Here is a 57,529-nt window from a genome sequence, read left to right as displayed (position 1 = left end):
ACCTGCCCACGCTGCTCGTGTCCGGCGGCTCTCTGGGTGCCGTGAGCGTCAACACCGCCGTCGCGGGTGCCGCGGCGGACCTGCTGGCGGCGGGCGTCCAGGTGCTGCACCTGACGGGCGCACGCAAGGCCGACGCGGTGCGTGCCGCGCTCGTCGGCGTGCCCGGCGCCGAGCGGTACCACGTGCGCGAGTACCTGACCGAGATGCAGCACGCGCTGGCCGTCGCGGACGTGGTGATCGGGCGCTCCGGCGCCGGCACGGTGTGCGAGCAGGCGGCGCTCGGCATCCCTGCTGTCTACGTGCCGCTGCCCATCGGCAACGGCGAGCAGCGGCTGAACGCCGCGGCCGTGGTCGCGGCCGGCGGCGGACTGCTGGTGGAGGACAAGGACCTGGACCCGGCATGGGTCCGCACGCACCTCCCGGTCCTCTTGGTCGGGGACGCCGCCGCGGAGACGCGGGAGCGGATGGGGTTGGCCGCCGCGTCGGTCGGGGTGCGCGACGCTGCGTCCCGCGTCGCCCGGCTGGTGGAGGCGGAGCTGCCGTGAGCGCCGTCCTGCGGCCCGCCGACCTCGGCCGCGTGCACCTCGTCGGCGTGGGCGGAGCGGGCATGTCCGCGATCGCCGCCCTGCTCGCCGCCCGCGGCGTGGCCGTCTCCGGTTCGGATGCCGCCGACGGTCCTGCCCTGCCGGCGCTGCGAGCGGCGGGCGTCGACGTGCACGTCGGCCACGAGGCCTCGCTCGTCGACGACGTCGACACCGTCGTGATCTCGTCGGCCGTCCGGGAGTCCAACCCGGAGCTCGCCCGCGCCCGTGAGCGAGGGCTGAGGGTGCTGCACCGGTCCGAGGCGCTCGCGTCGCTCATGGTCGACCGGGACGCGGTCGCGGTGGCCGGCGCCCACGGCAAGACCACCACGTCCGCGATGATCGCCACGGCGCTGCTGCACGCGGGCGCGGACCCGTCCTTCGCGATCGGCGGCACCGTGTTCTCCGCCGACGGACCGCTGGGCGGTGGACGGGACGGCGCCGGCGCGGCGTTCGTGGCGGAGGCCGACGAGTCCGACGGCTCGTTCCTCGCGTACGCGCCGCTGGTCGCGGTCGTCACCAACGTCGAGCCGGACCACCTGGATCACTACGGCTCCACCGAGGCGTTCGAGGACGTGTTCGTCCAGTTCGCCGGACGCATCCGGGCCGGCGGCACGCTGGTGGTCTGCGCCGACGACCCGGGCGCGGCGCGGCTCGTCGAGCGCGTGCGGGGGACGCTCGCGGCGCGCGACGTCTCGGTCGTCACCTACGGCACGTCGCCGGACGCCGGCGTCGTCGTGGGCGAGCTGCGCGCCGACGCCGGACGATGGGCGTTCGAGCTCACCGCCGGCGAGCTCACCACCACGGTGCGCCTCGCCTTCCCGGGTGCGCACAACGCGCTGAACGCCGCGGCGGCCTGGGCCACGGCCCGGCGCCTCGGGGTGCCGGACGCCGCGGACGGGCTCGCGGCGTTCCGCGGGACCGGGCGACGGTTCGAGGACCGCGGGACCGTCAGCGGCGTCCGTGTGGTCGACGACTACTCCCACCACCCGACGGAGGTGGCGGCGCTCCTGCGCGGCGCCCGCTCGGTGGTCGGAGACGGCCGGGTGCTCGCCCTGTTCCAGCCGCACCTGTACTCGCGCACCCGCACGTTCGCCGCGGAGTTCGGCGCGGCGCTCGACCTGGCCGACGTGGTCGTCGTGACCGACGTGTACGCCGCCCGCGAGGACCCGGACCCGTCGGTGACCGGCGCGCTGATCGTGGACCGCGTCCCCACGCCGGGCAAGGCGACGTTCGTGCCGGACCGGTACGACGCCGCCCGCGCGGTCGCCGGGGCCGCGCGTCCGGGCGACCTGCTGCTCACGGTGGGCGCGGGGGACGTCACGCTGCTGGTGCCGGTCGTGCTCGACGTGCTCACCGCGCGAGCCGGCGGATGAGCCCGTCCCGACCGACGGCTCCGCGCGACCCCGCGCCGGGCCGACCGCCCGCCCCGCGCCCGGCGACGGCGCGGCCGAAGCCGACGACGGCACCGAAGCCGACGACCGCCCAGAAGCCGACGGCCGCCCCGAGACCCACCCCGCCGGCCCCGCAGGACGACCCGTCGTTCGGGCGCGCGGTCACCACCTACAGCGCCGGGGGAGCCCGCCGCTACGCCGGCCCCGTGGCGCCGCCCGTGGTGTCCACCAGCTCGGTCGCCCGGTTCGCCGAGCGCTCCCGTGCTCGCCGCAACCTCGCGCGCCGGCAGGTGCTGCTGGTGGCCGGCTCGGTGCTCGCGGTCGGCTCGCTCGGCTGGCTCCTGCTCCTCTCCCCGGTGCTCGCGCTCGAGCCGGCGCAGGTGGTGGTCGAGGGGGCCGGGACCGTGGTCGCCGTCGACCAGGTGCGCGGCGTGATCGACGCCCACGCGAGCACCCCGCTGCCTCGCCTGGACACGGTGCGGCTGCGCGACCAGGTGCTCGACGTGCCTGGGGTGCGGGAGGCACGCGTCACCAGGTCGTGGCCGCACGGCCTCGTGGTGGTGCTCGTGGCCCGCGAGCCCGTCGCGGCGGTGCCGGAGCAGTCGAGTGCCGCGACCCACGGCGCACCGGGGTTCGCACTGCTCGACATGGACGGCGTCCAGGTGGGCCGGGTCGATGCCGCACCGGAGGGTCTGCCGGTGGTGGACGTGCCGGTGGGGGACAAGCGCACGCTCACCGCGGTGCTCAGCGTGCTCCAGCGGCTGCCGGTCGAGCTGCTCGCCCAGGTGGGTGGCGTGTCGGCGCGGACCCAGGACACCGTGACCATGAGCCTGCGCGACGGCGTCCGGGTCGACTGGGGGAGCGCGAGCGAGACTCCGCTCAAGATCGCGGTGCTGTCGGCGCTGCGGGCGTCGCCTGCCGCCGCCGGCGCGACCGTCATCGACGTGTCCGCACCGCGCCTGCCCATCACCAAGTGACGCGAGCGGGCGAGTTTCTCGACCAACTCCCGACACGCGCGGCGCGGTCGTTGCTCGAGGTCCGGACGGGACCTAGCGTCACGCACTGACAGCACACCTGACATAACTATAACCCTCAACTAGAGGGTGAAGGTTCCACCCCGACCCTGTCCCGCCGCGTGCGGGCCGCGGACGGACCACGTGGCCCAAGGCCGCGACCGGCACAGAACGAGAGGCACCCACCGTGGCAGCTCCGCAGAACTACCTGGCGGTCATCAAGGTCGTCGGCATCGGCGGCGGCGGCGTCAACGCCGTGAACCGCATGATCGAGGTCGGCCTCAAGGGTGTCGAGTTCATCGCCGTCAACACGGACGCCCAGGCGCTGCTGATGTCGGACGCGGACGTCAAGCTCGACGTCGGCCGTGAGCTGACGCGCGGCCTCGGTGCCGGCGCGGACCCCGAGGTCGGCAAGAAGGCCGCCGAGGACCACAAGGACGAGATCGAGGACGTCCTGCGGGGCGCCGACATGGTGTTCGTCACCGCGGGCGAGGGCGGTGGCACCGGTACCGGTGGCGCGCCGGTCGTCGCGCGGATCGCGCGCTCGCTGGGTGCCCTGACCATCGGCGTCGTCACGCGCCCGTTCACCTTCGAGGGCCGCCGCCGGTCGGTCCAGGCCGACTCGGGCATCGAGGCGCTGCGCGCCGAGGTCGACACGCTCATCGTCATCCCCAACGACCGGCTGCTCCAGATCTCCGACCGCTCGGTGTCGGTCCTGGACGCCTTCCACTCCGCGGACCAGGTGCTGCTCTCCGGTGTCCAGGGCATCACGGACCTGATCACCACGCCGGGCCTGATCAACCTCGACTTCGCCGACGTGAAGTCCGTCATGCAGGGTGCCGGTTCGGCGCTCATGGGCATCGGCTTCGCCCGCGGAGACGACCGCGCGGTGCAGGCCGCCGAGATGGCGATCTCCTCGCCGCTGCTCGAGGCCAGCATCGACGGCGCCCACGGCGTGCTGCTGTCCATCCAGGGCGGCTCCGACCTCGGGCTCTTCGAGATCAACGAGGCCGCGCGCCTGGTCCAGGAAGCGGCGCACCCCGAGGCCAACATCATCTTCGGTGCCGTGATCGACGACGCCCTCGGCGACGAGGTCCGGGTGACGGTCATCGCCGCCGGGTTCGACTCCGGGTCGCCCACGATCCGTCGCGACTCCCGCGCGCTCGGCCAGGTCAGCGGCAACTCGGCGCGCCAGGTGCCCGCGGTCGCGTCGCAGGTCCCCACGCCGCGCCCGGTGCTCGACCCCGAGGAGCAGCTGGTCCCCGTCGGCGCCTACGGCCAGAACCGTTCGGCCGCACCGGCCCAGCCCGACGTCCCGGCCTTCCTGTCCACGGAGGCGGAGCCGACGCCGATCACGGGAGCGCTGGAGGTGCCGCGGATCTTCACCGAGGACGCCTCCCGGCGAGACCGCGACGAGCTGGACGTGCCCGACTTCCTCAAGTAGCCGGGCGGTGAGCGGATCGCAGCCCGGGAGCGACCTCCCGCCCGTCGTGGAGGTCGATCTCGGGGCTGGCGTCCTGGCCGGTTTCAGCACGCGCGGGGGTGGGGTCAGCCGCCCGCCCTACGACGCCCTGAACCTCAGCTACCAGGTGGGCGACGAGTCCTCCGACGTGGCACGCAACCGCGCGCGTCTGGAGCGGTGGGCGGGCGTGCCCGTCGCGTACGCCACGCAGGTGCACGGCACGGGGATCGTCGTCCTGTCCGAGCCGCCGACGGCCGGCGTCATCTCGGTGGGCGAGTACGACGCCCTGGTGTCGGTGGACCCGTCGGTCGCCGTCGCGGTCCTTGTCGCCGACTGCGTGCCCGTGCTGCTGGCCGACCCCTCCGCGGGCGTGGTGGCCGCCGTGCACGCGGGTCGGCGAGGGCTGGTGGCCGGCATCGTGGAGGCGGCGATCGCCGCGATGCTCACCCAGGGTGCAACGGCGGACCGGATCCGGGCCGCTGTCGGGCCGTCGATCGCGGGGGAGTCGTACGAGGTGCCGGCCGCTCTGCGTGACGAGGTGGCCGCCGTCGTCCCGGAGACGCGGGCGACGACGGGCTGGGGGACGCCTGCGCTCGACCTGCCCGCCGGGGTCGTCGCGGTGCTGCGCCGCAGCGGCGTGGTCCACGTGACGACCCTGTCGCGCGACACGTGGAAGGACCCCGCGCTCTTCTCCTACCGGCGCTCGCCGCGCACGGGTCGGTTCGCGGGGGTCGTCGGGCTGCGCCCGTGAGGCACGGCCGCCGAGGTTGTCGGGCGTGTCGCGCCGTGCCGGGAACGCCCGCGTTGCTAGCGTGACCGGCAGAGGGAGCCCACCGTCGCCGACAGGACCGGCAGGGGCTCCGGGGTGGTCCGGAGAGATCCGGGGAGGGAGCCAACGCGATGGCCGGAGCGCTGCGCAAGACGATGCTGTACCTCGGCCTGGCCGACGACCGGTCGGAGCACGAGGAGTACCTCGAGGAGTTCGACGACCAGGAGGTCGCGGTGCCGCAGGAGTACGAGGCCCAGGTCACGCCGTTGCACCGGCCGACGCGCACGTCGCTGCCCACGCAGGCGACGCAGCACGCCCCCGCACCCGCCGGTGAGCTCCGTCGCATCACGACGATCCACCCGCGCTCGTACAACGACGCGCGCAAGATCGGCGAGGCGTTCCGCGAGGGCACCCCGGTCATCATGAACCTCACGGACATGGACGACGCCGACGCCAAGCGTCTCGTCGACTTCTCCGCAGGTCTGATCTTCGGGCTGCACGGCGCGATCGAGCGGGTGACCAGCAAGGTCTTCCTGCTCTCGCCGGCGCACGTCGAGGTCGCCGGGGAGGCTGCCGGCCCGGTCGCCGAGCCGCCGACGCGCGCGGGCTTCTACAACCAGAGCTGACGCGTGCAACTCGTCGCCGCACTGCTGTTCTACGTCGTCCTCGCGTTCTTCCTGCTGCTCCTGATCCGGCTGGTGCTGGACTGGGTGCAGTTCTTCGCCCGGGACTGGCACCCCTCGGGGATCGCCCTGGTGATCGCGGAGGCGACGTACACGGTCACCGATCCTCCGCTCAAGGCGTTGCGGCGGATCCTGCCGCCGCTCACCATCGGATCCGTGCGCCTGGACCTCGCGTTCCTGGTCCTCGTGCTGGGCTGCTCGATCCTCATGTCCATCCTCGGCCGCATCTGACCGCACGCTCCACCTGTCCATGGGCGTGTCGCGGGGACGTGCGCGCACCGCATTCTCCGATACCGTGGCCCGAGGCGGTCGGTGGACTGCCGCCGGCCCGACCGAGCACTACCGACTGAGGTGATGACGATGGCTCTGCTGACTGCAGACGAGGTCTTGAACAAGAAGTTCCAGGCCACGAAGTTCCGCGAGGGCTACGACCAGGACGAGGTCGACGACTTCCTGGACGAGGTCGTCAACACGCTGCGCGACCTGCAGGGTGAGAACGACGACCTGAAGACGAAGCTGGCGGCGGCCGAGCGCCGGATCGCCGAGCTGAGCCGTGCCGGGTCGCAGCAGGCCGCGCCGGCGCCCAAGCCGGAGCCGACGCCCGAACCGGTCGTGGCACCCGCCCCGGTGATCGCGGCTCCCGTTGCGCAGCCCGCGCCGATCGTCGCGCCGGTCCAGAGCGGACCGCGCACGAGCGAGCCGGAGTCCGCCACGGGGATGCTCGCCCTGGCACAGAAGCTGCACGACGACTACGTGCGCAGCGGCCAGGAGGAGTCCGACCGTCTCGTGGGTGAGGCCAAGAGCCAGGCCAACCGCATCGTGCGTGAGGCCGAGGAGACGTCGCAGCGCACGCTCGGTCAGCTCGAGCAGGAGCGTTCGCTCCTGGAGCGCAAGATCGACGAGCTGCGCGTGTTCGAGCGGGACTACCGCACACGACTGAAGAGCTACCTCGAGAACCTGCTCGGCGACCTCGACAACCGGGGCAATGCGTTGCCCCCGCGGTCGGGTCAGCCGCAGCCGGTCGGAGACGGCCAGAACCTCTGACGACGTCCGGCGACCACCCGCCGGACACCCGCATCACCACAGGTCGGGTATGTCGTACACGCACGCCACGCCGGGTTTCACCCGGCGTGGCGTGTTGTGTCCCTGCCTGTGCCCGCATACAGTCGCGTGACTTCGAGGACAGGGGGGCCCGCTCGTGGCCATCAACGATGCGCTCAGCGCGGTTGACGTCAGCACGGACACCAAGGAACTGGCCAAGCTGGTCAAGCACTTCCCGGTACGTGACGGCGAGAAGCCGTGGACCGCGCGTGAGGTCAAGGACGTCGCGGAAGAGCTCACCAGCGACATCGACCGGCTGACGAGCGAGCTGGCGGCCGCGGACGCCGAGCTGTCGGACCTGCTGCGCAACTCGGGCGACGGGGCGGGCGACGACCAGGCCGACTCGGGCTCGTCCGCGCTGGAGCGCGAGCAGGAGCTCACGCTCGTGAACAACACGCGGGACCTGCTCGCGCAGACCACCCGCTCCCTGGCGCGCATCGCGGCGGGCACGTTCGCCACGTGCGAGTCCTGCGGCAAGGCCGTCGGCAAGGCGCGGCTCCAGGCGTTCCCCCGGGCCACGCTGTGCGTCGAGTGCAAGCAGCGCGAAGAGCGTCGCTGACGCGCACGTAGACTCCTGCGGTGCCCACCACGACGGACGACCAGCCCGACGCGCCCTCGACCAGTCCGCGGCGACGCGCTCTGCTGATCACCCTCGTCTCGATCTCGGGTGCTGTCCTGGTCCTCGACCAGCTGTCGAAGGCGTGGGCGCTGGCCTCGCTGGTCGAGGGCGAGCGTCGGGAGCTGGTGGGGAACCTGCTCGGCCTCCAGCTGGTGTTCAACTCGGGCGCGGCGCTGTCGATCGCGACCGGGATGACCTGGGTGCTCACCATCGTGGCGACGGTGGTCGTCGTGATCGTGGTGCGCGCGAGCCGACGGATCGGGTCCCGCGCCTGGGCGGTCGCGCTGGGTCTGCTGCTGGGCGGTGCGCTCGGCAACCTGGTCGACCGGCTGGTCCGCGATCCGGGGTTCGCCCAGGGTGAGGTGGTCGACTTCATCGCCTACGCCGACTGGTTCGTCGGCAACGTCGCGGACATCGCGATCGTCGTGGCCGCCGTGCTGGTGGTGATCCTCGCCGCGCTGGGCATCCACATCGACGGCACACGCGACTCGCGGGAGACCCTCGACGCGGACGCGGACGCGGACGACGAGACTGCGACCACCACGAGCACGACCGAGCAGAATGCCTGACACGCGCGCGATGCCGGTGCCCGACGGGCTCGTCGGGGAGCGGGTGGATGCGGCGCTGGCCCGGCTGCTCGGGCTCTCGCGCACCCGCGCGGCCGAGATCGCCGAGGCCGGCGGCGTGCTCCTGGACGGCAAGGAGCTGGGCAAGTCCGACCGGCTGTCCGCGGGCGGCTGGCTCGAGGTCGCGATCCCGGACGTGGTGCCGGCCTCCACCATCGAGGTCGTCGCCGAGCCCGTGCCCGGCATGCGGATCGTCTATGACGACGACGACCTGGTGGTCATCGACAAGCCTGTCGGCGTCGCCGCGCACCCGTCGCCCGGCTGGACCGGCCCGACCGTCGTCGGCGCCCTGGTGGCCGTCGGGTACCGGATCTCAACGTCCGGAGCGGCCGAGCGGCAGGGGATCGTGCACCGGCTCGACGCCGGCACGTCCGGGCTGATGGTCGTCGCCAAGAGCGAGCACGCCTACACGGTGCTCAAGCGGGCGTTCAAGGACCGCACGGTCGAGAAGGTCTACCACGCGCTCGTGCAGGGTCACCCGGAGCCGACCACCGGCACCATCGACGCCCCGATCGGCCGCCACCCCAGCTCCGACTGGAAGTTCGCCGTGGTGGCGGACGGCAAGCCGTCGATCACGCACTACGAGGTGCTCGAGATGCTGCCCGCCGCGTCGCTGGTGGAGATCCACCTGGAGACCGGGCGGACGCACCAGATCCGCGTGCACTTCTCGGCCACCCGGCACCCGTGCGTCGGCGACCTCACGTACGGTGCGGACCCGTCGCTGGCTGCACGCGTGGGCCTGACGCGGCAGTGGCTGCACGCCATGCGGCTCGGGTTCCACCACCCGACCTCGGGCGAGTGGCTGGAGCTGTCCAGCGAGTACCCCGAGGACCTCGCCCGCTCGCTGGCCGTCCTGCAGGACGGGTACGCGTGATCTCGGTCGTCCCCGTGCAGACGCCCGAGCAGCGCGCCGCGATGACGGCGATCCGCATGGCCGTGTTCGTGCAGGAGCAGGACGTGGCGGCGGAGCGCGAGATGGACGCGCTCGACGACGACCGCGGCACCCTGCACGTCCTCGCCGTGGACGACGACGGCACGGCCCTGGGCACCGCCCGGCTGCTGCCGCCGCACCACGAGGGTGAGCCTGCACACGTCGGGCGGGTCGCGGTGAGCGCCGCAGCCCGCGGCCGGGGGGTGGGGGCCCAGCTCATGACGGTGCTCGAGGCCGAGGCGCTGGAGCGGTTCGGCGTCGTCGAGGACGGGGTCCGGACGGTGTCCGTCGAGCTCAGCGCGCAGGAGCAGGCGCTCGGGTTCTACGCCCGGCTCGGCTACGTCGCGCGGCCCGAGCGGTACCTGGACGAGGCCATCTGGCACCGCGACGCGGTGAAGGTCGTGACGGCTCCGGCGTAGGCGCGTCGCGACACGCCGTGCGGCCGCCGACACGGCTCGGTGGCGGCTCAGGAGTGTGGGTGGCTCGACGTAGGATCGCCCGCATGGCATCAGCTGGGGGCTCCGACTTCGTCCACCTCCACGTGCACACCGAGTACTCGATGCTCGACGGCGCGGCGCGCCTGGACGACCTGTTCACGGAGGCGACCCGCCTCGGTCAGACCTCGATGGCCATCACGGACCACGGCTACCTGTTCGGGGCGTTCGACTTCTGGCAGAAGGCCAAGAACCACGGGATCAAGCCGATCATCGGCGTCGAGGCCTACGTCACCCCGGGCACCAGCCGGTTCGACCAGAACCGGGTGCGCTGGGGCGAGGCGCACCAGGCGTCCGACGACGTCTCCGCCCGCGGCGCGTACACGCACATGACGCTGCTGGCCAAGTCGACCAAGGGCATGCACAACCTGTTCCGGATGTCGTCCCTGGCGTCGCTCGAGGGCCAGATGGGCAAGTGGCCACGCATGGACCGCGAGCTGCTGACCACGTACAGCGACGGCCTGATCGCCACCACGGGCTGCCCGTCGGGCGAGGTGCAGGTGCGTCTCCGCCTGGGCCAGTTCGACGAGGCCGTGCGCGCTGCGGGCGAGCTCCAGGACATCTTCGGGCGCGACAGCTTCTACGTCGAGCTGATGGACCACGGGCTCGAGATCGAGAACCGGGTGATCAAGGACCTGCGCCGGCTGGCGGAGGTAATCGGGGCGCCCGTCGTCGCGACGAACGACCTGCACTACACCAAGCACGAGGACAGCCACGCGCACGAGGTGCTGCTGTGCGTCCAGTCCGGCTCGACGCTGGCCGACCCCGACCGGTTCAAGTTCGACACCGACCAGTTCTACGTGAAGTCGGCCGAGGAGATGCGGCGCACGTGGTCGGAGATCCCCGAGGCGTGCGACAACACCGTGCTCATCGCGGAGCAGTGCGAGGTGGAGTTCAACACCGACGCCAACTTCATGCCCAACTTCCCCGTCCCGGTCGGGGAGAGCGAGGACTCCTGGTTCATCAAGGAGGTCGAGACCGGCCTGCAGAAGCGGTACCACGGGACGATCCCGTCGGACGTCCGCACGCAGGCCGAGTACGAGACCGGCGTCATCACCCAGCTCGGGTTCTCCGGGTACTTCCTGGTGGTCGCCGACTTCATCAACTGGGCCAAGGACCAGGGCATCCGCGTCGGTCCGGGACGAGGGTCGGCGGCCGGCTCGATGGCGTCGTACGCGATGGGGATCACGGAGCTCGACCCGCTGGAGCACGGCCTGATCTTCGAGCGGTTCCTCAACCCGGAGCGCGTCTCCTGGCCCGACGTCGACGTCGACTTCGACGAGCGTCGGCGCGGCGAGGTCATCCGGTACGTGACGGACAAGTACGGCGAGGACAGGGTCGCCCAGATCGTCACGTACGGCACCATCAAGGCCAAGCAGGCCCTCAAGGACGCGTCGCGCGTCCTCGGGTTCCCGTTCGCGATGGGGGAGAAGCTCACCAAGGCGATGCCGCCCGCGGTGATGGGCAAGGACATCACCCTGTCCGGCATCTACAACCCGCAGGACTCCCGGTACGCGGAGGCCGACGAGTTCCGCCAGGTGGTGCAGGCCGACCCCGAGGCGCAGCGGGTGCTGGAGACGGCGCGCGGGCTGGAGAACCTCAAGCGCCAGTGGGGTGTGCACGCGGCCGGCGTCATCATGTCGAGCGAGCCCCTGGTGGACATCGTCCCGATCATGCGACGCCCGCAGGACGGCGCGATCATCACGCAGTTCGACCAGCCGGGGTCCGAGGCCCTGGGCCTGATCAAGATGGACTTCCTCGGCCTGCGCAACCTCACGATCCTCGACGACGCCCTCGAGAACATCGAGATGAACGGCAAGGCCGCCATCAAGATCGAGGAGGTGCCGCTCGACGACCCGGCGACGTACGAGCTGCTCGGTCGCGGAGACACGCTGGGGGTGTTCCAGCTCGACGGCGGGCCGATGCGGTCTCTGCTGCGCCAGATGCGCCCCGACAGCTTCGAGGACATCTCCGCCGTCATCGCGCTGTACCGCCCGGGCCCGATGGGGATGCAGTCCCACATCAACTACGCGCTGCGCAAGAACGGCCTGCAGAAGGTCGAGCCCATCCACCCCGAGCTCGAGGCGCCGCTCGAGGAGATCGTGGGCATCACCCACGGGCTGATCGTCTACCAGGAGCAGGTGCAGCGCGCCGCGCAGAAGCTGGCCGGCTACACGCTCGGTCAGGCCGACCTGCTGCGGCGCGCGATGGGCAAGAAGAAGAAAGAGGTCCTGGACAAGGAGTTCGTGCCGTTCCAGGCCGGCATGCGCGAGCGCGGCTACTCGGACGCCGCCATCACGGCCGTCTGGGACGTGCTGGTGCCCTTCGCCGGGTACGCGTTCAACAAGGCGCACTCCGCCGCGTACGGCGTCATCTCCTACTGGACCGCCTACCTCAAGGCCAACTACCCGACCGAGTACATGGCCGGGCTGCTCACCAGCGTGCGCGACGACAAGGACAAGTCCGCGCTCTACCTGGGCGAGTGCCGGCACATGGGCATCACGGTGCTCGCGCCGGACGTGAACTCGTCCTCCGCCAACTTCACGGCGGTCGGCAAGGACATCCGGTTCGGCCTGACCGCGATCCGCAACGTCGGCGCCAACGTGGTGGACGCGATCGTGCGGGCGCGGGAGGCGAAGGGCGCGTTCACGTCCTTCACCGACTTCCTCGACAAGGTGCCCGCGGTGGTCTGCAACAAGCGGACCATCGAGTCGCTCATCAAGGCCGGGGCGTTCGACTCGCTCGGGCACGCGCGACGCGCGCTGCTGCTGGTGCACGAGCAGGCGGTCGACTCGGTCATCGGCGTGAAGCGCAAGGAGGCCGAGGGGCAGTTCGACCTGTTCGCTGACCTGATGGGCGGGGACGACGGGGCGCAGGGCTTCGCGGTCGTCGTGCCGGACCTGCCGGACTGGGACAAGAAGCAGCGGCTGGCGTTCGAGCGGGAGATGCTCGGCCTGTACGTGTCGGACCACCCGCTGTCGGGACTCGAGCACGTGCTCGCCGCCGCGGCGGACGTGTCGATCGCGACGCTGTTGCAGGACGAGCAGCGGCCGGACGGCTCCACGGTCGTCGTCGCCGGCCTCATCACGTCGCTCCAGCGCAAGATGTCGAAGCAGGGCAACCCGTGGGCCGCGGTCACCATCGAGGACATGGAGGCCTCGGTCGAGATCATGTTCTTCGGCGAGACCTACCTGGCGTACTCCACGGCCCTGGCCGAGGACGCGGTCGTCGTGATCCGCGGACGGGTGCGACGCCGCGACGAGACCATGCAGCTCCAGGCCATGGAGGTGTCGCTGCCCGACGTGTCGCAGGCGGCCGACGCCCCCGTGGTGGTCTCGATGGCGGTCTCCCGGTGCACGCCACCGGTGGTCGAGCGGCTCCGCGAGGTGCTCGCCACCCACCCGGGCGTCACCGAGGTGCACCTGCGACTCACCAGCCCCGGTCGTGCCACCGTCATGCGGCTCGACCACGGGCTGCGCGTGGAGCGGTCGCCCTCCCTGTTCGGGGACCTCAAGGCGCTGCTCGGGCCTAGCTGCCTGGCGTCCTGACCAGCCACGCGAGCACCTGCGACGCGTGGCGGTCGGGCGGGAACACCGGGTAGAAGACCTTCTCGACGATCCCGTCACGCACGACCATCGTGAGCCGGCGCAGGAGCGTCCGGCCGTCGACGTCGAAGGTGGGCAACCGGAGCGCTCCCGTCAGGGCGAACGCGTCGTCGCTGAGCATCGCGAACGGCAGGTGGAGCCGCTCGACGGCCTCGCGCTGGTAGTCCGGGTCCTGCGTCGACAGGCCGAACACGGCCGACGCGCCGGCCGCGAGCAGGTCGGCGTGGTGGTCGCGGAACGCGCACGCCTCCGCGGTGCAGCCGCGGGCGCCGGGGATGGCGTCCCAGTCGTCGGGCAGCTGCGCGTGCGGTCCGCCGGTCAGCGGGTACGCGTACAGGATCGTGCGCCCGGGACCGAGCCGGTCGAGGTCGATCGCGGATCCGTCGGTGGCGGTCAGGGCGATCGCCGGCATCTCGGCCCCGACGAGATGGTCCGCCGCGCCGTCGTCCAGGGGCACCGGCAGGTCGTCGGGAAGGCGGGTCAGGTCGATCACCCCGTGAGCCTACCTATATGCTCCTTGCGTTATATAACCCTGCGTGGAAATATGTGCGCTGTGCAGGTCATGGACGTGTTGGGGGATCCCGTGCGACGACGGCTCGTCGAGCTCCTCGCCGACGGTGAGCGCAGCGCGGGGCAGCTGGCGACGGCCGTCGGTGCCGAGTTCGGCATCAGCCAGCCGGCGGCGTCGCGGCACCTGCGGGTGCTGCGCGAGGCCGGGGTCGTCGACTCGGAGCCGCGTGGTGCGGTCCGGCTCTACTCGGTGCGGCCGGAGGCGCTCGACGAGGTCGAGCGCTGGGCGCACCGGGTCCGGCGGTTCTGGGACGGGCACCTGGATGCACTGGAGACCGAGATCGCCCGCGGGCGGAGGAGACGAGATGACGACTGACGTGTGGGGAGTGCTCCGGCCGTCCGCGACCGGGACGACGGTCCGTTTCGAGCGGCGCTACCCGACGACGCCCGAGGAACTCTGGTCCAGCGTGACCGAGCCTGAGCGGCTCGCCCGCTGGCTCGGGCCGGTCTACGGCGACCTCCGGGTGGGCGGCCGGTACGAGCTGCGGATGGGCGAGGACGTCGACGGCTCGCCGGAGAACGCGGCCGGGGAGGTCCTCGAGTGCGACCCGCCCCGCCGCCTGCTCGTCGGCTGGCTGTTCCCCGGGGAGGACGAGTCGCGCGTGGCGCTCGACATCCGTCCGGACGGCGACGGCGCGGTCCTGGTGCTCGAGCACCTGGACCTGTCCGAGTCCGCGGCGCGTGGCTACGGCGGCGGCTGGCACGCGTCGCTCGACCAGCTGGACGATCACGCGGCGGGCCGCCCGGTCCGGCCCTGGCAGGAGCTGTTCGACGCCGCGCTGCCGCGCTACCAGCAGGCGTGAGACCCGGTCAGCCGACCGTGGCCTCCTTGTAGCCGGTCGGCAGGTCCACCTCGACCACGTCGCCGCGCACCAGCTGGCGGCCGCGCCGCGTCTCGTCCTCGCCGTTCACGGTCACGGCGCCGTCCTCCAGCAGGGCGCGGGCGTGCGCGCCGGAGTCGGCGAGGTCCGCGAGCTTGAGGAACTGGCCGAGCCGGATCGAGTCGTCGGAGATGGGCACCTGGGTCATGGCAGCAGTCTGCCGTGCTGCGCGCCCGTGTGGCGCAGCGCACGCCCGCCCAGTGGTCCTGGCCAGGCCACGGGCAGTGGTCCGTCCTATGCTCGGGAACGTGATCACCCGGATCGACCTGCGCGGTCGCACCCTGTCGCGCCGTGAGCTCCTGGAGGAGCTTCCCCGTGCCGAGGTCGACGTCGAGCACGCCGCCGCGGTCGTCGCGCCCATCCTCGCCGACGTCCGCAAGCGGGGGGCGGCCGAGCTGCGAGACCTCGCCGAGCGGTTCGACGGCGTGCGCCCGGTGCACCTGCGCGTCCCGGTCGAGACGATCGCCGCCTCGGTCGGGGTGCTCGATCCCGACGTGCGGGCGGCGCTCGAGGAGACCATCCGGCGCGTCCGCCAGGTGCACGGCGCCCAGCGGCCCGCCGACTTCACGGTCGAGCTGGCGCCCGGCGCCCAGGTGCGCCAGCGCTGGGTCCCCGTCCGGCGCGTGGGGCTGTACGTGCCCGGTGGGCTCGCTGTCTACCCGTCGTCGGTGGTGATGAACGTCGTCGCCGCGCAGGCCGCCGGGGTGGTCTCGCTCGCCGTGGCGTCGCCGCCGCAGAAGGACCAGGGCGGCCTGCCCGACCCGGTCGTGCTGGCCACGTGCGCCCTGCTGGACATCGACGAGGTGTACGCCGTGGGCGGCGCCCAGGCGGTCGCGATGTTCGCCTACGGCGCGGCAGGCTCCGACGACGTGGACGGCGAGACGCTCTGCGAGCCCGTCGACGTCGTGACCGGACCCGGCAACGTGTACGTCGCCGCGGCCAAGCGGCTGGTGCGGGGGATCGTCGGCATCGACGCCGAGGCCGGCCCCACCGAGATCGCGATCCTGGCCGACGGGACCGCCGACGCCACGCACGTCGCCGCCGACCTGGTCTCGCAGGCCGAGCACGACCCGCTCGCTGCGGCCGTGCTGGTGACCCCGTCGGTGGAGCTCGCCGGTGCGGTGGAGGCCAAGCTGATCGACCGGGTGGACGCCACGCAGCACCGCGAGCGCGTGATGACCGCGCTGCGCGGCGAGCAGTCGGCGATCGTGCTGGTCGACGACCTGGAGCAGGGCCTCGAGGTGGTCAACGCGTACGGCGCCGAGCACCTGGAGATCCAGACGGTCGGCGCGGCCGCGCTCGCGGAGCGGGTGACCAGCGCGGGCGCCATCTTCGTCGGTGCGTACTCCCCGGTCTCGCTCGGCGACTACATGGCCGGCTCCAACCACGTGCTTCCCACCGGGGGCTGCGCGCACTTCGCCAGCGGCCTCGGCGTGCACTCGTTCCTGCGGGCCGTGCAGGTGATCGAGTACGACGCCGACTCGCTCGCCGCGGTGGCGGACAAGATCGTTGCGCTCGCGGACGCCGAAGGCCTCCCCGCGCACGGCGAGGCGGTGCGCGCCCGATTCTGACCGTGACCACCGCACACGTGCGTGCCCGCCACCCCAGCCCCCGTCGAGAGGACAGCCTGTGACAGGCAACGCGACGTTCCGCCACCGCGATGTCGCGCTCCTTGCCGTGGTCGGCATCGAGGCGCCGGTCGTGGTGCCCTCGACAGTGTTCGACGAGCGCCTCGCGCCCACGCTGGAGCGGCTGCGCCTGCCGCGTGGCCTGCTCTCGCGCGTTGCCGGCGTGCACGAGCGCCGCTGGTGGGACGGCGAGATGACCTTCGACGACGCCGCGACGGCCGCGGGTGCCAAGGCGCTGGCCGAGGCCGGGATCGACGCGGGCGACGTGGGCCTGCTCATCAACACCTCGGTGACCCGGACGTTCCTGGAGCCGTCGGTCGCGTCGCGCATCCACTCGGGGCTCGCGCTGCCGTCGAGCGCGCTCAACTTCGACCTGACCAACGCGTGCCTCGGCTTCGTCAACGGCATGACGCTCGCGGCACAGCTGATCGACTCGGGTCAGGTCCGCTACGCGGTCATCGTCAACGGCGAGGACCCGCGCCCCACGCAGGAGGCGACCCTCGCGCGGATGACCTCGCCCGAGACCACCCGGGAGTCGTTCCTGGAGGAGTTCGCCACGCTCACGCTCGGTGCGGGCGCCGCCGCGGCTGTGCTCGGTCCCGCGCACCTGCACCCCGGGGCGCACCGGCTGGTCGGCGGCGTGGCGCGGTCGGCCACGCAGCACCACGAGCTCTGCGTCGGGGGCGTCGACGGGATGAGGACGGACCCGAGCGGCCTGCTGGCGGGGGGCCTGGAGCTGGTCGTCGACGCGTGGAACGAGGCGCAGCCCGAGTGGGGCTGGGCGGACGTCGACCGCATCGTCACCCACCAGGTCTCCTCGGTGCACACCCGGTCGATCGTCGAGGCGCTCGGGCTGGATGCGGCCAAGGTGCCGACGACCTTCCCGCGCTGGGGCAACGTCGGCCCGGCCGCGCTGCCCATGACGCTGGCCGAGCAGGGCGACTCGCTGCGCACGGGGGACCGCGTGCTGTGCATGGGGGTCGGCTCCGGTCTGCACACCGCGATGGCCGAGATCGTCTGGTGACCGCCGCGTCGACGCCGCCCGCGGACGTCCTCGCGGCCGGGGGCATCGACCCGCGCTGGTCGCGGGTGGTCCGCGTGGGCGGCCGGTCCTGGCACCTGCTCGACAACGGGCCGACGCTCGACGCCGAGCCGGTCGGCACGCTGCTGTGCGTGCACGGCAACCCGACGTGGTCGTTCCTGTGGCGGCGCCTGGTCGCGGCCGGTGCGCGCACCGAGCGGCCGTGGCGGGTGATCGCCGTCGACCAGCTCGAGATGGGGTTCTCCGAGCGCACGGGCGAGCAGCACCGGCTGGCCGACCGGGTGGCGGAGCTCGGGGCGCTGACCGACGAGCTGAGCCTGGCCGGGCCGGTGGTGACCGTGGGGCACGACTGGGGCGGCGTCGTCAGCCTCGGCTGGGCGCTCGACCACCCGGACCTCCTCGCCGGGATCGTGCTCACCAACACGGCCGTGCACCAGAGCGCCGACGAGCCGTTGCCCACCGCGCTGCGGGTGGCCACCGCGCCCGGCGTCCTGCCGGTCGGCACCGTCACCACACCGGCGTTCCTGGAGGCCACGCTCGCGCTGGCACACCCCCGGCTGGACGCGGCTGTCGCCGACGCCTACCGCGCGCCCTACCGGACCGCGGAGCGCCGGGCGGGGATCGGCGGGTTCGTCACCGACATCCCGGCCGGACCGGACCACCCCAGCCGGCCGGAGCTGGACCGGATCGCCGAGGGCGTGAGCCGTCTCGACGTGCCTGCGCTGCTGCTCTGGGGTCCTCGCGACCCGGTGTTCTCGGCGCGGTACCTGCGGGACCTGCGCACCCGGCTCCCGCACGCGGACGTGCACCGCTTCGAGGGTGCCGGCCACCTGGTCGTCGAGGACGCGGACGTCGCCGGCGCGGTGCTGCGCTGGCTGGACGCGCGTGACACCCCCGCGCGGGCGGTCGAGGCGCACGAGCCGTTCCGCGCGCTCGGCGCCACGCTGGTCGAGCGGGCCGAGGACGAGGGCACGGCGCTCATCGAGCTGGCCGGGCCGCGGTCGCGCCGGGTGACCTGGGCAGCGCTCGCTGCCCGGACCGAGCAGCTGGCCCGGGGCCTCGCCGCGAGCGGCGTCCGACCGGGCGACCGGGTCGCGCTGCTGGTCCCGCCCGGCGCCGACCTCACGGCCGTGCTCTACGCGTGCCTGCGCCTGGGGGCCGTCGTCGTGGTCGCCGACGCAGGGCTCGGGGTGCAGGGCCTGACGCGGGCGGTGCGCGCCGCGGAACCGACCGTCGTGATCGGGATCGAGCGTGCGCTCGTGGCGGCCCGGTGGCTGCGCTGGGCGCCGACGCTCGTCAGCGCGGGGCCGCTGCGGGCGGGGGTCGCGACGGCGCTGGGGGTGAGCGCGTCCCTCGACGAGCTCGCCGCCCTCGGACGGGAGTCGACCGACGACCTCCCGTGGCCCGACGCCGACGCGGACGCCGCGATCCTGTTCACCTCCGGCTCCACCGGACCGGCGAAGGGCGTCGCCTACACGCACCGCCGCCTCGCCGCGATGCGCGACGTCGTGGCCCGCACGTACGGGGTCGGCCCGGACAGCCCGCTCGTCGCGGCGTTCGCGCCGTTCGTCCTGCTCGGACCCGCGCTCGGCGCGACGAGCGCGAGCCCGGACATGGACGTCACGGCGCCGGGGACGCTCACGGCCAGGGCGCTCGCCGTGGCGGTGCGCGCGGTCGATGCCTCGGTGGTGTTCGCGTCGCCCGCCGCGCTGCGGTCCGTGGTGCGCACGGCGGACGGGTCGGAGCTCGCCGCCCTGGCCGGGGTCCGGCTGTTCCTGTCGGCCGGCGCGCCGGTCGGCGTCCCCCTGCTCGAGGCGGCGGCCGCGCTCCTGCCCGCCGCCGAGGTCCACACGCCCTACGGCATGACGGAGGCGCTCGTCGTCGCCGACGTGACCCTCGACGAGCTCCGCACGGCCGGCAGCGGCGACGGGGTGTGCGTCGGCAGGCCGGTGCCCGGGGTCCGGGTGACGGTCAGCGCCCTGGACGCCGACGGCGAGGCCACGGGCGCTCCCGAGCAGGCTGTCGGGGTGACCGGCGAGGTGCTGGTCAGCGCGGCGCACGTCAAGGAGCGGTACGACGGGCTCTGGCTCACGCAGCAGGAGTCCGCGCGGGACGCGGGGTGGCACCGCACGGGGGACGTGGGCCACCTGGACGGCGACGGTCGGCTGTGGATAGAGGGCCGGCTCGCGCACGTGCTCGTCACCGCCGACGGCGTCCGCACCCCGGTCGGGCTCGAGCAAAGGGCGCAGAGCGTCGCCGGGGTGGTGTCCGCGGCGGTCGTCGGCGTCGGGCCCCGCGGGGCGCAGCAGGTGGTCGTCGTGCTCCAGCCCGAGGTCTACTCGCACGGACCGGTCGTTGCTGAGCCGGACCTGGCCGCCGCGGTGCGGGCCGCGCTCGCCGGCACGGACGTCGCCGCCGTGCTCGTCGTGGAGCACCTGCCGACGGACGTCCGGCACAACTCGAAGATCGACCGGTCCCGCGTGGCGGCCTGGGCCGAGCGCGTGCTCTCGGGGGAGCGGGCGCGGCTGTGACGCGCGTGCTGGTCACCGGCGCGAGCGGGATGCTCGGTCGGGCCGTGGCGGAGCGTCTGGTGGCGGACGGTCACGACGTGCGCACCCTCCAGCGCAGCGGGTCCGGTGTGGTCGGCGCACGGGACGTCGCGGGGTCGGTCACGGACCCGGACGCGGTGCGTGCCGCCGTCCGCGACCGCGAGGCGGTCGTCCACCTGGCGGCCAAGGTGGGGATCACCGGCCGCCCGGAACAGTTCGAGGACGTCAACGTCGAGGGCACCCGCCTGCTGCTGGCGGAGGCTGGGGCGGCCGGCGTCGGACGGTTCGTGCACGTCTCGTCGCCGTCCGTGGCCCACCTCGGCCGGTCGCTCGCCGGTGCGGGTGCCGCGCCGGCCGATCCCGCGCACGCCCGCGGCCCGTACGCGCGGACCAAAGCCGCCGCGGAGCTGCTCGCACTCGCGGCGGACGTCCCCGGCGGGCTGCGCGTGATCGCCGTCCGTCCGCACGTGGTGTGGGGGCCGGGGGACACCCAGCTGGTGGGTCGCGTGGTCGACCGCGCGCGGGCGGGCCGGCTGCCGGTGCTCGGCCACGGAGCGGCGCTCATCGACACCACGTACGTGGACAACGCGGTCGACGCGCTCGTGGCCGGGCTGGAGGCCGACGCGAGGGCGTACGGCGAGGCGTACGTCGTCACCAACGGTGAGCCGCGCCCGGTGGTGGAGCTGATGGCGGGGATCTGCGCCGCGGCGGGCGTCCCGATGCCCCGACGGCACGTCCCGGCGGCGCTGGCACGCGGCGCGGGGTCCGTGCTCGACGCCGCGTGGCGCACGTTCCCGCTGCCCGGTGAGCCGCCGCTGACCCGCTTCGTCGCCGAGCAGCTGTCCACCGCGCACTGGTTCGACCAGCGCCGCACGCGCGAGGCGCTCGGCTGGACGCCCCGCGTGAGCCTCGACGAGGGCCTGGCGCGCCTGGCGGCGTGGACCGCGCGGCAGGCGTCGGCGGCCGCTCCCTAGACTCGGCACGTGACTGCTGATCTCGCCCGCGGGCGTCTTCCCCTGCGGCCCGACCTCGTCGGCCTCGAGCCCTACGGCGCCCCCCAGCTGGACGTGCCGCACCTGCTCAACGTCAACGAGAACCCGTACGCGCCGTCGCCCGAGGTGGTGGCGGACATCGCCGCAGCCGTCGCGGACGCGGCGGCGGGGTTGAACCGCTACCCCGACCGGGACTTCGAGGCGCTCCGAGCGGACCTCGCCGCCTACCTGCACGTGGAGTCCGGCGTCGCGCTGGCCACCGAGCAGGTCTGGGCGGCCAACGGGTCGAACGAGATCATGCTGCACGTCCTCCAGGCCTTCGGTGGGCCGGGGCGCACGGTGCTGTCGTTCGCGCCGACCTACTCGATGTACCCCGAGTACGCCCGGGACACGTTCACGGGGTGGGTCGCGGGCCGCCGCGAGGCCGACTTCGGGCTCGACGCCGACGTGGCGCGCACCGCGATCGCCGAGCACGCCCCGTCCGTCGTGCTGCTGGCCAGCCCCAACAACCCCACGGGGACCGCGCTGCCGGCCGAGACGGTGCTCGCGGTGCTGGATGCCGCAGCCGCGGTGCCGGGCGGCTGCGTCGTCGTGGTCGACGAGGCCTACGGCGAGTTCCGCCGCGCGGGCACGCCGTCCGCGCTGGAGCTGCTGGCCGACCACCCGCACCTCGCCGTGAGCCGGACCATGTCCAAGGCGTTCGGCCTGGCCGGCGCGCGAGTCGGCTACCTCGCCGCGGCGCCCGCCCTCGTCGACGCCCTGCGCGTGGTGCGCCTGCCGTACCACCTCTCGGCGGTGACGCAGGCGGTGGCCCGGGCCGCCCTCCGGCACGCGCCGGCGCTGATGGCCCAGGTGGGGTCGCTGCGCGACGAGCGCGACGCCCTGGTGGTGTGGCTGCGCGAGCGCGGGCTGACCGTGGCGGAGTCCGACGCGAACTTCGTCCTGTTCGGCCTGTTCGACGACCGGCACGCGATCTGGCAGGGTCTGCTCGACCGTGGGGTCCTGATCCGTGAGGTCGGGCCCGACGGGTGGCTGCGGGTGTCGGTCGGCACCCCGCAGGACATGGTGGCGTTCCAGGACGCATTGAGTGAGGTGGCAGGACTGTGAGTGTTCCGGAGGGCGCGAAGCGCCCGCAGGTTCACGAGCGCGAAGGCGCAGTGAGCCCCAAGAGCGGTGGCCGTACCGCGCGCATCGAGCGCGCCACGAGCGAGTCGAGCGTGCTGGTCGAGCTCGACCTGGACGGCACCGGCCGCACCGACATCTCGACCACCGTGCCGTTCTACGACCACATGCTCACCGCGCTGGGCAAGCACTCGCTCATCGACCTCACCGTGAAGGCCACCGGCGACACGCACATCGACGCGCACCACACGGTCGAGGACGTCGCCATCACCATCGGCGAGGCGCTGCGCGAGGCCCTGGGGGACAAGCGGGGCATCTCGCGGTTCGGCGACGCCACGGTGCCGCTCGACGAGGCGCTCGCGCAGGCCGTCGTCGACGTCTCCGGCCGGCCTTACCTGGTGCACACCGGCGAGCCCCCCGGGCAGGAGTACCACCTGATCGGCGGCCACTTCACGGGGTCGCTCACCCGGCACGTGCTGGAGTCGATCGCGCACCACGCCGCGTTCAGCATCCACGTCCGCGTGCTCGCGGGCCGCGACCCGCACCACATCGTCGAGGCGCAGTTCAAGGCATTGGCGCGTGCCCTGCGGTTCGCCGTGGCGCTCGATCCCCGCGTGGAGGGCATCCCGTCGACGAAGGGTGCGCTGTGACGGACCTGCCCGACGACTTCGAGGTGCCCGACGACCTCTCCGGCCTGCTCGACGGCGCGTCCGAAGACCCGTCGGTCGTGCTGGTGATCACCCAGGTCGCCGCACCGGCCCCGCTGGCGGCCGCGTGCGCGATCGCCAAGGTCGAGGTCGACGTCGTGCCGACCCCCATCGGCGCGATCGCGTCCCTGCGTGACCCGAAGGCCGCCTCGGACGGCGCCGCGGCGATCTCGAAGCTGCTCCGGACCATCCCCGTGATCCTGCTGGAGCGCCGCGAGGGGCAGATCACCGCGTCGCGCTGGACGGCGGGCGAGCGGGGCGACGACCTGCCTGCCGGTCTCGTGCTCTCGGACGCGCCGCCGGTGCTGGAGGACCTGCTGCTCGGGTCGGTGCAGGCCGGCGACGTGGAGGGCATGGTCACCAGCGTCGGCATGTCCCGGTGGCAGGCGATGCGCACGATCGCCCGGCGCGGCCAGGTGTAGCGGTACAGACGGAATCGCTTAGCCGGTCGCGGGCGGCACGTGCGGGTGGTCGACTGACCGGCATGAACCGCCGAAGCCGCACCGTCGCGCTCGTCGCCCTGCTCTGTTCCCTGCTCGGGATGTCGGGGGTCGCCGCCGCGCAGGTCGCCTCGGCCGCACCCGTCCTGTGCGACCAGTGGGGCAGCGCGCCCATCCAGGGCGGTCGCTACACCGTGATGAACAACCGGTGGGGCACCAGCGCCACGCAGTGCATCGACGTCTCGTCGACCGGCTTCACCGTCACCCAGGCGGACGGCTCGGCGGCCACCAACGGCGCCCCCAAGTCCTACCCGGCGGCCTACTACGGCTGCCACTACTCCAGCTGCACCACCAACGGGAACATCCTGAGCCCGAACGGCCTGCAGGCGTCCGACCCGCGGTTCGCCACAGTCTCGACCAGCGTGAGCATGACGTACCCGAGCAGCGGGACGTACGACGCCGCCTACGACATCTGGTTCCACAGGTCCCGGCCCACGACCACCACCCAGCAGAACGACGGCGCCGAGCTCATGGTCTGGCTCAACCACGCCGGACCCATCCAGCCGATCGGCTCGAAGATCGGCACCGCGACCATCGCCGGCGCGACGTGGGACGTGTGGTCGGGCAACAGCGGCTGGAACGTCATCTCCTACGTGCGTCAGCAGCCCAACGCGTCCGCCACGTTCCTGGTGAACGACTTCTGGAAGGACGTCGTCAGCCGCGGGCTGGGGTCGACCAGCTGGTACCTGACCAGCATCCAGGCGGGCTTCGAGCCGTGGGTGGGCGGCGCCGGTCTGACCCTGAACAGCTTCTCCGTCACGACGGACGGCACGCAGCCGACGCCGACGAGCACGCCGACGCCCACACCGACGCCGACTCCGACCCCGACGGCCACCCCGACCTCCGGACCCGCGGGTTGCACCGCGACGCTCGCGGTCACGGGATCGTGGCAGGGGGGCTTCCAGGGCGCGGTCACGGTCAAGAACACCGGCTCCGCGATGCTGAGCCGTTGGTCGGTCGGCTGGGCGTTCCCGTCGGGCCAGACGATCAACAACCTCTGGAACGGTGTGGCGTCGCAGAGCGGCTCGCAGGTGACGGTCGCGAACGCGCCGTACAACGGTCTGCTCGGCGCGGGCGCGTCGACGACGTTCGGGTTCGTGGGGAACGGGTCCGCGCCCGGGTCGCCCGCGCTCACCTGCACGGGTTCCTGATCCCAGCCGGACGGGCGCCGGTCGTCTCGCAGACCGGCGCCCGTCCGTCGACGGGTGGCGCCGCGGGTACCGTGGTCCGGTGCCTGCCCAGCCCTTCGTCGTCGTGCTCGACCACGGCGCCGACGACCTCGCCCCGCTGGCGGAGGCGTTGACCGGGGCAGGCGCCCGCGTGGCCGTCACGGCGGACAAGCGTGCCGCGCTCGTGGCCGACGGTCTCGTGATCGCCGGCCGTGCCCGCGCGGCCGACGTGATGCCGGCACTGCGGGCGATCGGCGCGGACCAGGTGGTCGACCGACGGCTCGCCGGGGGCCGCGCGGTCCTCGCGGTCGGCGTCGGGATGCACGTGATGTTCGCGGAGGTCGTCCAGGACGGCACGGCGACCGAGGGTCTGGGGGAGTGGGCCGGCGTCGTGGACGCCGTCGGCTCCCCGCCCGGCCCGGCCGAGGTCGAGGTGCCCGACGGGTCGGCGCTGTTCACCGGCCTCGAGGACGCCCGGTTCCACGTCGCCCTCGAGCACGCCGCCCGCGCGTTCCCCCTGCTCGACCACTGGCCCGCGGACACCCGCCTGGTCGTCCCGCTCGTCACCTGGTCCCGCGGCGACGAGCGGTTCGTCGTCGCCGTCGAGAACGGCCCCCTCGTCGCGCTCCAGGTGCACCCGGAGTCCTCCGGCGACGCCGGCGCGCAGGTGCTCGCCCGCTGGGTCTCGTCCTTGCCCACCACCGCCCTCGACCCCGGAGTGACCGCATGACCGACCGCCTCGAGCTGCTGCCCGCCGTCGACGTCGCCGACGGGCAGGCCGTCCGGCTGACCCAGGGAGCCGCCGGCACCGAGACCGGCTACGGCGACCCGCTGTCCGCTGCGCTGGACTGGCACGCCGGCGGGGCGGAGTGGATCCACCTCGTGGACCTCGACGCGGCCTTCGGACGCGGGTCCAACGCGGCGCTGCTCGCCGAGGTGACCGCGGAGCTCGTCGCCAAGGGCGTCAAGGTCGAGCTGTCCGGCGGCATCCGCGACGACGCCTCCGTCGAGCGCGCGCTCAGCACGGGCGCGACCCGGATCAACCTCGGCACCGCCGCGCTGGAGAACCCCGAGTGGACGGCGCGGGTAATCGGCTCGTTCGGCGAGCAGATCGCGGTCGGCCTCGACGTGCGCGGCACCACGCTGGCCGCCCGCGGCTGGACGCAGGAGGGTGGGGACCTCTGGGAGGTCCTGGCGCGACTGGAGCACGCCGGCTGCGCCCGCTACGTGGTGACCGACGTGAACAAGGACGGCATGCTCAACGGCCCGAACGTCGAGCTGCTGGAGCAGATGTGCGCGCGGACGGACGCGCCCGTGATCGCGTCCGGCGGGGTGTCCAGCCTGGAGGACCTGCGGGTGCTGCGGACGCTGGTCCCGCTCGGCGTCGAGGGCGCGATCGTCGGCAAGGCTCTGTATGCGGGGGCGTTCACGCTGCCCGAGGCGCTGGACGTCGCCGGCCGCCCGTGACGGGACGCGAGCTGCCCCCGTCGTCGCCGTTCGCGGGGGACGACGGCACCGCCGACCCGGCGGTCGCGACCGCGCTCGAGGCCCTGGCCACCGGTGCCGGCACCGTCGCCGCGGTCGTCGACGCCCTCGCGGGTACCCGCGTGCTCGTGCCTGTGCTGGCCGAGCTCGAGGTCGAGGACACGGTCGTGCACGACGGGCACGCGCACACGGTGGACAAGGAGGCGTCCGCGGGGATCGTCGCGCTCCGGGCGCCCGACGGCCGCACGGCGCTGCCCGTGTTCACCTCGGTCGCGACGATGGCCGCGTGGCGCCCGGACGCCCGACCCGTGCCGTCCGACGTCGCCCGCGCGGCACTGTCCGCCGTGACCGAGGGGTGGGAGGTGCTCGTCGTCGACCCGGGAGGTCCGACGACCGTGCTCGTCCCCCGCCCCGCCGTCTGGGCCCTCGCGCAGGGGGAGCGGTGGCGACCGGCCGTGACCGCCGGGGTCGTCGACCCCGAGGTCCGCGAGGCGATCTCGGCCGCGGTCGCCCCGGTGGCCGGCGTGGTGGCCGTCGATGCCGTAACCGGGACGCGCGCCGAGGTGGCGGTGGTCGTCGAGCTCGTCCCCGGGCTCGACCGGGCAGGGCTGGACGCGGTGCTCGCGCAGGTCAACGCCGCGCTGGCGGGCGTGGAGCTGGTGGCGACGCGGGTCGACTCGCTCGAGCTGCGTCCGCGTGGTGCCCGCTAGCGACGCTTGACCGCCCAGGCGAGCGCGAGCGCGCTGAGCACCACGGCGCCCACGATCTGACCGCCGAGGATCACCCGGTTGAGGTCGAGCGCCGGCTGCCAGTGCGCGCCGGACCCGTCGACGACGAAGACGCCCACGGCCTTGACGTGCACGCCGTACCCGCCGCCCCCGCCGTGCCCCTGCTGGACGCCGGCAGGGACGTCCTCGCTCTCGGCGGCCTCGGCGCGTGCGCCCACCTCGCCCGAGCCCGAGCCGGAACCCGTCGCGCCCCAGACGCGGGCGACGGGGATGACGAGCGTTCCTTCGCGCTCGTACGCCTCCCCGAACACGCGTCGCACGGTGAGGGTGTCGTTCACGGCCCGCGTGACGTCGGCGGGGTCGAAGTGCGGGAGTGCCATGGGAGTCCTCCGAGGATCTGGTCAGCCCGTGCAGGGGGCGGTCGGTGTGAACGACGCCTCGTCCTCGAGCATCGAGCGGAGCGTGCTCACGGGTACGACAAAACTGTGCCCCTTCGAGTCCTTCGCGTACACCACCCCGACCACGCGACCGTCGCTGTCCAGCACCGCCGACCCGGAGCTGCCGGGCTCCACCGGGGCGTCGGTGACCAGCACCTCGCCCAGGTTCTCGTTGAGCGGGTCGGTCTGGCTGGAGACCACGTGCCCGGTGGTCACGGTGAGCGCGCGCCCGAGCGGGTAGCCGACCACGGTCACTGTGTCGCCGATCGCCGGGTCGGCCGCCGCCAGCTCGGGCGCGGCCGGCAGGGCGTCCTCGGTGCGCACGATCGCCAGGTCGGCGAGGTCCGCGGTGCTCGCCGCGGCAGCGGTCAGGTCCCGGCCGTCGTACGTGCTGAGCTGGAGGGTGGAGGAGTCCGTGACCACGTGGCGGTTGGTCACCAGCGTGTGGTCGTCGAGCGCGAAGCCCGACCCGGTCGACAGCGTGCCGCAGCCGATGTTCCGGATCCGCACGGCCATCCGCTGCGCGGAGTCGAACCCGTCGGGGGACAGGTTGCCGCTCGAGGTGGGGGTCTGCTGCGGCAGGTCGCTGGGCACGACGCTCGTCGGCACCGGGTCGGGCACGGCCGGTAGCATGCTGCACCCGCCGGCGAGCACCACGAGCGCGACGACGCCGCCGGTGCAGCCGACCAGCACCGCGCGTCGTGTCATCGGTCGAGCTCGCGCTGGAGCGCCGCGTTGGCGTCGGTGGCCCTGGCGCACACCGTCTGCACGTCGGAGGTGAACCGCTCGAGGTCGTCGGGGTCGTACTGGGACGAGTTCTGGAGGTAGCCGATGAGCCGCTGCTGACCGTCGACGCAGCTGGCCAGTGCGGTGGCCACCTGCCCCGCGGCCTGCGACACCCGCGACTGGTAGTCCGCGAGCTGCTGCTGCGACGCGCTCGTGTCCCCGAGCTGCGCCTTCTCGTCCGCCAGCTGGGTGATCCGCTCCTGGGCGGTGGTCAGCTGCGCGCTGATGGCATCGAGCTCAGCCTGCGTGGCCTCGAGGTCGGCCTGCGACGCGGCCAGCTGCTCGCCCGTCGAGCGCGCGAGCGTCTCCCACTCCTGCGTCGAGGCCTGCCACGCCTCGTTCGTCGCGAACATCCGCGACAGGACCAGGCCCGAGGCCACCAGCGCGGCGACGAGCAGGACCGCGAGCACGACGGTCGCGGCACGGGGACGCCGACGCCGGGGTGCCGGGGGAGCGACGGGGTGGCCCTGGTCTGCCGGGAACGAGGTCGCAGGGTCGGGCACCGGCGTGGATGGGTGCGCCGGGATGAGCTCGGTCACCGGTGGGTCCGCGACGACGGGGGTGTCGCGCGCGCGAGGGTCGTCGGGCAGCATCCGCCCAGGATAGGAGTCGAGGCTGTGGCGCCGGGGACAGTCCGCCGGCCGGGCGCGACCTCAGACGACAGAACCGGTGAACTTCTCGCCCGGCCCCTCGCCGGGGGCGTCAGGGAACGGCGAGGCCTCGCGGAAGGCCAGCTGGAGCGAGCGCAGGCCGTCGCGCAGGGAGCGGGCGTGCTGGTTGCCGATGTCCGGCGCGGAGGCCGTCACCAGGGCGGCGAGCGCCGTGATGAGCTTGCGGGCCTCGTCCAGGTCGAGGAAGTCGGCGCCCGCTCCGCGGGGACCGTCCTCCGCCAGGCCGCACTTGACCGCGGCCGCGCTCATGAGGTGGACGGCCGCGGTGGTGATGACCTCGACGGCGGCGACGTCCGCGATGTCGCGGGTGGCTGCGGCCGTGGGGTCGGTGCTCTCGCTCATGGCCCGATCCTCTCATCGGGTCCCTGCCCGTCCTGCGCCCGGTCCCGTCGTGCGCTGGTCCCGTCCCTGCCGGTTCGGGGGGAGCGCCCATCTCTGGTAGTCTTGCTAGTCGACTGACCTGGGCTGTGGCCCGCTGCTCTCGGGAGTGATCCCGGGAGATCCGGCGGCTGCGGACCAGGGGCACAAGTGGAGTTCCTCCCACCTGGGCCTCGACCGTTCGGTGCGTTGGATGCGCATCGACGACAGAGACCGGGTCACAGTCCGCACCGGACGGCGCCAGCCGCTCCCGGGGGCGTGAGCATGGCTCCGGCCGTGGTCACCGCGGACCTCGAGGCCTCCTCCTGTGACCAGGACGGGGGCCTTCCTCGTTCCCGGCGGTCGCCCACGACGAACCCGAGGAGCACCACATCAGCGAGCCCCGCATCAACGATCGGATCCGCGTCGCCGAGGTCCGCCTGGTCGGCCCCAACGGCGAGCAGGTCGGCATCGTCCGCGTGGAGGACGCCTTGCGCCTGGCCCAGGACGCCGACCTCGACCTCGTCGAGGTGGCACCTGACGCTCGTCCGCCTGTCTGCAAGATCATGGACTACGGCAAGTTCAAGTACGAAGCAGACATGAAGGCCCGTGAGGCCCGGCGGAACCAGACGAACACGGTCCTCAAGGAGATCCGTTTCCGGCTGAAGATCGACCCGCACGACTACGGCACCAAGAAGGGCCACGTCGAGCGGTTCCTCACGGCCGGCGACAAGGTCAAGGTCATGATCATGTTCCGCGGCCGTGAGCAGTCGCGCCCCGAGATGGGCGTGCGCCTGCTCCAGCGGCTCGCGGACGACGTGTCCGAGCTCGGCTTCATCGAGAGCATGCCCAAGCAGGACGGGCGCAACATGATCATGGTGCTCGGCCCGATGAAGAAGAAGGCCGACCAGAAGCTGGAGCAGCGCCGTGCGGCGCAGGCTGCGGCGGCCCGTGAGCAGAACGCTGCTGCCGCTGCCGCTGCGGCTGCTGCCGCGGCGAACCCCGGCGCGGCCGAGCCCGCCGTCGAGGCACCTGCTCCCGTCGAGGCTCCGGCCGTCGTCGAGGCGCCCGCAGCCGTCGAGGCTCCTGCTCCCGTCGAGACCCCCGCGGAGTCGCCGGCTGCTGCCGAGACGCCCGCTGTGGTCGAGACTCCGGCCGCTGTCGAGACGCCCGCCGTGGTCGAGGCGCCCGTCGTCGAGAAGCCCGCGGCCGCGCCGGCAGCTCCTCGCCCGGCCGCGTCTGCTCCCCGGCCGGCCGCCTCGCGTCCGGCCGCACCGCGCTCGACGCCCGCCGCCGCACCCCGTGCGACGACTCCGCGTCCTGCCGCGGCTGCTCGCCCCGCAGCGTCGGCCCCCCGGCCGGCCGCTGCAACCAAGCCGGCGACGCCCGCCGTCCAGGCTCCGGCCGCAGCCCCCGCGGCCGCGCCGAAGGCTGCGACGCCGAAGCCCGCCACGCCGAAGCCGACCGGAACCCCGAGGCCCGCGCCCCGGCCAGGTCCGGCCGGTCCGGCGAAGGCACAGACCAGCACGACGGCCTCGGAAGAGGCCAGCTGAACCAGCACGAACGGACGGCCCGGCCCCCCGGTCGGACCGCACCAGACAAGTCGTACGAACCCGTGCGATGTGAACGACAAGGAGACACGGCAGCCATGCCGAAGAACAAGACGCACTCCGGTGCCAAGAAGCGCTTCCGGGTCACCGGGACCGGCAAGGTCATGCGTGAGCAGGCCGGCGGTCGCCACCTGCTCGAGCACAAGTCGAGCCGTCGCACCCGCCGCCTCGCCGGCGACCTCGTCGTCTCCCCTGCCGACGCCCCCCGCATCAAGAAGCTGCTCGGTAAGTGACCCTGGGGGCGCTGCTGCGCCCCGGTCACTCGGCCCGAGCCTGAGACAAGCAAGGAGCATCACGTGGCACGCGTGAAGCGGGCGGTCAACGCCCAGAAGAAGCGCCGTACAACCCTCGAGCGCGCTGCGGGCTACCGCGGTCAGCGGTCTCGTCTGTACCGGAAGGCGAAGGAGCAGGTCACCCACTCCCTCGTCTACGCGTACCGCGACCGCAAGGTGCGCAAGCAGGACTTCCGCAAGCTGTGGATCCAGCGCATCAACGCTGCGTCCCGCGAGCAGGGCCTGACCTACAACCGCCTCATCCAGGGCCTCAAGCTCGCCGGCATCGAGGTGGACCGCCGCGTGCTGGCCGACCTCGCCGTGAACGACGCCGCGACGTTCGTGACGCTCGTCAACGCCGCGAAGGCCGCCCTGCCCGAGGACGTCAACGCGCCGAAGGCTGCGTGACCCTCGACCGCTGCTGAGCCGACCGCCCGATCGCCCCGCCGCCGCGGGGCCGGGCGTCGGCTCGGTGCACCCGGAGCCCCCGGAGCCCCTCGGCTCACCGGGGGCTTCGTCGTGCCCGGGCATGATGTCCCCGTGACCGACGAGATCCTGACCAACCCCCGCGCCGAGCGGGTCAAGGCGGTGCGCGCGCTGGCGGGGCGCTCGGTGCGGCAGCGCGTCGGGCGGTTCGTCGTGGAGGGGCCGCAGGCCGTGCGGGAGGCGGTCCTGGCGGCGGACGTGCACGACCTGTACGTCACGGGGGAGTCGGCGCGGCGGTACCCGGAGATCGTCGGCGCGGCGCGCGACCGGTCCATCCGGGTGCACGAGGGCACGGCCGAGGTGCTCGACGCGATGAGCCCGGACGGGCAGCAGGTGGTCGCCGTGGCGTCGTTGGTGGGGCACACGCTGGAGTCGGTGATCGCCGGCGCGCCCACGCTGGTGGCGGTCCTCGCGCACGTCCGCGACCCCGGGAACGCGGGCTCAGTGATCCGGGCGGCCGACGCCGCCGGCGCCGATGCCGCGGTGCTCACCGACGAGAGCGTCGACGTGCACAACCCCAAGGTGGTCCGCTCGACCGCCGGGTCGCTGTTCCACCTGCCGGTCGTCACCGGGGCGGACCTGGCGACGACGGCGTCGGCCCTGCGCGCGTCGGGGCTGCTGGTCCTGGCGGCGGACGGGATCGGCACCTTCGACCTGGACGACCTGCTCGACGTGGCCGGCTCCGCGGAGGACGGCGTCCCGGACCTGTCGCGCCCGACGGCGTGGGTGTTCGGCAACGAGGCCTGGGGCCTGCGCGACGAGGACCGGGCGCTGGCCGACGCCGTCGTCCGGGTGCCCATCCGCGGGCGGGCGGAGTCGCTCAACCTCGCGACCGCGGCGACCGTCTGCCTCTACGCGAGCTCGCGGGCGCAACGATGAGGCTGTTCGCGGCGGTGTGGCCGCCCGAGGACGTCCTCGACCACCTGGACCTGGCGCTGGCCTCGGTGCGGGGAGCGCCGTCGGGGATGTCGTCGGCGGTGCGCTGGTCTGCGCGCGAGACGTGGCACCTGACGATCGCGTTCTACGGGGAGCTCCCGGACGGGGCGCGTCCGGGTCTGGTGGCGGACCTGGCGAAGGTCGCCGCCGGCGTCGAGCCGTACGAGCTGGGCCTGCGAGGCGCCGGGGTCTTCGCGCACCGGACCCTGTGGGTGGGTGTGGCGGGGGACCTGGACTCGCAGCGCGTCGTGGGCCGCGGCTGTGTCGAGGCGGGGGAGTCGGCGGGCGGTCTCACGGACAACCGGCCGCGCGACCGCCCGCACCTGACGATCGGCCGGGTCCGCCCCGGCAGCCGGCCGACCCGGCGGCGCTCGTCGCGCCCGGACCGGCCCGGCGCACGACCCGACGCGCAGGCCATGGACGACGGGGACGTCGCCGCGGCGCTCGTGCGCGCGCTCGCCGTGTACGAGGGGCCGCGGTGGCTCGTCGACGAGCTGCACCTCGTGTCCTCGCGTCCGGGAGCCGGACGCGGCGGGGGACCGCTGTACGAGCGCGTCGCGACGTTTCCGCTCGGACCGTAGCGGGGACCGTGGCAGGATGACCGGCATGACAGCGCGTGCGCAGGTGGCCGGTGGTCGCCGATTTCCCGGGCCCGTACCCGGGCCGCGCCGCTGACGCGCATCTGAGCAGGCCGTCCGTCACCGGACCGGCCGCGCTGACCCGGATCGGGCGCCTCTAGACTTGTCCGCTGGCCGGGTGCTCGTGCGCCCTGGCCACGGCCGTGCTCCGTGCCGGCCGCCCAGAACCTGCACCGGAAGGCCAGGATGTCCGACGACACCGCCCTGTCCCCGCTCGACGCCCCCGGCATCGAGTCCGCCGTCGAGGACGCGCTCAAGGCCCTCGCGGCCGCGACCGACCTCGACGCCCTGAAGACCGCCCGCCTCGAGCACGTGGGCGAGCGCAGCCCGATCGCGCTGGCCAACCGCTCCATCGGCGGTCTCGCGCCGGCCGACAAGGCCACCGCCGGCAAGCTGCTCGGCCGGGCCAAGGGACGCCTGGCGAGCGCGCTCGCCGAGCGCCAGGTGCAGCTCGAGACCGAGCGTGACGAGCGCGTCCTGGTGGAGGAGTCCGTCGACGTCACTCTGCCCACCGACCGGTACCCCCGAGGCGCACGGCACCCGTTGGAGACGCTGTCGGAGCGGATCGCCGACATCTTCGTCTCGATGGGCTGGGAGATCGCCGAGGGCCCCGAGCTCGAGGCGGAGTGGTTCAACTTCGACGCGCTCAACTTCGGCGTCGACCACCCCGCCCGGCAGATGCAGGACACGTTCTTCGTCGAGAGTCCCGGCCTGGTCCTGCGTACGCACACATCGCCGGTGCAGGCCCGGACGCTGCTCGAGCGGGACCTCCCGGTCTACATCGCGTGCCCCGGCAAGGTGTTCCGCACCGACGAGCTGGACGCGACGCACACCCCTGTCTTCCACCAGGTCGAGGGACTCGCGGTGGACAAGGGGCTGACCATGGCGCACCTCAAGGGGACGCTGGACCACTTCGCGCAGGCGATCTTCGGTCCCGAGGCCCGCACGCGACTGCGGCCGTCGTTCTTCCCGTTCACCGAGCCCAGTGCGGAGATGGACCTCTGGTTCCCGCAGAAGAAGGGCGGCGCCGGCTGGATCGAGTGGGGCGGCTGCGGCATGGTCAACCCGCACGTGCTCCGGGCCTGCGGGGTGGACCCCGAGGTCTACTCCGGCTTCGCGTTCGGCATGGGCATCGAGCGCACCCTGATGCTGCGCCACGGCATCGCCGACATGCACGACATGGTGGAGGGCGACATCCGCTTCTCCGCCCAGTTCGGGACGGAGATCTGATGCCGCGCATCCCCCTGACGTGGCTCGCCGAGCACGTCGAGCTCCCCGCGGACCTCACCGCCGAGCAGCTGGCGGCGGACCTGGTCCGCGTCGGGCTCGAGGAGGAGGCCATCCACCCCGCCGCCGTGACCGGTCCGCTGGTCGTCGGCCAGGTGGTGGAGCTGACGCCGGAGCCGCAGAAGAACGGCAAGACGATCAACTGGTGCCGGGTGGACGTCGGCCCGGAGCACAACGAGCCCGGCGGCGACCCCCGCGGCATCGTCTGCGGTGCGCACAACTTCGCCGTCGGCGACCGGGTGGTCGTCGCGCTCCCCGGCGCGGTCCTGCCCGGGCCGTTCGCGATCGCGTCGCGCAAGACGTACGGGCACGTGTCCGACGGCATGATCTGCTCCGCGCGCGAGCTGGGCCTGGGCGACGACCACGCCGGGATCATCGTGCTGTCCACCCTCGGGCTCGACGCACCCGTCGGCACGGACGCGCGCGAGCTGCTCGGCCTCGGCGAGGAGGTGCTCGAGATCAACGTGACACCCGATCGCGGGTACTGCTTCTCGATGCGGGGTGTCGCGCGCGAGTACGGCCTGTCGACGGGCGCGGCGTTCACCGACCGTGGGCTGCCGACGGGCGACGAGCGTCCCGCGGGCGGCGGCTTCGCGGTCGAGATCGACGACGACGCCCCGATCCACGGTGTGCCCGGGGCCGACCGGTTCGTCGCGCAGATCGTGCGTGGCGTGCGGGCCAACGACCCGTCGCCGTCGTGGATGCAGCGTCGGCTCCAGCAGGCCGGCATGCGTCCGATCAGCCTGGCCGTCGACGTGACCAACTACGTCATGCTCGACCTGGGTCAGCCGCTGCACGCGTACGACCTGGCGCACCTGGCCGAGCCGATCGTCGTCCGGCGCGCGAACCCCGGCGAGAAGATCCGGACCCTCGACGACGTCGAGCGGGTGCTGGACCCCGAGGACCTGCTCATCACCGACAGCCCGGACGGTGCGCGTGCCTCGCGACCGATCGGGCTCGCCGCGGTCATGGGCGGAGGGGACACCGAGGTGGGCGAGGGGACGACCGACCTGCTCATCGAGGCCGCGCACTTCGACCCGATCACGGTCGCGCGCACGGCCCGGCGGCACAAGCTGCCCAGCGAGGCGGCCAAGCGGTTCGAGCGCGGTGCCGACCCCGCGCTGCCTCCCGTGGCGGTCGCGCGGACGGTCGCGCTGCTGGTGGAGCACGGCGGCGGTGTCGCGGGTGAGCTCACCGACGTCGACCGCCGCGTGCCCGTGCCGGCGTTCGACCTGGCGCTGGACCTGCCCGGTCGGCTCGTCGGCGTCCCGTACACGCCCGACGAGGTGCGCGAGACTCTGGTGTCGATCGGGTGCGAGGTCAGCGACACGGCGCCGGGCACCGCGCGCGTGCAGGCACCGTCGTGGCGGCCCGACCTGCTCGTCGGGGTCGACCTGGTCGAGGAGGTCGCCCGCCTGCGCGGGTACGACGCGATCCCGTCGATCGTGCCGCCGGCGCCCCCGGGCGCGGGTCTGACGGCCGGTCAGCGGACGAGGCGCTCGGTCGCCCGCGCCCTGGCCGAGTCCGGCCTGGTCGAGGTGCTCAGCTACCCGTTCGTGGGCACCGAGCAGCTGGACGCGCTCCGGCTGCCCGCCGACGACGACCGCCGCCGCGCGGTCCGGCTGGTCAACCCGCTCTCCGACGAGCAGCCGTTCCTGCGGACCAACCTGCTGGTGACGCTGCTCGACACCGCACGCCGCAACGTGGGCCGTGGCGCGAGCGACGTGGCGATCTTCGAGCTGGGACTGGTCACCCGGCCGGTCGCCGACGCGCCCGCGGCGCCCCGGCTTCCCGGCGGGGTGCGTCCGTCCGACGCGCAGCTCGCGGCGATCGACGCCGCGGTGCCGCCGCAGCCGCGCCGGGTCGCCGGGGTCCTCGCGGGCCAGCGGGAGCCCGCCGGCTGGTGGGGGACCGGTCGTCGCGCCGACCACACCGACGCGATCGCGGCCGCCCGGCTCGTCGCGGACGTGGTCGGGGTGGAGCTGGTCGCGTCGGCCGACCCCGACCACGCCCCGTGGCACCCCGGCCGCTGTGCGCGGCTGACCACGCTCGACGGCGTGCTCGTCGGTCACGCCGGCGAGCTGCACCCCACGGTCGTGACCGGGCTCGGCCTGCCCGCGCGTGCCGCAGCATTCGAGCTGGACCTGGACGTGCTGCTGGCGGCGGCCTCGCCGGAGCCGCTCCAGGCCGAGCCGGTGTCGACGTTCCCCGTGGCCAAGGAGGACGTCGCCCTCGTCGTCGACGCCGCCGTGCCCGCCGCCGCGGTGCTCGACGCCGTACGCGTGGGTGCCGCGTCGAGCCCGGCCGGGGACGTGGTCGAGGAGGTCCGGCTGTTCGACGTGTACACCGGGTCCCAGGTGGGCGAGGACCGCAGGTCGCTCGCGTTCTCGCTGCGGCTGCGTGCCGACGACCGGACCCTCACGGCGCAGGAGGCGGCGGAGGTCCGCGAGGCCGTGGTGGCCGAGGCGCACCGGAGGTTCGGGGCGACGCTCCGCGCCTGAGCACCGACGACCGGACCCCCGCCGACCTCACGATCGGTGGGGGTTTCGTCGTCCGTGCAAGTCGTCGGATGAGTTCACCCAATAGTTACCGGGGAGTAGTTGCCACGGTTCGGGCGAACAGCGAAGGTTGTCCAGGCCGTCACGAGCGGCCGCTTTTGCGTTCTCCCGACGAAAGTGAGCCCGACGTGCGCCGTGCGACGAAGTCGATCAGCGGGGGCATTGCCGCCCTCGCCTTGGCGGTGACGGGGGCAGTGGTCACAGCCGGTGCCGCCCACGCCGGTGTGGGCACCAGCCCACGCATCCTGATCAACGAGGTGTACGGCGGCGGTGGGAACAGCGGCGCCACCTACACCAACGACTTCATCGAGCTGGTCAACCCGACAAGCGCTCCGGTCGACGTGACCGGCTGGTCGGTCCAGTACGCGTCGGCCACGGGCTCCTTCGGCCCCACCCTCGTCACGCCGCTGACCGGGGTCATCCAGCCCGGCGCCGCGTTCGTGGTGGTCGAGGCGGCCGGCACCGGCGGCACGACCCCCGTCCCTGGCAACGTCACCGGCACCATCGCGATGAGCGGCACCGCCGGCAAGGTCGCCCTGGTCAACACCGCCACCGCCCTGACCTGCGCGCCCGCTGCGTGCCCCGCGAGCGACCCGGTGGTGGACTTCGTCGGCTACGGCGCGACCGCCAACGCGTTCGCCGGCAGCGGCCCCGCCCTCGGCGCCTCGAACAGCCAGTCGGTCACCCGCGACGGGCTGCTCACGAACACCGCGAACAACGCGGCCGACTTCGCCGGTGCGACCCCGACCCCCGGCGTCGCGGGCACCCCCGGCCCCGTCACACCGGTCGCCGCCACGATCGCCGAGGTCCAGGGGACGGGCGCGACGTCGCCCCTGTCCGGCCAGACCGTGATCACGGACGGTGTCGTCACCGCGGCCTACCCGACGGGTGGGCTGAACGGCTACGTGCTCCAGACGCCCGGCTCGGGCGGCACGACCGACGCGACGCCCGGTGCGTCCGACGCGGTCTTCGTCTTCTCGTCGGCCACGGCCGGCGCGGTCGCGATCGGTGACCACGTCCAGGTGACCGGCGTGGTCTCGGAGTTCAACGGCCTCACCGAGATCACCGTCACGGCCGCCGCGGACCTGGTGCCGCTGCCGAGCGCCGACCCGGTGACGCCGGTGTCCGGCACGTGGCCGACCACCGACGCCGCCCGCGAGCAGCTCGAGTCGATGCTGTTCCAGCCGACCGGCGCCCTGACGATCAGCAACACGTTCTCCACCAACCAGTACGGCGAGGTCGGCCTCGCGGCCGGCACGCTGCCGCTGCTCCAGCCCACCGAGGTGGGTCGCCCCGGCTCGCCCGAGGCGCTGGCAGCCGTCGTGGACAACGCCGCCCGCGGGGTCGTGCTCGACGACGGGTCGTCCACCAACTTCCTGTCGGCGGCGAACTCGGGCCTCACGCCCCCGTACGTCTCGCTGACCAACCCGGTCCGCGTGGGCGCGGCCGCGGCGATCACCGCCCCGGTCGTCGTCGACTTCCGCAACAACGTCTGGAAGCTCAACCCGACGGTTCCCGGGCCGGCGGCCGTGACGTTCGAGAACGACCGCACGGCGGCCCCGTCGGCCGTGGGTGGTGACCTCAAGGTCGCGTCGTTCAACGTGCTCAACTACTTCACCACCCTCGGCGCCACCACGGCGGGCTGCACGTCCTTCAACGACCGCACCGGCGACCCCGTCACGGTCAACAGCGGCTGCAACCCGCGCGGTGCGTGGGACCCGGACGACCTCCAGCGCCAGCAGGACAAGATCGTCGCCGCCATCAACGCGCTCGACGCCGACGTCGTCGGTCTGCTCGAGATCGAGAACTCGGCCAAGGTGGACGGCGTCGCCGACGAGGCGCTCGGCACACTCGTCTCCGCGCTGAACGCGGCTGCCGGCTCCACCGTCTGGGCGTACGTCCCGTCGTCGACCGAGCTGCCGCCGGCCGCAGGCCAGGACGTCATCACCAACGCCCTCATCTACAAGCCCGCCGCCGTCGAGCGCACGGGCGAGTCCCGCGCACTGGGCAACCAGAGCGGGGACGACCAGGCGTTCGGCAACGCGCGCGAGCCCATCGGCCAGGTCTTCACGCCGGTCGGCGGGGGCGAGCCGTTCTTCGTCGCCGTGAACCACTTCAAGTCGAAGGGCTCGGCCGGACCGTGGCCGGGTGACGCCGACGCCGGTGACGGGCAGGGTGCCTCGAACGCGTCGCGCGTCCTGCAGGCCACGGCGCTGCGCGACTGGGTCCCGACGGTCCAGGGCGACGCCCAGGCGGTCGCGCTCATCGGTGACTTCAACGCCTACACGCTCGAGGACCCGCTGCAGGTCCTGTACGGCGACGGGTACACCGATGCCGCCACGGCGCTCGCCGACGGCCAGTTCTCGTACTCGTTCAGCGGCCTGTCCGGCTCGCTCGACCACGTGCTGCTCAACGCGGCCGGGATGGCGCGGGCCACCGGTGCGGACATCTGGGAGATCAACGCCGAGGAGTCCATCGCGCTCGAGTACGACCGGTACAACTACCACGGCACGCTCTACTACGCGCCGGACGTCTACCGGTCCTCCGACCACGACCCGGTGATCGTCGGGCTGGTCGAGGGCGCTGCGAAGCCGGTCGACCTCACGCTGCTGGACATCAACGACTTCCACGGCCGCATCGACGCCAACACGGTGAAGTTCGCCGGCACGGTGGAGAAGGAGAAGGCGGCTGCCCTCGCGGCAGGCGGCCCGGTCGCGTTCGTCTCGGCCGGCGACAACATCAGCGCGTCCCTCTTCGCCTCGGCCGTCCAGCAGGACCAGCCGACGATCGACGTGCTCAACGCCCTGGAGCTCAACGCGTCGGCCGTGGGCAACCACGAGTTCGACAAGGGGTACCAGGACCTCACCGACCGCGTGATCGCGGGCGGCACCAACGCGAAGTGGGACTACCTGGGGGCGAACGTCTACCTCAAGGGCACCACGACGCCGGCGCTGGACGAGTACTCGATCATCGACATGGGCGCCGTCTCGGTCGGCGTCATCGGCGCGGTGACGGAGGAGACCCCGTCGCTGGTCAGCCCCGGAGGCATCACGCAGCTGGACATCGGTGACCCGGTCGACGCCGTCAACCGCGTCGCCGCCCAGCTGAGCGACGGGGACGAGTCCAACGGCGAGGCCGACGTGCTCGTCGCCAGCTACCACGAGGGTGCCGGTGAGGGTCTGCCCGGCGGCACGCTCGAGGAGGAGCTCGGCGAGGGCGGTGCGTTCCAGGAGATCGTCGAGGAGACCTCCGGAACCGTCGACGCCATCTTCACCGGGCACACCCACCAGCAGTACGCGTGGGAGGCCCCGGTCCCCGGTGTGCCGAACGCGACGCGACCGATCCTGCAGACGGGCAGCTACGGCGAGTTCATCGGCAAGGTCGTGCTGACGGTCGACCCGACCACCGGCGAGATCCTGGCGCACACCCAGCAGAACGTGCCGCGCCTGGTCGCCCCGGCCGTCCCGGGCAACACCCCGGCGCAGAACGAGGCCGCGTTCGCCGCGCAGCTGGTCGCGACGTACCCGCGGGTGGCGCAGGTGAACACGATCGTCACGGCCGCGCTGGCGTACGCCAACACGGTCGGCTCGGTCCCCGTCGGCTCGGTCTCGGCGGACATCACGACCGCCTTCACGGGCGGCACGTACGGCCCGACCGGCTACACGGCCGCCTCCACGGCGCGTGACGACCGGGCGAGCGAGTCCACGCTGGGTGACCTCGTGGCCAACGCGCTGCGGGACACCCTCGCTCCGGAGAACCTGGGTGGCGCCGAGATCGGTGTCGTCAACCCGGGCGGCCTGCGGGCCGAGCTCTACTACGCACCCGACGGGGTCGTGACCACGGCGGAGGCCAACGGTGTGCTGCCGTTCGTCAACAACCTCTGGACCACGTCGCTCACGGGCGCGCAGTTCAAGACGATGCTCGAGCAGCAGTGGCAGACCCTCCCGGACGGCACGGTCCCGAGCAGGTCGTACCTCCAGCTGGGCCTGTCCGACAACGTGACCTACACGTACGACGCCACGGCGGCGGCGGGGTCGCGCATCACCTCCATCACGGTCAACGGCCAGCCCATCGACCCGGCGGCGAGCTACCGGATCGGCACGTTCTCGTTCCTGACCACCGGTGGCGACAACTTCCGGGTGTTCCTGGACGGTACGGACGCGCGGGACTCGGGCCTCATCGACCGGGACGGCTGGATCACCTACCTCCAGACGCACCCGGGGCTGGCTCCGGACTTCGCCCGCCAGGCCGTCGGGGTCCCGACGGTCGCGTCCACGGTGACCGCCGGTGACACGCTGGCGTTCCCGGTGACCAAGCTGGACCTGACGAGCCTCGGCTCGCCGGCCAACACCAGCCTGGACGTCCGGCTCGACGGCACCACGATCGGGACCGCTCCGGTCAGCGGTGGCAGCGCCGCCGTCTCGGTGACGATCCCGGCGGGCACGGCGGCGGGCGCGCACACGCTCACCCTCGTGGCGAGCCCGAGCGGCACCACCGTGACGCTCCCGCTCACCGTCGAGGCGAGCATCCCGTCGTCGACCACCACGCTCACGGCGGCGCCGTCGAGCCAGGTGTACGGCTCGTCGTCGCGGGTGACGCTCACCGCGACGGTCACGGCCGCCGTCCCGGTGACCGGGTCGGTGCAGTTCGTCTCCGGCACCACGGTGCTGGGCACGGCGACGCTCAACGGCAGCGGTGTGGCCAGGCTGACGCTGCCGTCGTCTACGCCCGCCGGCACCTATGCCGTGGTGGCCCGGTACGCCGGTGGGTCCACGGTGACCGGCTCCGAGTCGGCGCCGGTCACGGTGGTCGTCAAGAAGGTGACCACGACGACCGGTCTGACCGTCACGCCCGGCTTCCTGTTCATCCCGTCGGTCGCGATCGCCACGGTCGCCACCGACAACGGACGGGTGCCGTCGGGCACGATCGAGATCCGCGAGGGCACCACGGTGGTCAAGCGACTGAACGTGGTGCTGGGCATCGCGATCGGCACGGTCCCGTCGGGTCGGCACACGTACACGGCGACGTTCGTCCCGAGCGACACCGCGAACGTGAGCCCGAGCACGAGCGCGCCGGTCAGCACCCGCTGATCGCACACGCCGAGGCCCGCGTCCCCTCGGGGGCGCGGGCCTCGGTCGTGCTCAGACCCGACGGACCCCAGACGTAGTCGTGGTACGCGGGCAGGTCCAGCACGCCGTTGCCCGACAGGCCGATGACGATCGTCTCCGCCTCGGTGGCGGCCCGGGCGTGCGCGATCGCGCCGGCGACCGCGTGGGTGGACTCCGGCGCGGGGATGATGCCCTCCGCGCGCGCGAACAGGATGCCGGCGGCGAAGGCCGTGTCCTGGTCGACGGCGATCGCGTCGATCAGCCCGAGCTCGACCGCGTGCGACACCATCGGCGCCATGCCGTGGTACCGAAGGCCCCCGGCGTGGATCGGCGGCGGCACGAAGTCGGCGCCCAGGGTGTGCATCTTCAGCAGCGGGGTCAGGCCGGCGACGTCCCCGAAGTCGTACCGGTACTCGCCCTGCGTCAGGGACGGGCACGCGGCAGGCTCGCACGCGACGACGCGGGTGGAGGTGCCCTCGCGCAGGTTGCGACCGAGGAACGGGAAGCTGAGCCCGCCGAGGTTGGACCCGCCCCCGGCGCAGGCGAACACGACGTCGGCGCTCTCCTCGATCGCGTCGAGCTGCGCGAGCGCCTCCTGGCCGATGACGCTCTGGTGCAGGAGCACGTGGTTGAGCACGCTGCCCAACGCGTAGTGGGCGTCCGGATCGGTCGCGGCCGCCTCGACCGCCTCGCTGATGGCCATGCCGAGCGACCCGGTGGTCTCGGGGTCGGCGGCGAGCATCGCGCGGCCCGCGTGCGTGAGGTCCGACGGTGACGGGTGGCAGATGCTCCCGTAGGTCTCCATCTGCATCCGGCGGTAGGGCTTGGAGTCGAACGAGGCACGGACCTGCCACACCTCGCAGGTCAGCCCGAGCAGGGAGCACGCCATGGCCAGGGAAGCGCCCCACTGACCGGCGCCCGTCTCGGTGGTGAGCTTCGTGATGCCCTCGGCGGCGTTGTAGTAGGCCTGCGCGACGGCCGTGTTCGGCTTGTGCGACCCGACCGGGCTGACGCCCTCGTACTTGTAGTAGATCCGCGCGGGTGTGCCGAGCGCGCGTTCGAGCCGGCGTGCGCGGATGAGGGGGGACGGGCGCCAGAGGGCGTAGATCTCGCGCACCTGCTCCGGGATCTCGATCCACCGCTCGGTGCTGACCTCCTGAAGGATCAGCGCCATCGGGAACAGCGGCGCCAGGTCGTCCGGGGTCAACGGCTCCCGTGTCCCCGGGTGCAGCGCGGGCGGACACGGCGACGGCAGGTCCGCGGCCAGGTTGTACCAGTGCGTGGGGACCGTCGAGGGGACGGAGACACCGAGGGTGTCGAGGAGCGGGGACGTCATCAGGGCCTCCGGGGGCGCGCGCCGAGTGGGGTGCGACCCCGTCGACGGTCCGCGACCGGCTCTGGTTCGCAGCGGCAGCGTAGCGCTCGGGTCCGGTCAGCCGATGTCGCGGGACAGCAGCGCCACGACGACGGAGCCGCCCTTCGTCGCCTGCTCACCGACCCGGCGGAAGCCGAGGCGCTTGTGGAACGCGAGCGACTCCGGGTTGGGCGGCTCGAGGTTGACCTCGCAGGTCACGACGCCGAGGCCGAGCTCGCGGGCGCGCGCGTCGACGGCGCCGTACAGCGCCCTCCCGACGCCTCGGCCGTGCGCCGCGGGGTGGACGACGATCCGGTCGACGTAGAGCGAGCCGGGGACGTGCGTGGAGAACCACCGGTAGTTCTCGCTGGCGTAGGCCGAGCCAGGGGCCACGGCCAGGACGAAGCCCAGCGCGTCCCCGTCGTCCTCGGCGACCAGCGCCAGCTCGCACTCCGGCAGGTGAGCGGTCAGGCCGTCGGCGCCGAGCTCGTTGACGGCGGGCACCGCGTCGTCGTTCAGTCGGGCCAGCGCGGGAACGTCCTCCGCGGTGACGGCGCGGAGGGTCAGATCGCGCACGAGTCGTCCACGCAGGCCGCGGCGTCGGGGTCGGCCGCGGCGAGGGTCTGGAGTGGGTTGGCCTCGCGCCACCCGGCCTCGAGCAGCTGGGTGAACACGTCGGCGGGCTGCGCACCCGAGACGGCGACCCGGCGGTCGACGACGAAGAACGGCACACCGGTCACGCCGAGCGCGCGGGCCTCGTCCTCGTCGGCACGGACGGCGTCGGCGCCGTCGTCGCCGTCCAGCGCGGCACGGACGACCACCTCGTCGAGGCCCGCGTCGCTGACGATCCGCACGAGGGTGTCGTCGTCGCCCAGGTCGGCGCCGTGCTCGAAGTGCGCCGAGAACAGGGCCTCCAGCGTCCGCTCCGCGAGCTCGGCACCCCCGGTCGTCCGCGCGAGGTGCACCAGGCGGTGCGCCGCGAACGTGTTGACGGCCAGCGACCGGTCGAAGTCGTACGCGAGTCCCTCGCCGGCCGCCACGGCGGTGACCTGCGCGAACATGCGCTTGACCTGGTCGTGCGGGATGCCCTTGAGCGTGGCCAGCATGTCGATCTCCGGCCGCCCCGGTCCGACGGGCGTGCGCGGCGACAGCTCGTACGACCGCCACGTGACCTCGACGTGGTCCCGGTGCGGGAAGTCGGAGAGGGCGGTCGCGAACCGGCGCTTGCCGATGTAGCACCACGGGCAGGCGATGTCCGACCAGACCTCGACGTGCAGGGTGCGTACCTCGTTCAGGACAGGGATCGTCACGGGAGCAGCAGGACCTTTCCGGTGGTGGAGCGCGACTCGAGCGCGCGGTGGGCGTCGGCCGCGTCGGCCAGGGGGAACGTGGCGCCTATCCGCACGTCGAGCTCGCCGGCGCGGACCGCGTCGAACAGCTCCCGGGCGCGCCAGGTCAGCTCGTCCCGCGTCGCGACGTGGTCGTCCAGCGTGGGTCGGGTGAGGAACACCGAGCCGGCCGCGTTGAGGCGCTGCGGGTCGACGGGCGGGACGGGACCGGACGAGGCGCCGAACAGGACGAGGGTCCCGCGACGGTGCAGCGAGGCCAGGGACGCGTCGAACGTGTCCTTGCCGACCGAGTCGAAGACGGCGTGCACGCCGGCGCCCCCGGTGAGCGCCCGGACCTCTGCGGGCAGGTCACGGCTGAGGTCGTCGAGCTCGCGGTAGCGGATGACCTCGGTGGCACCGGCCTGGCGCGCCAGGCGCTCCTTGTCCGCACCGCCGACGGTCGCGATGACGCGCGCACCGCGCTGGGTCGCCAGCTGGGTCAGCAGCAGGCCCACCCCGCCGGCGGCCGCGTGCACCAGCACGTCGTGCCCGGCCTGCACGGGGAAGGTCGAGGTCACGAGGTAGTGCGCGGTGAGGCCCTGCAGGGGGAGGGCCGCGCCGACCTGGTCGGGCACACCCTCCGGGACGAGCAGCGCCTTGGACTCCCGCACGGTCACCAGCTCGGCGTACGACCCCGGGGCCGACGACCACGCGACCCGGTCGCCCACGGCGATCTCGGTGACGTCGTCGCCGATCGCGACCACCTCGCCGGCACCCTCCGAGCCCACGACGTGCGGGAACGGCATGCGGTACGCGCCGGAGCGGCGGTACGTGTCGATGAAGTTGACGCCGGCCGCGGCCACCCGGACGAGAACCTCGTCGGCGGCCGGCTCGGGGTCGGGGAGCTCGGTGAGCTCGAGGACGTCGGGTCCGCCGGCGGCGGTGGCTCGGATGGCGCGCACGGTTGCGGCAACGCGGCGGCGCGCGGCGATCTTCCCAGGATCAAGTTCGTATCTTCGTGCAGCCTTGTGTATGTTCATGCACATGACGTTCACGGTCGCGGTCGCGGGTGCCAGCGGGTACGCCGGCGGCGAGATGCTCCGCGTGCTCCTGGCGCATCCCGAGGCGCGGATCGGGACCCTCACCGCGCACTCCAACGCCGGCTCGCTCCTGGGTGCCCACCAGCCGCACCTGCGCTCGCTGGCCGACCGCGTGCTCGAGCCCACCGGGGTCGACACGCTCGCAGGCCACGACGTGGTCGTCCTCGCCCTGCCGCACGGCGCGAGCGGCGCGATCGCCGCGGAGCTCGAGGCGCGCGGCGACGGCGCGATCGTCGTCGACCTGGGCGCCGACCACCGGCTCGCAGACGCGGCCGACTGGGAGCAGTTCTACGGCAACGCGCACGCCGGGACGTGGCCGTACGGCCTGCCCGAGCTGCTGCACCCGGCGGAGCGGACCGCCACCGGGCAGCGGGCGGTCCTCGGCGCCGCCCGGCGGATCGCCGTCCCCGGCTGCAACGTCACCGCCGTCTCGCTCGGTCTGCAGCCCGGGGTGGCCGCGGGGCTGATCCAGCCGACCGACCTCGTGGCGGTCCTCGCCAACGGGTACTCCGGTGCCGGGAAGTCGCTCAAGACGCACCTGCTGGCCAGCGAAGGGCTCGGCTCCGCGCAGCCGTACGCGGTCGGCGGCACGCACCGGCACATCCCGGAGATCGCCCAGAACCTGCGCTCCGCGGGCGCGGCGGACGTGACGATCTCGTTCACGCCGACGCTCGTGCCGATGGCCCGCGGCATCCTGGCGACCGCGACGGCCCGGCTGGTCGACGGCGTGGACCCCGCGACCGTGCGGGCGGCGTGGGAGGAGACCTACGCGGACGAGCCGTTCGTGCACCTGCTCCCCGAGGGGCAGTGGCCGACGACGGCTGCCACCCTGGGTGCCAACACCGCGCTCGTGCAGGTGGCGGTCGACGAGCGCGCGGGCCGCGTGGTCACTGTCACCGCCATCGACAACCTGGTCAAGGGCACCGCCGGCGGCGCCCTGCAGTCGCTCAACCTGGCGCTCGGACTCCCCGAGACGCTCGGCCTTTCCCTGGACGGAGTTGCCCCGTGAGCACCGAGACGCTCGCCCTGCCCTCGCCCGGCGTCACCGCGGCGGCTGGCTTCCGCGCCTCCGGCATCACCGCGGGGCTCAAGGCGTCCGGCCGGCCCGATCTCGCGCTCGTCGTCAACGACGGACCGTCCCAGGCCGCCGCCGCCGTGTTCACGACGAACCGGGTGGTCGGCGCGCCCGTGGTCTGGTCGCGCCAGGCGGTGTCCGACGGTGTCGTGAGCGCGGTCGTCCTCAACTCGGGCGGGGCCAACGTCTGCACGGGCCCCGAGGGCTTCCAGGACACCCACGCGACGGCCGAGAAGGTCGGGGCCGCCCTGGAGATCTCCCCGGGAGACGTCGTCGTCTGCTCGACCGGTCTGATCGGCGAGCGGCTCCCCATCGACACGCTCCTCGCGGGCGTGGACGTCGCGGTGGAGGCGCTGTCCTCCGACGGGGGCCCGGACGCCGCCGTCGCGATCATGACGACCGACTCGGTGCCGAAGACCGCCCACCTCCACGTCGACGGAGACCGGGGGGCGTGGACCGTCGGGGGCATGGCCAAGGGTGCCGGGATGCTCGCACCGGGCCTGGCCACGATGCTCTGCGTGATCACCACGGACGCCGTCGTCGATGCCGAGACCGCCGCAGCCGCCCTGCGCACGGCAACCTCCGAGACGTTCGACCGCATCGACTCCGACGGCTGCATGTCGACCTCGGACACGGTCACCCTGCTCGTCTCCGGTGCCAGCCGCGCGGTCCCGGACCCTGCCGGCTTCACGGCCGCGCTGACCCAGGTCTGCGGCGAGCTCGCGCGCGCGCTGATCGCGGACGCGGAGGGCGCCACGCACGACATCGCGGTGACCGTGATGGGCGCCGAGACGCAGGACGCGGCGCTCGCGGTCGCCCGGGCCGTGACCCGCTCCAACCTGTTCAAGGCCGCCATGTTCGGCAACGACCCCAACTGGGGCCGTGTGCTGGCGCAGGTCGGCACGGTGCCCGAGAGCGTGGCGGCGTTCGACCCCGCGCAGCTGGACGTCACGATCAACGGCGTCCAGGTGTGCAAGGCCGGCGGCGCCTTCCGGCCGCGCTCCGAGGTGGACCTGGCCGCGCACCGGGAGGTGCACGTGCTGATCGACCTGCACGCGGGCGGTGAGGTGGTGACCGTGTGGACCAACGACCTCACGCACGACTACGTCCACGAGAACAGCGCGTACTCCACATGAGCGACTTCACGTTCAACACCCGCACGGACCTGCGTGCCGACCAGAAGGCCGAGGTCCTGATCGAGGCCCTGCCCTGGCTCCAGAAGTTCGCGGGCGCCCTCGTCGTCGTCAAGTACGGCGGCAACGCGATGATCGACGAGAACCTGAAGCGGTCGTTCGCCGAGGACATGGTGTTCCTGCGGCAGGTCGGCCTCAAGCCGGTCGTGGTGCACGGCGGGGGACCGCAGATCAACGCCATGCTCGACCGGCTCGGCATCGAGTCGGAGTTTCGTGGCGGGCTGCGGGTGACGACGCCCGAGGCGATGGACGTGGTCCGGATGGTGCTCACCGGCCAGGTGTCGCGCGAGCTCGTCGGGCTGCTCAACGCGCACGGCCCGCACGCCGTGGGGCTCTCGGGCGAGGACGGCGGGCTGTTCCAGGCGCGCCGCCGGACCGCGATCGTCGACGGCGTGAACGTCGACATCGGCCAGGTCGGCGACGTGGTCAAGGTCAACCCCAGCGCGGTCCTGGACCTCCTGGACGCCGGCCGCATCCCGGTCGTGTCGACCGTGGCACCGGACCTCGACGACCCCACCCAGGTGCTCAACGTCAACGCCGACACGGCTGCCGCGGCGCTCGCGGTCGCCCTCGGCGCGCGCAAGCTCATCGTGCTCACCGACGTCGAGGGCCTCTACACCAGCTGGCCGGACAAGTCGTCGCTGGTGCGGCGGATCAGTGCCAGCTCGCTCGCAGAGCTGCTGCCCGGGCTGGACGCCGGCATGCGCCCGAAGATGGAGGCCTGCTGGCGGGCGGTCGAGGGCGGCGTCGGACGCGCCCACGTCATCGACGGTCGCTCGGCCCACTCGATCCTGGTGGAGGTGTTCACCTCCGACGGCATCGGCACCATGGTCCTGCCCGACGAGGAGCCCGCCGACGCCCCGTTCACCGCGCCCATCCCCGTGGTGCCCCATCACCCCGAGGTGACCGCATGACCGTCGAGAACACGAGCGTCCGGGCCCGGCACCGGTCGGCAGAGAACCCGGACGCGTCGCTGCCCGTCGCCGCCACGGACGGTTCCGTCGCCCAGTGGACCGACCGCTACACGCACGCCCTCATGGACACCTTCGGCGCACCCCAGCGCGTGCTGGTGCGCGGCGAGGGCGCCTACGTCTGGGACGCGGACGGCAACCGCTACCTCGACCTGCTCGGCGGGATCGCCGTGAACTCGCTCGGCCACGCGCACCCGACGCTCACGGCGGCGATCAGCGCGCAGCTGGGCACGCTCGGGCACGTCTCCAACTTCTTCGGCAGCCCCACCCAGATCGCGTTCGCCGAGCGGCTGCTCGCCCTGGCCGGCGCGCCCGCGGGCTCCCGCGTGTTCCTCACCAACTCCGGCACCGAGGCCAACGAGGCCGCGTTCAAGCTGGCACGCCGCAACGGTGGCACGGACCGGCCGCGCGTCCTGGCGCTCGAGGGCTCGTTCCACGGCCGGTCGATGGGCGCCCTGGCGCTCACCCACAAGGCCGCCTACCGCGAGCCGTTCGAGCCGTTGCCCGGTGGCGTCGAGTTCGTGCCGTTCGCCGACACCGAGGCGCTCGAGGCCGCGTTCGCGGTCGACGGCGACCGGGTGGCCGCGCTGTTCCTCGAGCCCCTCCAGGGCGAGGCCGGCGTCCGGCCGCTCCCGCCCGGCTACCTCGCGCTCGCCCGGAAGCTCACGGCCGAGCACGGTGCGCTGCTCATCCTCGACGAGGTGCAGACCGGCATGGGCCGGACCGGCGCCTGGTTCGCCCACCAGCTCCCGCACATCGGGGGCGGGATCGTGCCCGACGTCGTCACGGTGGCCAAGGGGCTCGGCGGCGGCTTCCCCGTGGGCGCCCTCATCGCGTACGGCGAGCGGACCGCGACGCTGCTCGGTCGGGGGCAGCACGGGACGACGTTCGGGGGCAACCCCGTGGCATCGGTCGCCGGGCTGGCGACGATCGCGGTGATCGAGCGCGACGGCCTGCTCGCGCACGTCGCCGCGCTCGGAGCCACGTTCCGCGAGCGGCTCGCGACAGCGGCACTGGTCAGCGAGGTGCGGGGCGAGGGGTTCCTGATCGGGATCGAGCTGGTCGCGCCGGTCGCCGCCGCGGTGGCCGCCCGCGCGCTGGACGCCGGGTTCATCGTCAACCCGTGCACCCCGACGACCGTCCGGCTCGCGCCACCCTTCCTGCTCACCGCGGAGCAGGCGGGCACGTTCGTCGACTTCCTGGTCGGCCTCCCGGAGGACCTGTCATGACCCGGCACCTCGTGCGCGACGCCTGCGTCCTCGGCGGCCTGGTCGGCGGTGGGTCCGCATGACCCGGCACTTCCTCCGCGACGACGACTTGAGCCCCCGCGACCAGCGTGCGGTCCTCGAGCTCGCCCTCGCCTTCCGCGACGACCGGTTCATCCGGACGCCACTGACCGGTCCGCGGGCGGTCGCCGTCATCTTCGACAAGCCCACCCTGCGCACCCAGGTCTCGTTCACCGCCGGCATCGCCGAGCTCGGCGGCTTCCCGTTGGCTGTCGACGGGAAGCTCGCGCGGATCGGCGAGCGCGAGTCGATCGCCGACACCGCGCGGGTGCTCGGCCGGCAGGTCGCCGCGATCGTGTGGCGGACGTTCTCCCAGGACCGGCTCGAGCAGATGGCCGAGTTCTCGGGCGTCCCGGTGGTGAACGCGCTGACCGACAGCTTCCACCCGTGCCAGATCCTGGCGGACCTGGCGACGATCGCCCAGCACCGGGGTGGCGTCGGGGGAGTGGCCGGCCGGACGCTCGCGTACGTCGGCGACGGCGCCAACAACATGTCGCACTCGTACCTGCTCGGCGGCGCCACGGCGGGCCTGCACGTGCGGATCGGCACCCCGGAGGGCTTCCTCCCGGACGCGTCGACCCTCGCGGACGCGACGGCGATCGCCGCCGACACCGGCGGGTCGGTGACGGTGGTGCACACGCTCGCCGAGGCCGTGACCGGTGCGGACGTCGTCGCCACCGACACGTGGGTCTCGATGGGCCAGGAGTCCGAGGCCGCCGTCCGGGAGACCCCGTTCGTGCCGTTCCGGGTGGACTCCGCCGCGATGGCGCTCGCCGCCCACGACGCGCTCGTCCTGCACTGCCTGCCCGCCTACCGCGGCAAGGAGATCACCGCCGAGGTGCTCGACGGCCCGCAGTCGGTGGTCTGGGACGAGGCCGAGAACCGCCTGCACGCTCAGAAGGCGCTCCTGTCCTGGCTGGTGGAGGGCACGTGAGCGTCACGGTCCCGCACACCAAGGCCGCCCGGCACGCGCTGGTCACCTCGCTGCTCACCCGCGGCACGGTGCACTCCCAGCAGCAGCTGGCCGAGCTGCTCACCGCCGAGGGCGTCACCGTCACGCAGGCGACGCTCTCGCGCGACCTCGTCGAGCTGCGCGCGGTCAAGATCCGGACACCGTCCGGGGCGCTCGCCTACGCGGTCCCGGCCGAGGGCGGTCTGCGCGCTCCGGCGGCCGGCCCCGACGAGGAGATGCTCGCCGCACGGCTGGCCCGGCTCTGCGCGGAGCTGCTCGTCACCGCGGAGGCGTCCGGCAACCTCGTCGTCCTGCGCACCCCGCCCGGAGCCGCCCAGTTCCTCGCGTCGGCCATCGACCACTCGATCCTGCCGGCCGCCCTCGGCACGATCGCGGGCGACGACACCGTGCTGGTCATCGCCCGCGAGGGGGAGACCGGCGCCGCGCTGGCCGCCCGCTTCCTCGCGCTGGCGACCGACACGCCCTCGCGCACCCGTCCGTCAGACTGACCCCAGAACCCCCTCAGAACCTGCGAAGAGAGAAGAACCATGACTGAGCGCGTCGTCCTCGCCTACTCCGGCGGCCTGGACACCTCCGTGGGCATCGGCTGGATCGCCGAGGCCACCGGTGCCGAGGTGATCGCCGTGGCGGTCGACGTCGGCCAGGGCGGCGAGGACCTCAACGTGATCCGCCAGCGCGCGCTCGACTGCGGCGCGGTGGAGGCTTACGTGGCCGACGCCCGCGACGAGTTCGCGAACGAGTACTGCATGCCGGCCCTCAAGGCGAACGCGCTCTACCTGGACCGCTACCCGCTGGTGTCGGCGCTGTCGCGCCCGGTGATCGTCAAGCACCTGGTGCGTGCCGCTCGGCAGTTCGGCGCGACGACCGTCGCCCACGGCTGCACCGGCAAGGGCAACGACCAGGTCCGCTTCGAGGTCGGCATCACGTCGCTCGCGCCCGACCTGACCTGCCTGGCACCGGTCCGCGACCTCGCACTGACCCGCGACAAGGCCATCGAGTTCGCCACCCGCAACGCGCTGCCGATCGAGACCACCAAGCACAACCCGTTCTCGATCGACCAGAACGTCTGGGGCCGCGCGGTCGAGACCGGCTTCCTCGAGGACATCTGGAACGGCCCCACCAAGGACGTCTACACGTACACGGACGACCCGACGTTCCCGCCGGTCGCCGACGAGGTCATCGTGACGTTCGAGGCGGGCGTCCCCGTCGCCCTGGACGGCATCCCGGTCACGCCGCTGCAGGCCATCCAGGAGATGAACCGTCGCGCGGGCGCCCAGGGCATCGGCCGGATCGACATCGTCGAGGACCGCCTGGTCGGCATCAAGTCGCGCGAGGTCTACGAGGCGCCGGGTGCGATCGCCCTGATCGCCGCGCACCAGGAGCTCGAGAACGTCACCGTCGAGCGCGAGCAGGCCCGGTTCAAGCGGGGCGTCGAGCAGCGCTGGACCGAGCTGGTCTACGACGGCCAGTGGTTCTCGCCGCTGAAGAAGTCGCTCGACGTGTTCGTCGACGACACGCAGCGCTACGTCTCCGGCGACGTGCGGATCGTCCTGCACGGCGGCCGCGCGACCGTCACGGGCCGCCGCTCGGACGCGAGCCTGTACGACTTCAACCTGGCGACGTACGACACGGGCGACTCGTTCGACCAGTCGGCCGCCAAGGGCTTCATCGAGATCTACGGCCTGTCCTCCAAGCTGGCCGCCGCGCGCGACGTCCGCTTCGGCAACGGCGTGGACCTCGGCTCGCAGGGCGGGATCACGGGTGCCTGAGGACGTCGCCTCGACGTCGGGCGGCGCCGTCCAGCCGGCCGGCAACGTCTCGCTGTGGGGCGGTCGGTTCGCCGGTGGCCCGTCGGAGGCGCTCCAGGCGCTGTCGCAGTCGACGCACTTCGACTGGCGGCTCGCGGGGCACGACATCTCCGGCTCGGTCGCGCACGCACACGTCCTGCACGGTGCGGGTCTGCTCACGGACGACGAGCTCACGGCGATGGTCGACGCCCTGGAGCGGCTGCGGGCGGACGTCGCGAGCGGCGCCTTCCTGCCGGTGCTCGAGGACGAGGACGTGCACACCGCCCTGGAGCGCGGGCTGATCGACCGGGCCGGCGCCGACGTCGGTGGCAAGCTCCGCGCCGGCCGCTCCCGCAACGACCAGATCGCCACGCTCGTGCGGATGTACCTGCGCGAGGAGTCGCGCGGTCTCGCGCGCCTGGTCCTGGACGTGGTCGACGCGCTCGTGGCGCAGGCCGACCGGGCGGGCGAGGCGCCGATGCCGGGCCGCACCCACCTCCAGCACGCGCAGCCCGTCCTGCTCGCCCACCACCTGCTCGCCCACGCGTGGCCGCTGCTGCGCGACGTCGAGCGCTGGATCGACTGGGACGCCCGGGCGGCCCTGTCGCCCTACGGCTCGGGCGCGCTCGCGGGATCGTCGCTCGGTCTGGACCCGGCCGCGGTCGCCACGGAGCTGGGCTTCGCCGGTCCGGTCGAGAACTCGATCGACGGCACGGCCTCGCGCGACGTGGTCGCCGAGTTCGCGTTCGTGGCCGCGATGCTCGCCGTGGACGTCTCCCGGCTGGCCGAGGAGGTCGTCCTCTGGGCGACCAAGGAGTTCGGCTTCGTCAAGCTGCACGACGCCTACTCCACGGGGTCGAGCATCATGCCGCAGAAGAAGAACCCGGACGTCGCCGAGCTCGCGCGCGGCAAGGCGGGACGCCTGATCGGCGACCTCACGGGCCTGCTGACCACGCTGAAGGGTCTGCCGCTCGCGTACAACCGCGACCTCCAGGAGGACAAGGAGCCGGTGTTCGACCAGGTCGACCAGCTCAGCGTCCTGCTCCCGGCGTTCGCCGGCATGGTCGCGACCCTCGAGTTCGACACCGAGCGGCTGGCCTCGCTGGCGCCGCAGGGGTTCTCCCTGGCGACGGACATCGCCGAGTGGCTCGTCCGCACCGGTGTCCCTTTCCGGGTCGCGCACGAGGTGGCGGGCGCGTGCGTCCGGGCGTGCGAGGAGCACGAGCCGGCGATCGAGCTGTGGGACCTGACCGACGACGAGCTCGCGGCGATCTCACCGCACCTGACCCCCGAGGTCCGCACGGTGCTCACGGTCGAGGGGTCGCTGGCCTCGCGGTCGGCCCACGGCGGCACCGCCCCGGTGCGCGTGGCCGAGCAGCTGGACCGGGCCCGCGCCCGCGCGGCGGAGCTGCGTACCTGGGCGTCGTGACCGCCGCCGAGCTCGCGGCCCGGGTGCTCGCGTCGCGTCCTCGGCTGGGCCGCGTGCGGCTCGTCGCCGTCGACGGCCCGGCAGGCTCGGGCAAGACGACGCTCGCGGCCGCGCTGGCCGACCACGGGGCGACCGTGCTGCACCTGGACGACCTCTACGAGGGGTGGACGGGGCTCGACGGCTCGCTCTGGCCCCGCCTGTCGGCGCAGGTCCTGGAGCCCCTGCGGCGCGGCCTGCCGGGCCGGTACCAGCGGTACGACTGGGGGACCGAGGCGTTCGCCGAGTGGGTGGACGTGCCGGTGCCCGACCTGCTCGTCGTCGAGGGCTGCGGCTCCGCGCGGCGATCGGTCGATCCTCTCGCCGTGCTGAGGATCTGGGTCGAGGCACCGGCGGCACTGCGCCTCGAGAGGGGTCTGGCGCGCGACGGCGTCGACGCGCGGGAGCACTGGGTGACGTGGATGGCCGACGAGGCAGCGCACTTCGAGCGCGAGCGGACGCGCGAGCGCGCGGACGTCCGGCTCGACGCGTTCGGTGCGCGCATCCCCTGAGCGGCCTGGACCACGCCGCGGAACACCGGCGTCGTGCGGCAAGATGGGCGGGGTGAGCCCGTCGCCCCCGATCGAGACCCCGGACGCCGCCGGCCCGCGCGCGCTCGTGGCCGTCCCGGCGCGCGTCTGGTTCAGCCGCGAGGTGCACGCGGTCGCGCGCGACCTGCTGGGCGCCTACCTCACGTCCCGGTCACCGGAGGGTGACGTGACGCTGCGGATCACCGAGGTCGAGGCCTACGGCGGCGCCGACGACCCGGGCTCCCACGCGTTCCGCGGCCGGACGTCCCGCAACGCGGTGATGTTCGCCGAGCCGGGCCGCCTCTACGTCTACCGCCACCTCGGCATGCACCACTGCCTCAACGTCGTCGCCGAGCCCACCGGCCGTCCGGCCGCCGTGCTGCTGCGCGCGGGCGAGATCGTCGAGGGCACGGACCTCGCGTGGCGGCGCCGCGAGGCCGTCGGCGTCGTCGACTCGGAGCGCCAGCTGGCTCGCGGTCCGGCGCGTCTGGCTGTCGCGCTCGGCCTCGACATGGGCGCCAACGGCGCGGACATCACGGAACCGGGCGGCGACGTCGTGCTGCACCGCCACCAGGTGGTCGTCCAGCCGACGCACAAGAGCGGCCCCCGGGTCGGCGTCAGCGGGTCCGGCGGCGAGGGGACGAGGTTCCCTTGGCGCTACTGGCTCACCGACGAGCGCACGGTCTCCGCGTATCGCCCGGCGTATCGCGCGCCGGCGTCGGTAGACGTCCCGTGAGGGACGACGACGCCGGCTGGACTCCCCGCCCCCACCTCTGCCTGCCCCGGCCTCGACCGGGCACCCCTCTGGAGACCTTGTGAACCACATCCTCGACGAGCTCGAGTGGCGCGGGCTGATCGCCCAGACCACCGACCTCGACGCCCTCCGCGACGCCCTCTCGGCCGGGCCCGTCGCGCTCTACTGCGGGTTCGACCCGACCGCGCCGAGCCTGCACATCGGCAACCTCGTCCAGATCCTCACCGTCCGCCGCCTCCAGGACGCCGGGCACGCGCCCTTCGGCCTCGTCGGCGGAGCCACCGGACTCATCGGCGACCCGAAGATGGCGGGGGAGCGCACGCTCAACGACCGCGACCTCGTCTCGGCCTGGGTCGAGCGGATCCGCAAGCAGATCGAGCCGCTGCTCCGCTTCGACGGACCGAACGCGGCCACCATGGTGAACAACCTGGACTGGACCGCGCCGCTGTCGGCCATCGACTTCCTGCGCGACATCGGTAAGCACTACCGCCTCGGCACCATGCTGGCCAAGGACACGGTGGCCCGACGCCTGAACAGCGACGCGGGCATCAGCTTCACCGAGTTCAGCTACCAGATCCTCCAGGGGATGGACTACCTCGAGCTGCACCGCCGGCACGGGATCACGCTCCAGACGGGTGGCAGCGACCAGTGGGGCAACCTGCTGTCGGGGGTCGAGCTCATCCGCAAGGCCGAGGGCATCTCCGTGCACGCGCTCACCACACCGCTGATCACCAAGGCGGACGGCACCAAGTTCGGCAAGACCGAGACCGGCACCGTCTGGCTCGACCCCGAGCTGACCACCCCCTACGCGTTCTTCCAGTTCTGGCTCAACGCCGACGACGCGGACGTGGTGCGCTACCTCAAGGTGTTCAGCTTCCGGTCCCGCACGGAGATCGAGGAGCTCGAGGCGGCGGTCGCGCAGCGGCCGGCAGCCCGGGAGGCGCAGCGCGCCCTGGCGTACGAGGTGACCGCGCTCGTGCACGGGGCGGCGGCGGCCGACCAGGTGGTCGCGGCGAGCCACGCACTGTTCGGACGGGGATCGCTCGGCGACCTCGACGCCGCCACGCTCGCAGCGGCCGTGGCGGAGCTGCCGTCGACACCCGGTGCTGCGGGCGACTCCATCGCGGACCTGCTCGCCGCCACGGGTGTCGTCACCAGCAAGGGGGCGGCACGTCGCGCGATCGCCGAGGGCGGCGCCTCCGTCAACAACGTTCGTGTGGCCTCCGAGGACGCCGTCCTGACGGTCGACGACCTCCTGCACGGGCGCTGGGCGGTGCTCCGCCGCGGCAAGCGGACCCTCGCGGTCGTCGACGCCCGCGCGTGACGCTCGCGGCGAGCCCTTGGCCCCGACCGGGTTTCGAGGGCTCGCCACGGCTCTGACCAGGGCTTCTGTGCTCCCAGCTCACCCTGGTGACCGGGGTCACCGGACCGGGATTGGACACCCGCCGCAACACGCGCGTAATGTTCTCGATGTCGCCCGAGAGGGAGGAACGGACACCGCGGATAGAACCTCGGTGGCTGGTCCCTAGGGTGGCCACCCCCGAACGTGTTGACAGGCGCTTCGTGCGCCCCGAAACCGGACGGTGACGGGCTCACGGCCCGCAGATGCTGCCCAGGCGGGTGGCGGGAAGCGGTCCGAAAGCCAGGTAGGATTCAGAACGACAAAGCCTCTCGGATGAGATCGAAAGATCTCGAGGAGATGCGCGTCTGTTCCTTGAGAACTCAACAGTGTGCCAAATAGTCGATGCCATATGGCTCGCTTTCTGATGATGCTTGTGCCCGTTTGGGTGGGGGTGTTCGAGGGTGGTGGGTCTTGGTTGAGATAGGTGCCGTTTTCTTCCACCTCCGTGGTTGGGGCGGTGCCAAAATTCAGCCGAATCTGAACGGTCCTTATCGGGACCATTTCGTGTGTCGGT

Annotated in this window: 56 protein-coding genes (1 of these 56 cut by a window edge); 45 read left to right on the top strand and 11 right to left on the bottom strand. The window is 73.2% G+C overall.

Features of this window, described 5'->3' with window-relative positions; all coding sequences use genetic code 11:
• Positions 1–545, top strand: partial view of a UDP-N-acetylglucosamine--N-acetylmuramyl-(pentapeptide) pyrophosphoryl-undecaprenol N-acetylglucosamine transferase gene (locus HP550_RS09170; protein ID WP_343048081.1) — the final stretch only. Its footprint begins 565 nt before the window's first position; 545 of the gene's 1,110 nt are visible here — the last part of the coding sequence; the start codon falls outside the window, past its left edge; it ends in the stop codon at positions 543–545.
• Positions 542–1,957, top strand: coding sequence for a UDP-N-acetylmuramate--L-alanine ligase (gene murC, locus HP550_RS09165; RefSeq protein WP_175347386.1), 1,416 nt, complete (start codon positions 542–544; stop codon positions 1,955–1,957). The genes HP550_RS09170 and murC overlap by 4 nt, the downstream gene beginning before the upstream one ends.
• Here the strand turns inward: murC and HP550_RS23030 are convergent.
• Positions 1,935–2,141: a hypothetical protein gene (locus HP550_RS23030; protein WP_343048080.1), complete on the bottom strand. Its 207-nt coding sequence runs from the start codon at positions 2,139–2,141 to the stop codon at positions 1,935–1,937. The genes murC and HP550_RS23030 overlap by 23 nt on opposite strands.
• A 40-nt stretch (positions 2,142–2,181) precedes the next feature.
• On the opposite strand from HP550_RS23030, the gene HP550_RS09160 reads away from it, so the two are divergent.
• The 11 genes from HP550_RS09160 (at position 2,182) to dnaE (ending at position 13,221) form a co-directional block, all read left to right on the top strand.
• Positions 2,182–2,952 carry a cell division protein FtsQ/DivIB gene (locus tag HP550_RS09160; RefSeq protein ID WP_343048079.1) on the top strand — a complete coding sequence of 257 codons (771 nt, stop codon included), beginning with the start codon at positions 2,182–2,184 and terminating at the stop codon, positions 2,950–2,952.
• A 223-nt stretch (positions 2,953–3,175) separates the two neighbouring features.
• Positions 3,176–4,432: a cell division protein FtsZ gene (ftsZ, locus tag HP550_RS09155; protein ID WP_175347384.1), complete on the top strand. Its 1,257-nt coding sequence runs from the start codon at positions 3,176–3,178 to the stop codon at positions 4,430–4,432.
• A gap of 7 nt (positions 4,433–4,439) precedes the next feature.
• Positions 4,440–5,201 (top strand): peptidoglycan editing factor PgeF, encoded by a 762-nt coding sequence (gene pgeF / locus HP550_RS09150; protein ID WP_175347383.1) that lies wholly within the window; start codon positions 4,440–4,442, stop codon positions 5,199–5,201.
• Between the two features lie 149 nt (positions 5,202–5,350).
• Positions 5,351–5,845 (top strand): cell division protein SepF, encoded by a 495-nt coding sequence (locus HP550_RS09145; RefSeq protein WP_175347382.1) that lies wholly within the window; start codon positions 5,351–5,353, stop codon positions 5,843–5,845.
• Positions 5,846–5,848: 3 nt separating this feature from the next.
• Positions 5,849–6,133, top strand: a complete 285-nt coding sequence (locus tag HP550_RS09140; protein WP_175347381.1) for a YggT family protein — start codon at positions 5,849–5,851, stop codon at positions 6,131–6,133.
• A gap of 129 nt (positions 6,134–6,262) precedes the next feature.
• The gene (locus HP550_RS09135) at positions 6,263–6,946 is read left to right on the top strand and encodes a DivIVA domain-containing protein (RefSeq protein WP_175347380.1); all 684 of its coding nucleotides are present in this window, start codon (positions 6,263–6,265) and stop codon (positions 6,944–6,946) included.
• Between the two features lie 154 nt (positions 6,947–7,100).
• Positions 7,101–7,562: a TraR/DksA family transcriptional regulator gene (locus HP550_RS09130; RefSeq protein ID WP_056093434.1), complete on the top strand. Its 462-nt coding sequence runs from the start codon at positions 7,101–7,103 to the stop codon at positions 7,560–7,562.
• A gap of 20 nt (positions 7,563–7,582) precedes the next feature.
• Positions 7,583–8,191, top strand: a complete 609-nt coding sequence (locus tag HP550_RS09125) for a signal peptidase II (protein ID WP_175347379.1) — start codon at positions 7,583–7,585, stop codon at positions 8,189–8,191.
• Positions 8,184–9,122, top strand: a complete 939-nt coding sequence (locus HP550_RS09120) for an RluA family pseudouridine synthase (protein ID WP_175347378.1) — start codon at positions 8,184–8,186, stop codon at positions 9,120–9,122. Before HP550_RS09125 ends, HP550_RS09120 begins: the two co-directional genes overlap by 8 nt.
• Positions 9,119–9,598, top strand: a complete 480-nt coding sequence (locus HP550_RS09115; protein ID WP_343048078.1) for a GNAT family N-acetyltransferase — start codon at positions 9,119–9,121, stop codon at positions 9,596–9,598. Before HP550_RS09120 ends, HP550_RS09115 begins: the two co-directional genes overlap by 4 nt.
• Before the next feature lie 83 nt (positions 9,599–9,681).
• Positions 9,682–13,221 (top strand): DNA polymerase III subunit alpha, encoded by a 3,540-nt coding sequence (dnaE, locus tag HP550_RS09110; RefSeq protein WP_175347377.1) that lies wholly within the window; start codon positions 9,682–9,684, stop codon positions 13,219–13,221.
• On the opposite strand, the gene HP550_RS09105 is transcribed toward dnaE, so the two are convergent.
• Positions 13,202–13,771 (bottom strand): peroxiredoxin, encoded by a 570-nt coding sequence (locus tag HP550_RS09105; protein WP_343048077.1) that lies wholly within the window; start codon positions 13,769–13,771, stop codon positions 13,202–13,204. The genes dnaE and HP550_RS09105 overlap by 20 nt on opposite strands.
• Before the next feature lie 51 nt (positions 13,772–13,822).
• Between HP550_RS09105 and HP550_RS09100 the strand changes: the two genes are divergently transcribed.
• Positions 13,823–14,164, top strand: coding sequence for an ArsR/SmtB family transcription factor (locus HP550_RS09100; RefSeq protein WP_246280724.1), 342 nt, complete (start codon positions 13,823–13,825; stop codon positions 14,162–14,164).
• Positions 14,154–14,651: an SRPBCC family protein gene (locus tag HP550_RS09095; protein ID WP_175347375.1), complete on the top strand. Its 498-nt coding sequence runs from the start codon at positions 14,154–14,156 to the stop codon at positions 14,649–14,651. Before HP550_RS09100 ends, HP550_RS09095 begins: the two co-directional genes overlap by 11 nt.
• Positions 14,652–14,658: 7 nt before the next feature.
• On the opposite strand, the gene HP550_RS09090 is transcribed toward HP550_RS09095, so the two are convergent.
• A complete protein-coding gene (locus HP550_RS09090) occupies positions 14,659–14,877 on the bottom strand; it encodes an RNA-binding S4 domain-containing protein (RefSeq protein WP_175347374.1) in 219 nt (72 codons plus the stop codon).
• A 100-nt stretch (positions 14,878–14,977) separates the two neighbouring features.
• On the opposite strand from HP550_RS09090, the gene hisD reads away from it, so the two are divergent.
• The 11 genes from hisD (at position 14,978) to HP550_RS09035 (ending at position 26,633) form a co-directional block, all read left to right on the top strand.
• Entirely contained in the window at positions 14,978–16,300 is a 1,323-nt protein-coding gene (hisD, locus tag HP550_RS09085; protein ID WP_175347373.1) for a histidinol dehydrogenase, read from the top strand.
• Positions 16,301–16,358: 58 nt separating this feature from the next.
• Complete coding sequence (locus HP550_RS09080; RefSeq protein WP_175347372.1) at positions 16,359–17,381, top strand: 3-oxoacyl-ACP synthase III; 1,023 nt, start codon at positions 16,359–16,361, stop codon at positions 17,379–17,381.
• Positions 17,378–19,930 (top strand): alpha/beta fold hydrolase, encoded by a 2,553-nt coding sequence (locus HP550_RS09075; protein WP_343048076.1) that lies wholly within the window; start codon positions 17,378–17,380, stop codon positions 19,928–19,930. The genes HP550_RS09080 and HP550_RS09075 overlap by 4 nt, the downstream gene beginning before the upstream one ends.
• Positions 19,931–19,959: 29 nt before the next feature.
• The gene (locus HP550_RS09070) at positions 19,960–20,922 is read left to right on the top strand and encodes an NAD-dependent epimerase/dehydratase family protein (RefSeq protein WP_175347519.1); all 963 of its coding nucleotides are present in this window, start codon (positions 19,960–19,962) and stop codon (positions 20,920–20,922) included.
• A gap of 9 nt (positions 20,923–20,931) precedes the next feature.
• Positions 20,932–22,047, top strand: a complete 1,116-nt coding sequence (locus tag HP550_RS09065; protein WP_175347371.1) for a histidinol-phosphate transaminase — start codon at positions 20,932–20,934, stop codon at positions 22,045–22,047.
• A gap of 50 nt (positions 22,048–22,097) precedes the next feature.
• Positions 22,098–22,712 (top strand): imidazoleglycerol-phosphate dehydratase HisB, encoded by a 615-nt coding sequence (gene hisB, locus HP550_RS09060; RefSeq protein ID WP_057212278.1) that lies wholly within the window; start codon positions 22,098–22,100, stop codon positions 22,710–22,712.
• On the top strand, positions 22,709–23,191 hold the full coding sequence (locus tag HP550_RS09055; protein ID WP_175347370.1) for a hypothetical protein: 483 nt from the start codon (positions 22,709–22,711) through the stop codon (positions 23,189–23,191). The genes hisB and HP550_RS09055 overlap by 4 nt, the downstream gene beginning before the upstream one ends.
• A 62-nt stretch (positions 23,192–23,253) precedes the next feature.
• Positions 23,254–24,420 carry a GH12 family glycosyl hydrolase domain-containing protein gene (locus HP550_RS22275; RefSeq protein ID WP_175347369.1) on the top strand — a complete coding sequence of 389 codons (1,167 nt, stop codon included), beginning with the start codon at positions 23,254–23,256 and terminating at the stop codon, positions 24,418–24,420.
• A 79-nt stretch (positions 24,421–24,499) separates the two neighbouring features.
• Positions 24,500–25,168 (top strand): type 1 glutamine amidotransferase family protein, encoded by a 669-nt coding sequence (locus HP550_RS09045; protein WP_175347368.1) that lies wholly within the window; start codon positions 24,500–24,502, stop codon positions 25,166–25,168.
• Entirely contained in the window at positions 25,165–25,905 is a 741-nt protein-coding gene (gene priA, locus HP550_RS09040; protein WP_175347367.1) for a bifunctional 1-(5-phosphoribosyl)-5-((5-phosphoribosylamino)methylideneamino)imidazole-4-carboxamide isomerase/phosphoribosylanthranilate isomerase PriA, read from the top strand. The genes HP550_RS09045 and priA overlap by 4 nt, the downstream gene beginning before the upstream one ends.
• Positions 25,902–26,633: an SseB family protein gene (locus tag HP550_RS09035; protein ID WP_175347366.1), complete on the top strand. Its 732-nt coding sequence runs from the start codon at positions 25,902–25,904 to the stop codon at positions 26,631–26,633. The genes priA and HP550_RS09035 overlap by 4 nt, the downstream gene beginning before the upstream one ends.
• On the opposite strand, the gene HP550_RS09030 is transcribed toward HP550_RS09035, so the two are convergent.
• The 4 genes from HP550_RS09030 to HP550_RS09015 are packed head-to-tail and all read right to left on the bottom strand — an operon-like array spanning position 26,630 to position 28,887.
• Complete coding sequence (locus HP550_RS09030) at positions 26,630–27,031, bottom strand: spore germination protein GerW family protein (RefSeq protein WP_175347365.1); 402 nt, start codon at positions 27,029–27,031, stop codon at positions 26,630–26,632. The two genes, HP550_RS09035 and HP550_RS09030, sit on opposite strands and share 4 nt — an antisense overlap.
• A 21-nt stretch (positions 27,032–27,052) precedes the next feature.
• Positions 27,053–27,796, bottom strand: coding sequence for a S1 family peptidase (locus tag HP550_RS09025; RefSeq protein WP_175347364.1), 744 nt, complete (start codon positions 27,794–27,796; stop codon positions 27,053–27,055).
• Positions 27,793–28,467 carry an efflux RND transporter periplasmic adaptor subunit gene (locus tag HP550_RS09020; RefSeq protein WP_246280723.1) on the bottom strand — a complete coding sequence of 225 codons (675 nt, stop codon included), beginning with the start codon at positions 28,465–28,467 and terminating at the stop codon, positions 27,793–27,795. Before HP550_RS09020 ends, HP550_RS09025 begins: the two co-directional genes overlap by 4 nt.
• A gap of 60 nt (positions 28,468–28,527) precedes the next feature.
• Positions 28,528–28,887 carry a DUF1844 domain-containing protein gene (locus tag HP550_RS09015; protein WP_175347363.1) on the bottom strand — a complete coding sequence of 120 codons (360 nt, stop codon included), beginning with the start codon at positions 28,885–28,887 and terminating at the stop codon, positions 28,528–28,530.
• 407 nt (positions 28,888–29,294) lie between these two features.
• Here HP550_RS09015 and infC point away from each other — a divergent pair, with 407 nt between their 5' ends.
• The 8 genes from infC (at position 29,295) to HP550_RS08975 (ending at position 41,779) form a co-directional block, all read left to right on the top strand.
• Positions 29,295–30,455: a translation initiation factor IF-3 gene (infC, locus tag HP550_RS23025; protein WP_175347517.1), complete on the top strand. Its 1,161-nt coding sequence runs from the start codon at positions 29,295–29,297 to the stop codon at positions 30,453–30,455.
• Positions 30,456–30,550: 95 nt separating this feature from the next.
• Positions 30,551–30,745 carry a 50S ribosomal protein L35 gene (gene rpmI, locus HP550_RS09005; protein WP_056093494.1) on the top strand — a complete coding sequence of 65 codons (195 nt, stop codon included), beginning with the start codon at positions 30,551–30,553 and terminating at the stop codon, positions 30,743–30,745.
• Positions 30,746–30,808: 63 nt separating this feature from the next.
• Positions 30,809–31,192 (top strand): 50S ribosomal protein L20, encoded by a 384-nt coding sequence (gene rplT / locus HP550_RS09000; protein ID WP_175347362.1) that lies wholly within the window; start codon positions 30,809–30,811, stop codon positions 31,190–31,192.
• A 132-nt stretch (positions 31,193–31,324) separates the two neighbouring features.
• Positions 31,325–32,149: a TrmH family RNA methyltransferase gene (locus HP550_RS08995; RefSeq protein WP_343048074.1), complete on the top strand. Its 825-nt coding sequence runs from the start codon at positions 31,325–31,327 to the stop codon at positions 32,147–32,149.
• Positions 32,146–32,787, top strand: a complete 642-nt coding sequence (gene thpR, locus HP550_RS08990) for an RNA 2',3'-cyclic phosphodiesterase (protein ID WP_175347361.1) — start codon at positions 32,146–32,148, stop codon at positions 32,785–32,787. The genes HP550_RS08995 and thpR overlap by 4 nt, the downstream gene beginning before the upstream one ends.
• A 243-nt stretch (positions 32,788–33,030) precedes the next feature.
• Positions 33,031–34,074 (top strand): phenylalanine--tRNA ligase subunit alpha, encoded by a 1,044-nt coding sequence (pheS, locus tag HP550_RS08985; RefSeq protein ID WP_175347360.1) that lies wholly within the window; start codon positions 33,031–33,033, stop codon positions 34,072–34,074.
• Positions 34,074–36,632: a phenylalanine--tRNA ligase subunit beta gene (gene pheT, locus HP550_RS08980; protein ID WP_175347359.1), complete on the top strand. Its 2,559-nt coding sequence runs from the start codon at positions 34,074–34,076 to the stop codon at positions 36,630–36,632. Before pheS ends, pheT begins: the two co-directional genes overlap by 1 nt.
• A gap of 185 nt (positions 36,633–36,817) precedes the next feature.
• A complete protein-coding gene (locus HP550_RS08975; protein ID WP_343048073.1) occupies positions 36,818–41,779 on the top strand; it encodes an ExeM/NucH family extracellular endonuclease in 4,962 nt (1,653 codons plus the stop codon).
• Here the strand turns inward: HP550_RS08975 and HP550_RS08970 are convergent.
• The 4 genes from HP550_RS08970 to HP550_RS08955 all read right to left on the bottom strand — a co-directional run bounded on the left by HP550_RS08970 (position 41,766) and on the right by HP550_RS08955 (position 45,441).
• Positions 41,766–43,133, bottom strand: a complete 1,368-nt coding sequence (locus HP550_RS08970; protein WP_175347357.1) for a TrpB-like pyridoxal phosphate-dependent enzyme — start codon at positions 43,131–43,133, stop codon at positions 41,766–41,768. The two genes, HP550_RS08975 and HP550_RS08970, sit on opposite strands and share 14 nt — an antisense overlap.
• 96 nt (positions 43,134–43,229) lie before the next feature.
• The gene (locus HP550_RS08965; protein ID WP_343048072.1) at positions 43,230–43,727 is read right to left on the bottom strand and encodes a GNAT family N-acetyltransferase; all 498 of its coding nucleotides are present in this window, start codon (positions 43,725–43,727) and stop codon (positions 43,230–43,232) included.
• Entirely contained in the window at positions 43,715–44,461 is a 747-nt protein-coding gene (locus HP550_RS08960) for a DsbA family oxidoreductase (RefSeq protein WP_343048071.1), read from the bottom strand. Before HP550_RS08960 ends, HP550_RS08965 begins: the two co-directional genes overlap by 13 nt.
• Complete coding sequence (locus HP550_RS08955) at positions 44,458–45,441, bottom strand: zinc-binding dehydrogenase (protein ID WP_175347356.1); 984 nt, start codon at positions 45,439–45,441, stop codon at positions 44,458–44,460. The genes HP550_RS08960 and HP550_RS08955 overlap by 4 nt, the downstream gene beginning before the upstream one ends.
• A 76-nt stretch (positions 45,442–45,517) precedes the next feature.
• Between HP550_RS08955 and argC the strand changes: the two genes are divergently transcribed.
• The 11 genes from argC (at position 45,518) to tyrS (ending at position 56,937) form a co-directional block, all read left to right on the top strand.
• Positions 45,518–46,588, top strand: coding sequence for an N-acetyl-gamma-glutamyl-phosphate reductase (gene argC / locus HP550_RS08950; RefSeq protein ID WP_246280722.1), 1,071 nt, complete (start codon positions 45,518–45,520; stop codon positions 46,586–46,588).
• Positions 46,585–47,790, top strand: a complete 1,206-nt coding sequence (argJ, locus tag HP550_RS08945) for a bifunctional glutamate N-acetyltransferase/amino-acid acetyltransferase ArgJ (protein ID WP_175347354.1) — start codon at positions 46,585–46,587, stop codon at positions 47,788–47,790. The genes argC and argJ overlap by 4 nt, the downstream gene beginning before the upstream one ends.
• Positions 47,787–48,761 carry an acetylglutamate kinase gene (gene argB, locus HP550_RS08940; protein ID WP_175347353.1) on the top strand — a complete coding sequence of 325 codons (975 nt, stop codon included), beginning with the start codon at positions 47,787–47,789 and terminating at the stop codon, positions 48,759–48,761. The genes argJ and argB overlap by 4 nt, the downstream gene beginning before the upstream one ends.
• Complete coding sequence (locus HP550_RS08935) at positions 48,758–50,047, top strand: acetylornithine transaminase (protein WP_175347352.1); 1,290 nt, start codon at positions 48,758–48,760, stop codon at positions 50,045–50,047. Before argB ends, HP550_RS08935 begins: the two co-directional genes overlap by 4 nt.
• Before the next feature lie 58 nt (positions 50,048–50,105).
• Complete coding sequence (gene argF, locus HP550_RS08930) at positions 50,106–51,038, top strand: ornithine carbamoyltransferase (RefSeq protein WP_175347351.1); 933 nt, start codon at positions 50,106–50,108, stop codon at positions 51,036–51,038.
• Entirely contained in the window at positions 51,035–51,565 is a 531-nt protein-coding gene (locus tag HP550_RS08925) for an arginine repressor (RefSeq protein ID WP_056093530.1), read from the top strand. The genes argF and HP550_RS08925 overlap by 4 nt, the downstream gene beginning before the upstream one ends.
• Positions 51,566–51,604: 39 nt before the next feature.
• Positions 51,605–52,846 carry an argininosuccinate synthase gene (locus HP550_RS08920; protein ID WP_175347350.1) on the top strand — a complete coding sequence of 414 codons (1,242 nt, stop codon included), beginning with the start codon at positions 51,605–51,607 and terminating at the stop codon, positions 52,844–52,846.
• Positions 52,839–54,293, top strand: a complete 1,455-nt coding sequence (gene argH / locus HP550_RS08915) for an argininosuccinate lyase (RefSeq protein ID WP_175347349.1) — start codon at positions 52,839–52,841, stop codon at positions 54,291–54,293. Before HP550_RS08920 ends, argH begins: the two co-directional genes overlap by 8 nt.
• Positions 54,290–54,841, top strand: a complete 552-nt coding sequence (locus tag HP550_RS08910; RefSeq protein ID WP_175347348.1) for a uridine kinase — start codon at positions 54,290–54,292, stop codon at positions 54,839–54,841. The genes argH and HP550_RS08910 overlap by 4 nt, the downstream gene beginning before the upstream one ends.
• Positions 54,842–54,884: 43 nt before the next feature.
• Positions 54,885–55,595, top strand: coding sequence for a DNA-3-methyladenine glycosylase (locus tag HP550_RS08905; protein WP_175347347.1), 711 nt, complete (start codon positions 54,885–54,887; stop codon positions 55,593–55,595).
• A 79-nt stretch (positions 55,596–55,674) separates the two neighbouring features.
• On the top strand, positions 55,675–56,937 hold the full coding sequence (tyrS, locus tag HP550_RS08900) for a tyrosine--tRNA ligase (RefSeq protein ID WP_175347346.1): 1,263 nt from the start codon (positions 55,675–55,677) through the stop codon (positions 56,935–56,937).
• Positions 56,938–57,529: the final 592 nt, after the last annotated feature.

Source organism: Cellulomonas humilata (assembly GCF_013359775.1).
GTDB lineage: Bacteria > Actinomycetota > Actinomycetes > Actinomycetales > Cellulomonadaceae > Cellulomonas > Cellulomonas humilata.
Note: the sequence above shows the minus strand (reverse complement) of the source record. Positions and strands in the feature narration are given on the sequence as shown.

What these genes read in the sequence shown, in the direction of transcription:
- HP550_RS08905 (WP_175347347.1), top strand. Translation starts at nt 54,885, where the DNA reads ATGGGCGGGGTGAGCCCGTCGCCCCCGATCGAGACCCCGGACGCCGCC.
- priA (WP_175347367.1), top strand. Translation starts at nt 25,165, where the DNA reads ATGACCGACCGCCTCGAGCTGCTGCCCGCCGTCGACGTCGCCGACGGG.
- HP550_RS09095 (WP_175347375.1), top strand. Translation starts at nt 14,154, where the DNA reads ATGACGACTGACGTGTGGGGAGTGCTCCGGCCGTCCGCGACCGGGACG.
- pheS (WP_175347360.1), top strand. Translation starts at nt 33,031, where the DNA reads ATGTCCGACGACACCGCCCTGTCCCCGCTCGACGCCCCCGGCATCGAG.
- HP550_RS08935 (WP_175347352.1), top strand. Translation starts at nt 48,758, where the DNA reads ATGACCGTCGAGAACACGAGCGTCCGGGCCCGGCACCGGTCGGCAGAG.
- pheT (WP_175347359.1), top strand. Translation starts at nt 34,074, where the DNA reads ATGCCGCGCATCCCCCTGACGTGGCTCGCCGAGCACGTCGAGCTCCCC.
- HP550_RS09070 (WP_175347519.1), top strand. Translation starts at nt 19,960, where the DNA reads ATGCTCGGTCGGGCCGTGGCGGAGCGTCTGGTGGCGGACGGTCACGAC.
- HP550_RS09100 (WP_246280724.1), top strand. Translation starts at nt 13,823, where the DNA reads ATGTGCGCTGTGCAGGTCATGGACGTGTTGGGGGATCCCGTGCGACGA.
- HP550_RS08970 (WP_175347357.1), bottom strand. Translation starts at nt 43,133, where the DNA reads ATGACGTCCCCGCTCCTCGACACCCTCGGTGTCTCCGTCCCCTCGACG.
- argF (WP_175347351.1), top strand. Translation starts at nt 50,106, where the DNA reads ATGACCCGGCACTTCCTCCGCGACGACGACTTGAGCCCCCGCGACCAG.
- HP550_RS09015 (WP_175347363.1), bottom strand. Translation starts at nt 28,887, where the DNA reads ATGAGCGAGAGCACCGACCCCACGGCCGCAGCCACCCGCGACATCGCG.
- thpR (WP_175347361.1), top strand. Translation starts at nt 32,146, where the DNA reads ATGAGGCTGTTCGCGGCGGTGTGGCCGCCCGAGGACGTCCTCGACCAC.
- HP550_RS09030 (WP_175347365.1), bottom strand. Translation starts at nt 27,031, where the DNA reads ATGGCACTCCCGCACTTCGACCCCGCCGACGTCACGCGGGCCGTGAAC.
- HP550_RS09090 (WP_175347374.1), bottom strand. Translation starts at nt 14,877, where the DNA reads ATGACCCAGGTGCCCATCTCCGACGACTCGATCCGGCTCGGCCAGTTC.
- HP550_RS09020 (WP_246280723.1), bottom strand. Translation starts at nt 28,467, where the DNA reads ATGCTGCCCGACGACCCTCGCGCGCGCGACACCCCCGTCGTCGCGGAC.
- HP550_RS22275 (WP_175347369.1), top strand. Translation starts at nt 23,254, where the DNA reads ATGAACCGCCGAAGCCGCACCGTCGCGCTCGTCGCCCTGCTCTGTTCC.
- HP550_RS09135 (WP_175347380.1), top strand. Translation starts at nt 6,263, where the DNA reads ATGGCTCTGCTGACTGCAGACGAGGTCTTGAACAAGAAGTTCCAGGCC.
- HP550_RS09120 (WP_175347378.1), top strand. Translation starts at nt 8,184, where the DNA reads ATGCCTGACACGCGCGCGATGCCGGTGCCCGACGGGCTCGTCGGGGAG.
- HP550_RS09145 (WP_175347382.1), top strand. Translation starts at nt 5,351, where the DNA reads ATGGCCGGAGCGCTGCGCAAGACGATGCTGTACCTCGGCCTGGCCGAC.
- rpmI (WP_056093494.1), top strand. Translation starts at nt 30,551, where the DNA reads ATGCCGAAGAACAAGACGCACTCCGGTGCCAAGAAGCGCTTCCGGGTC.
- HP550_RS09025 (WP_175347364.1), bottom strand. Translation starts at nt 27,796, where the DNA reads ATGACACGACGCGCGGTGCTGGTCGGCTGCACCGGCGGCGTCGTCGCG.
- argC (WP_246280722.1), top strand. Translation starts at nt 45,518, where the DNA reads ATGCACATGACGTTCACGGTCGCGGTCGCGGGTGCCAGCGGGTACGCC.
- dnaE (WP_175347377.1), top strand. Translation starts at nt 9,682, where the DNA reads ATGGCATCAGCTGGGGGCTCCGACTTCGTCCACCTCCACGTGCACACC.
- HP550_RS08920 (WP_175347350.1), top strand. Translation starts at nt 51,605, where the DNA reads ATGACTGAGCGCGTCGTCCTCGCCTACTCCGGCGGCCTGGACACCTCC.
- argB (WP_175347353.1), top strand. Translation starts at nt 47,787, where the DNA reads ATGAGCGACTTCACGTTCAACACCCGCACGGACCTGCGTGCCGACCAG.